A 55,227-nucleotide genomic window follows, 5' to 3' on the forward strand; every position below is an offset into this window, starting at 1 on the left:
CAGTCGCCCGCCGGATCCCTCGCGCACCGCCCGCACGTCGACCGGACGCCGCACCCGCAGGCCGAACGTCCGCTCGTAACGGTCGAAGTACTCGCCGATCACCTCGGAGGAAGCCCGCGCCGGATCGGCGTCACGCAGCTCCATGCCGGGCAGTGCGTGCATCCCGTGCACCTTGCCGTACGTCAGCGAGGGCCACCGGAACTGCCAGGCGCCGCCGGGGGCGGGGGAGTGGTCCAGCACCACGAAGTCACGGTCCGGCTCGAACCCGGCGCGCCGCAGGTGATAGGCGCTCGACAGTCCGGCCTGACCGGCGCCTACGACGACCACCTCGACCTCGCGTATGTCGTTCACGTTTCTACCAACCAGGCGGAGGCCGTGGATCTTCCCGACCGCGTTCCCCCGGGAAGCCGGACGCGTGGGCCAGGATGGGGGACATGTCCGATGCCTTCACCACCCGAGTCCTGAACCTCGCCACCGGCTCCGCGGAGCGGGTCGTCGACATCACCGGCGACTGCGCGTCCTTCCTGCGGGAGGCGGCGGCCGGCCGCGACGGCCTGCTGAACGTCTTCGTGCCGCACGCCACGGCCGGCATCGCCGTCATCGAGACCGGCGCCGGCAGCGACGACGACCTCCTGTCCGCGCTGCACACCCTGCTGCCCGCCGACGACCGCTGGCAGCACCGCCACGGCAGCCCCGGCCACGGCCGCGACCACGTCCTGCCCGCCTTCGTCCCGCCCCACGCCACCCTCCCGGTACTGGCAGGGCGCCTGGAACTGGGCACCTGGCAGTCGGTGTGCCTGGTCGACACGAACCGCGACAACCCCGAGCGGAAGGTACGCCTCTCCTTCCTCGGGGGCTCCTGACCGTCTACGCGCGGACCACGGTGACCGGGCAGTCCGCGTGGTACAGCAGGGCCTGACTGACCGAACCGAGCAGCATCCCCGCGAAGCCGCCGTGGCCGCGGGCCCCGGCCACCACCAGTTGGGCCTCCCGGCTCGCGTCGAGCAGCGTGTGCCGTACCCGCGCCCGCTCCAGGCGCAGCTCCACGGCGACCTCGGGGCGGGCCTCCCGCCACGGGGCGACCGCCTCCTCCAGCCGCCGCTGATGCCGCCGGCGGAGCTGGTCGATGTCCACCACCACGTTCAACGGGTCGGCCGGACCCTCGTACGGCGTCGGCTCGTTCCATGTGTTCCACACATGCAGTGCGACCAGCGGGGCCCCGCGCAGCGCCGCCTCGTCGAACGCGAACCGCGCCGCCGCGGCCCCGGCCGGTGAGCCGTCCACCGCCAGCAGCACGGGTCCTTCGGGATCGGCACGGCCGCGTACCACCATCAGGGGACCGTCTCCGTGCGCCGCCAGCTGGACGACCGTCGAGCCCAGCAGCAGATCCGCGAACCCGCCACGGCCCCGCCCGCCGACCACCGTCAGCACCGCGTGCCGCGACTCGCTCCGCAGCACCGTGAGTGTGTCGCCGGACGCCACGGTCCGCGCGATCTCCAGCTCCGGCGCCCGGTCGTGGGCGCGCCGCTCGGCCCCGGCCAGCACCCCGTGGATCATCGGGTCCAGGTCGGCCGGGCGGCTGAACGCGTGCACGATCCGCAGCCGCGCGCCCCGCAGCCGCGCCTCGTCGGCCGCGACATCGACCGCGGCCAGACTGGACGGCGACCCGTCCACTCCGGCGATCACCGTGTCATTCACCACTCGCTCCCGTCCCCGGCCGTGGCGGCACTTCCGGGTACCCGCCCGGCGCGAGACGTACACAGCGCTGTGACCTGCGGCGATACAGATCCCCGCACATCCTCGGCGGCTGCCGGGGACCGTGTCCATCCGTGACAACACCCATGTTCCGGCCACATGTCGGGATGGCACCATGGGCGCCATGGGGGTGGATCACCCGTGCCGTCCGACGGCCGGGGAGCGCTCCCGTCACCAAGACAACGGAAGAAAACCGGGAAGGGGACGGGCTGTGCCTGCTCCACGGATGAGCGCCACGCCGCTGCCGGGCATCGGCGTGAAATACGACCTCACCACGCGTGAGCACGAGCACCTGTCCGTGATCGCGCACCGCGACGGTGCCCGCACGGTCAACGTCTACCGCTCCGACGACCCGGACGCCTGCGCCCGCTCCATGCGCCTGACCGTCGCCGAGTCGGCCGCGCTGATCGACGCGCTCATGCCCGCACACCACAGCCCCAACCTGCTGCACACCACCGACCTGGGGCTGGTCGCCGAGCGCATCGAACTCTCCTCCGTCTCCCACTGGAACGGACGGCTGCTGGGCGACACCCGGATGCGCACCGACACCGGCGCCTCGATCGTCGCCGTGCTGCGGCGCGCCGAGGCCATCCCGTCCCCCGCGCCGGACTTCCGGCTGGCCGGTGGCGACACCCTGATCCTGATCGGCACCCGCGAGGGCATCGACGCCGCCGCCGAGATCCTCGGTCGGGAGTGATCGCGTGCATTCTTCCGCAGTCTTCCTGATCGAATTCGGCGCCATCATCCTCGGACTCGGCCTCCTCGGACGCCTCGCCGGACGCCTCCAGTTCTCCCCGATCCCCCTCTACCTGCTGGCCGGCCTCGCCTTCGGCGAAGGCGGGCTGCTGCCGCTCGGCGCGAGCGAGGAGTTCGTCGCGATCGGCGCCGAGATCGGCGTCATCCTGCTGCTGCTCATGCTCGGCCTGGAGTACACGGCCAGCGACCTCGTCTCCAACCTCAAGACCCAGTACCCGGCCGGCCTCGTCGACATGGCGCTCAACGCCCTGCCCGGCGCCGCCCTGGCCCTGCTGCTCGGCTGGGGCCCGGTCGCCGCCGTCGTCCTGGCCGGCGTCACCTGGATCTCCTCGTCCGGCGTCATCGCGAAGGTCCTCGGCGACCTCGGACGGCTCGGCAACCGCGAGACCCCGGTCATCCTCAGCATCCTGGTGCTCGAGGACCTCGCCATGGCGGTCTATCTGCCGATCATCACCGCCCTGCTGGCCGGCGTCAGCCTCGCCGCGGGCAGTGTCACGCTGGCCATCGCGCTCGGCGTCGCCGGACTCGTGCTCTTCGTCGCCGTCCGCTACGGGCGGGTCATCTCCCGCTTCGTCTCCAGCGACGACCCGGAGAAGCTGCTCCTCGTGGTGCTGGGCCTGACCCTGCTCGTGGCGGGAATCGCCCAGCAGCTGCAGGTCTCGGCGGCCGTGGGCGCGTTCCTCGTCGGCATCGCCCTGTCCGGCGAGGTCGCGGAGGGCGCGCACAACCTGCTCGCCCCGCTGCGGGACCTGTTCGCCGCCGTGTTCTTCGTCTTCTTCGGACTGCACACCGACCCGCAGTCCATCCCCCCGGTGATCCTGCCGGCCCTCGCGCTCGCCGTCCTCACCGCGCTGACGAAGATCGCCACGGGCTACTGGGCCGCCCGCCGGGCCGGAATCTCGCCCAAGGGCCGCTGGCGCGCGGGCGGCACCCTGGTCGCCCGCGGCGAGTTCTCCATCGTCATCGCCGGCCTCGCGGTCACCGCCGGCATCGAACCCGACCTCGGCCCGCTGGCCACGGCGTACGTCCTGGTCCTGGTCGTCCTGGGTCCGCTCACCGCCCGCTACACCGAGCCGATCGCACTGCGCCTGACCGCCCGGCGCGCCGCGGCGGCCGACACCGTACCCGTACAGAGCACGCCGCCGGCCGCGGAGACGCTGGAACCGGTGGACGACACCCGCCCGGAACGCTGACGGGCGCTCAGGGCGCCTGCGGCGGATCGTGGCGGAGAGGGCCCACGGGGTGGCGTCCGGATCAGGCCGTCTCCGGGCAGCGGCGCCCTGTTGCCGGCCGGCCCTCGCGACCCGGCGAGGTCCGAACGGCACCCCCTAGTTCTCGAGCCGCACCGGCATCAGGATCGAGAACGTGTGCTCGTCGTCCGGGCGGCGGATCGCCAGGGGCGCCGTGGGGTCGCCGAGCTCGAGGACCAGCCGGTCGTCGGCCCCGGCGGCGAGGGCGTCCAGAAGGAACGCGCGGTTGACGGCGACGAGATCCGGGCCGTCGGCACCCTCTCCGGCCACAGCGACGGAGCCGTCCTCCGGTACCCGCAGCACGGTGAGTTCGTGGGACCCGGTGTCCGGGTCCTCGTGCGTGCGGACCGGACCGGTGCGCACCGCCTCCCGGAAGGCCGGCACGTCCACCGCGGCGCGCCGCCCGGCCGGGAGGCGGACCAGCCTCCGGTAGTCGGGGAAGTCGTGGCCGAGGCACTGGCCGGCCGTCTGCCGGTCCCCGGTCTCCAGGCTCATCCGGTCCCCGTCCACGGCGAGCCGGACCTGTCCCTCCCCGTCCAGCAGCGCCCGCATCGCGTCGGCGAGCGGCAGCGGCACCGTGACCTGGACGCGGGTCCCCTCGTGCCCGTCGGCGGCGGTGCGCGCCACGGCCATCCGGTACCGGTCGGTGGCCACCAGGCGCATCGCGCCGTCCTCGACGTCGAAGTGGATGCCGGCCAGCATGGGCAGCTCCGGGTCGGCCCGGGCCGCGAACCGGACCGCGTCAAGCGCGGCGGCCAGCCCGTCGGCCGAGAGGGACAGCCGTACGGCCGTGTCGGTACGGAGCGAGGTCATGGGGTTCTCCCTGTGATCGAGTAGGGCTCGGAGCGCGGAGAACGCGGCGCGGGCATCGGTCAGCCCCTGCTCCAGCCGGCGCAGATGCGCCTCGAGGAGCTGCCGTACGAGATCGGTGTCGGACCAGCCGGCCAGCACCAGCCGGATGTCCGCCAGCGGCATCCCGGCCCGCCGCAGCCGGGCGAGGAGCCGGGCCTCGTCCAGCTGCCCGGGGGCGTACCAGCGGTAGCCGCTGACCGGGTCCACCCGGTCGGGCACCAGGACGCCGGCCCGGTCGTAGAACCGCAGGGCGCTCACGCCCAGCCCGCTCTCCCGGGCCATCTCACCAATGCTGCGCATCTCGCTCTCCACACCCGGAACCCTGATCCCTCGACAAGGTCGAGGGTCAACCCCGGCGGATCGTCACGCCTGGTCCCGTGCAGGGCCGTACGGGTGATGGCTTCACCCGACCCGGCGGACCCGCGGCCACCGGCGTACCACGGGCGCACGGGGGCGCGTTGGAACGGCATGGACAGCACTGAGACGGCGCGGCGCCTTCTCGGGCACGACGCCGCGGGCCGGTTGTACGCCGAACTCACCAGCGGGTACGGCGGTCATACGCCGATCTACACGGCCCTCGTCGAGGAGTGGCGGGCCAGGGGACACACCGTCCCGGAACACCGTGACGGCCTGTGGGCCTCCTTCGCCGCCGCCACGGCCGGCGAGCGCGCGACGGTGCTGCCCGTGCCGTTCCCCGTCCCGCTGCTGGGGCCGGCCACCGGGGACGACTCCGAGGAGGTCACCAGCCCTCCGACCCCGCGGGCTCCGCACTGACCGGCGCCAGCACGGCCAGCGTGCCGGTCGCCCGGCGCAGGGCGAGTTCGAGCGGGCCGGGAGCGTGCAGGGCGCCGGTGCCGTCCGGCGGGACGAGCCACTCCAGCCGCCCGGCGGGCCGGTACGGCGGCGGCACGGCGACCCAGGACCCCCGGCCCACGTGCCGCACCCCGAACCCGACCCATTCGCTGACCGGGTCGGGCGGCAGGAAGAACCCCACTCTGCGTGCGGTGACGTCCACGAGAGTGGGCCCCGGCACCTTGAGGGGATCGCGCCACAGGATGTCGAGGGCGAGCAGCCCGAGCCGGTCGGGCACGCTCAGCACGTCCCAGTACCGGCCCGCCGCGAGCAGCGCCGTGCCCTTGCCGTGGTCCCACTCGCGCTTGCACTCCTGCGGGTCGGTGGCCGCCGCGGCCAGCCATTCGACGGCTTGCTTCCACATGGAGCTGTGCATGACCCCCCACCCCGGGCACGTTCGGCCGCGCCACCGGGGGCGCGTGCGGTACCGACATGCTGGTAGATATTTCTATCCACCGGAAGGGTGGCGCGGGCTGGCGTTTGAGGTCAGTCCTCCTGCGCGGCGCGCTCGGCGTCGCGCTTCTTCAGGCGGGCGGTCTCCTTGCGGACCTCGGCCTGGGTGGCCCGCTCCCGTTCCAGCCACTCGGGGCGCTGCTCCTTCAGCGCCTCGATCTGCTCGGTGGTGAGTGCCTCGGTGACCCCGCCGCGCGCGAGCCCGGCGATGGACACGCCCAGCTTCGCCGCGACCACGGGGCGGGGGTGGGGGCCGTCGCGCCGCAGGTCCCGCAGCCACTGCGGCGGGTCCGACTGGAGCGCGTTCAGCTCGGCGCGTGAGACGACACCCTCCCGGAAGTCGGCGGGGGTGGCGTCGAGGTACACACCCAGCTTCTTCGCCGCGGTCGCGGGCTTCATCGTCTGGGTGCTCTGGTGCTGCGTCATGGCGTCCAGGGTATCGAGCGTGTGCACGGCCGCCGACCACGGCCGGTAACCTGGCCAGGTGACAGGCTCGGAAGTGTCCCCCTCGTTCCGGCTCGTGTACGTACCCGGCGTGATGCCCGGAAAATGGGTGCGCATCTGGAACGAGCGGCTGCCCGACGTCCCGCTGACCCTCACGCAGGTGCCCGCCGGCACGGCGCAGGGGCTGCTGCTGGACGGCGACGCCGACGCGGGTCTCGTACGGCTGCCCGTCGACCGTGCGGTCCTCAGCGCGATCCCCCTCTACACCGAGCAGACGGTCGTCGTGGTGCCCAAGGACCACCTGGTCACGGCGGCCGAAACGGTGACTCCGGAGGATCTGGCCGACGACATCGTGCTGCACCCCCTGGACGACGTCCTGGCCTGGGAGAGCCTGCCCGGCAGGCCGGCGCTCGAACGCCCCGCGACCACCGCCGACGCGATCGAGCTCGTCGCCGCCGGCATCGGCGTGCTCGTCGTCCCCCTGTCGCTCGCCCGGCTGCACCACCGCAAGGACCTCACCCACCGGCCGCTCGACGGGGCTCCCGAGTCGGCTGTGGCGCTGTCCTGGCCCGAGGGGGCGACGACGGACCGGGTGGAGGACTTCATCGGGATCGTCCGCGGCCGCACCGTCAACAGCACCCGCGGCCGCAGGCAGGAGCCCGAGAAGAAGGCCGAACGCGCTCCCCGGCGGCAGCCGCCGGCCGGCCGGGGCGGCCGGGGCGCGGCCGCCGGGAAGACGAAGAACCCGCGGCGCGGCCGGCCTCGCCGCGGGTCCTGACCAGGCTCTAGCGGACGGTCTCCGAGGGGGAGGGCGCCGGGGACACCGTGTTGAGGTCCTCCAGCTCCTTGGGGATCTCCAGTGCGAGGACCGGCGCGCCCGCCTGCGGTGCCGGCGGCGTCACCTGCTCCTGCGGCATCTTCGGCGGGCTGGTCTGCTGGAAGTTGACCTGCTCGTGATTGACCAGCCCGGTCTTCTCCAGCACCGTGATGTGGTCCAGCACGGTGTCGTTGGCCTGGTCGGCGAGCTGCCGCACCAGCGTGTTCCGGGTGTTGGCCCGGATGTTGGCGATGGCGGGGAAGATCTGCCCGTGCGTCACGCGCATGATGTTCACCGCCGTGGAGTCGAACTCCTTGCCGGTGGTGGACTTCACCGTCTCCACGAACCCCTGCTGCTGCGGCGACGCCTGGTTCGGCAGTGTGATGCCGAGCTCCAGGGCGATCCTGCGGCAGCTGGCGTCGAGCCGGCCGTGGCCGACGATCAGATGCTCGCCCACCACCTTCATCTCCGGGGTCGTCCCCTGCTCCAGTGCCAGCAGTCCCAGCGGGTGCTCCCACAGTCCGGCCGCGCGCACCTTGACCACGAAGTCGCGGTCCGCCTCGGTCATCGGGCCGTAGTTCGTGTTGGCCACCACCCGGTCCGGCTTGCTCGATGTGTTCTGTACGCCCAGCATGGTGGGGTAGGCGAGCGCGGTGAGGGTGAGGATCATGGCTCCGCCCACGAACGCGGTTCCTGCCGTGCTGCGCGAGATGCGCATCGTGCCTCCTGGGATGTGAACGGCCCAACAGCAGGGAGTACGGACGGGAGACGCGAGTCAATCAATCGTTCCGGGAAAGATTTTCCGGGACGGTCTCAGTCGGCGTAGGTGGCGCGCCGCGCCGTGCTCACCACCGTGTCGCCGTCGGCCCGGCTCAGCAGACCGGCGGACACCCAGGCGTCCACCGCCGACCGCACCCGTGCCACCAGCGCACCCTTGTCACGGAAGGGCGCCGCGGCCCAGATCTCGTCCAGCAGCGTCGTGCCGTCGCTGCGGGCGGGGTTGGCGACTCCGGAGTCGGACGTGCCGAAGATCACACGCGGTTCGGAGCGCCGGATGTAGGCGTGGGTGGGGTCCTCGGTTCCCTCGGCGAAGGGCGCCAGCTCGATCCCGTCCAGCGTGAAGTGCAGGGGTCTGCCCGGGACCGGGGTGAGGGAGGGCAGCAGATCGCCGGAGAGGCCCGCGTTGCCGTACAGCCCCAACCGCAGGGCGTCCGGCCCCGGATGACGGGCGACCAGGTTGGCCGGACCGTACGACAGGGCCTGCAGCGAGGGGTCGTCGGGCGTCCGCTCCACCCGCAGCCGGAACGGCACGGAGATCCGTACGGTGTCACCGGCACGCCAGGTCCGAGTGACGCCGAAGTAGCGGCCGGGGACCGGAGTGCCCGGCACGGCACGCCCGTTGACGGTCACCCGGAAGCCCGCGTCCGCCCAGGACGGCACCCGCAGCAGCAGCGTGAAGGTCGCCCGCCCGCCGCCGAGGGTGAGTGTGCTGCCCTGCTCCTCGGGGTAGCGGGTGGTCTGTGTGACCGTGACGCCCTTCTCGGCCCAGGTCAGCCGGGAGGCGCTGTAGAGGTTGACGTACAGGGCGCTTGCGTCGGCCGCCGCGAAGTACACCGAGTCCTGGTACTTCGTGGCGCTCTCCATGCCGGTGCCCTCGCAGCAGGTCGTGCCCTGCTTGGGCGTGTAGTCCCGCACATGCCCGGGTGTCAGGCCGATGAAGTAGGTGACGAGCGGCTTCTCCGCGTCCGCCCGGTCCTGCTTGGAGCCGAGCACCTGGTTGAACAGGGCCCGCTCGTAGTAGTCCATGTACGCCGGGTCCTGCTCGTGGAAGAAGAGGGCCCGGCTCAGCTTGAGCATGTTGTACGCGCAGCAGGACTCGGCGGTGGTGTCGGTGACCGTGCCCGCGATCACGTCCCGGGCCTTCCAGAACTCGCCGCTGCTGGTGCCGCCGATCGCGTACACACGGTGCGGTACGACCATGCCCCAGAAGTTCTTCGCGGCCGTGAGGTAGCGCTCCTCGCCCGTCTCGTCGTGCAGCCGCACCAGACCCGTGAAGACCGGGATGTGCTGGTTGGCGTGCAGCCCGTCGAGGACGTCGGTGTTCGCGGCGCAGGCGTCGATGAGCCGGTCCAGGTCGAACAGCCGGGCCAGAGCCAGGTGTTCGGCCCGCCCGGTGATCGCGTGCAGATCGCAGACCGCCTCGACGACGCCGCCGAACTCCCCGCTGGAGAACAGCCCCCACATCCGCTGCAGGGTGGCCGCCGGCAGCACGGACAGCCGCGCGTGCATCCAGTCGCACAGGCCGGACGCGAGGTCGAGCGCCCGGCCGTCGTCGGTGGCGAGATACGCGTCCAGCAGCCCTCTGAGGATCTTGTGCGCGGTGTAGTAGGGCGCCCACACACGGGTGTAGTCACTGCCGGTCATCGACTCCAGCTCGATGAACTGCGTCTCCGGGTACGCGGCGAGGAAGCCGGGATGGCTGGGCGCGCCCCAGGTGCGGCGCAGTGTGGCGTCCAGCCCCCGGCCGGAGGCGTCGGCGAACGTCGACCCGGTGGTCTCGTGGAAGGCGTACGACGCCAGATCGCCCCGGCCGGTGGAGGCGTCGGCGGCAGGGCGGTCCCGCAACTCGGTGATCTCGCCGGCGGTCAGCGCCCGTGAGAACACCTCGACGTCCCCGAAGGCGCCCGCGAACACCGGGTCGGCGGGGAAGTTCGAGCGCCCCAGCCAGTGGTGGGCGAGCGTGCCGAGCGCGGCCGGGGTCAGGGTCATGGCCGTGTTACGGGCGACGGCGGCGCCGTCGACGTAGAGGGTGCCCGTGCCGTCGGCCAGGGTGACGGCCAGATGGCTCCACTCGCCGAGCGGCAGCGGCGCGCTGCCGTCGAGGCCCTGCTCGCCGCCCGGCCCCGAGGTGGTGACGGCGAAGCGGGGCACCCCGTTCCCGTTGCGCGCCGCCAGATACAGATAGCGGGTGGTGTCGTCGCCGAAGTCGAAGACCCTGGCCCAGGCGGCGTCGTGCGCGGGGCGCACCCACGCGGACAGGGTGAGCGCGGGGGAGCCGGCGAGTACGGCCGGTGGCAGGTCCACGTACTGGTGGGAGCCGCGTACGTTCTCCGCCGCGCGGCCGAACCGTCCCTCCACGCTCAGCACGGCCGGTGCGCGGCGCAGCGCCTCCCGCACCTCGGTCAGGGCGTCGACCATGGTGGTGATCCGGTCCGCGAAGACCTGCTCGCCCGTGCCCCGGTGGGCCTGCGCCAGCATGGTGAGGAAATGGCCGGTGTAGTGCCCGCGCAGATTGCCGTTGGCCTCCCCGTCCAGCCCCTCCCAGCCGCCGGGGGCGACCGCGCCCCGGGTGGACAGGCCGGCGTTGGCGCGGAAGACCTGGAGCAGCCGGTGCACGTCGTAGCCGCGGGCGTGGTCGAGCATCAGCTGCCGTTTGCCGGCGAAGACGCCCGGTCCGAGTGTCACGTCCTCCAGCGCGAACGGCCGTACGGTCCACGCCGCGGGCAGCCGGGGGGCGGCGGCCGGTGCGTTCGATGCCGCGACCGCGCGTCCTGCGGCCGCGGCGGAGACCGCGGTCGCCGTCAGGGCGGCGGCCTGGAAGAGGGTTCGTCGGGAGAGGGGCCGTGCCATGGGATGCTCCTCTGTTCGGTGGGGCGAACGCTGTACGAACGGTCGGCCAGACGATAGGGAGGGCACGGAAAGGCGTCAACGGTGCGGGAGCGATCGGTTCCGGACGCGTCGACGGCGTTCAGGGACGCCGGGCGGACTCCGTCAGCCAGTCGTACGCCGCCCGCGCCGTGAACTCCGGCTGACCGCCCCGCAACAGCAGTCCGGCGGTGGCGAACTCGGGGGCGTCGGCCTGCGCGGCGACATAGGGGACCGCGATGCAGCGCATGCCCGCGGCGTGCGCGGCGGCGGCGCCCGGGGCCGCGTCCTCGACCACCACGCAGTCGGCCGGCTCCGCGCCGAGCCGGCCGGCCGCCTCCAGGAAGACGTCGGGGGCCGGTTTGCCCCGTGCGACCTCGTCGGCCGAGACGACGGTGCGCAGATGGGCGTCCAGGCCCGTCCCGGCCAGGATCGCCCCGATGGCGACGGGCGAGGAACCGGAGGCCACGGCCATCGGCACGCCCTTGGCGGCCAGCAGTTCGACGAACGCCCGCATCTCGGGGTACACCCGCGTCGAGGCGGACGCCAGCCCCAGATAGTGGCGGTCCTTGACCGCGAGCAGTTCCTCGACCGGCGCGGACAGCCCGTAGCGCTCCCGCCAGTCGGCCAGCGTCTCGCGGGTGCTGATCCCGATGTAGCGCTCGTGCTCGGTCCAGGAGAAGTCCGGCACCCCGTACTCGGCGAGGGTCCGCTTTCCGGCCTCGTAGTAGTTCGGCTCGCTGTCCACGAGTGTTCCGTCGAGATCGAAGATGACCGAGAGGGGGCCGAGGTCGCTCATGGGGTCCAGGATGACAGGGATCACCGCCGGGCGGCCCGGCCGACCGCCTCCACCAGCGGCAGCAGCCGGTGCGGGACACGCTCGCGCAGCGCCACCTCGGTCCGGGTACGGACCACACCGGGCAGGCTGATCAACTCCTGGACCACGTCCTCCAGATGCGCGTTGTCCCGCGCCACCACCCGGGCCAGCAGATCGCCGCCGCCCGTGGTGGAGAACGCCTCGACGATCTCCGGTACGGCGGCCAGCGCGTCGCCCACCTCGTCCAGGTTCCCCTGGGTGACCTCGATGTGCACGAACGCGAGCACGGGGTGGCCCAGCGCGGCGGGGGAGAGGGCGGGCCCGGTGCCGGTGATCACGCCCTCGCGCTCCATCCGGTCGAGCCGCGCCTGCAGCGTGCCGCGGGCGACCCCGAGGATCCGGGCGTACTCCCGCACGCTGGTGCGCGGCTGCTCCAGCAGCAGCCGCAGGATGCGCGTGTCGAGCTCGTCCACCGCCATGAGGGTCCCCGTCCCGCCGTCGGCCATTGGCATCCCGATGGTCCCGAGTGTGCCGAGAAAACTGTACCAATGGTCCAGTCTCAGAAGGCTCGCTTGAGCCATTGGTGGAAGGGATGCTGATATGGGGGAGTCGATGGCGCTGCGGACCTCCGCGGCGCCTTTTTCGTGCCACCGCGCACACACCAACGAGTTCCCAGGGGGCGGTACGTGCTGAAGAGGGTGTTCACGGCTCCGGACCCGGGCCGGATCCGGCTGCGCTTCGCGGCGCGGGCCGTGCTCGGCATCGGGCTGGCCGTCGTCGTCTGCGGCCTGGCCGGACATTCGCTCACCGGTGCCGTCACCGGCGGGCTCGCCGCACTGCTCGCCCTGTTCACCGTCACCGACACCACCGTCCGCGGACAGGCCGTGACCACCGCGCTGCTGCCCGCCGCCGGACTGCCGGTGCTCGCCGCCGCGGCCGTGCTGCACGACCACCCGGTCGCCCGCGACCTCACCTTCCTCGCCGTGGTCGGCCTCGGCGTGTACGCCCGGCGCTGGGGCCCGCGCGGGCACAGCCTCGGGGTCTTCGCCTTCATGACCTACTTCGTGGCCCAGTTCCTGCACGCCGGGACCGGCCAGCTCCCCGAGCTGTACGCCTCCGTCCTGCTGTCCGTGCTCGCCGCGGCCACCGTGCGTTTCGGGCTGTGGTGCTACGAGCGCCGGCTGCCCCCGCCCGTCGTGCCGGCGCCGCCCGCGGGCACCGGGCTGGCCCGCGTCACCACCCGCCAGGCGGTCCAGGCGACCGCCGGCGCGGGCTTCGCCCTCGTCGTCGGCCAGCTGGTGTCCGGGCAGCGCTGGTACTGGGCCGTCGGCGCCACCTGGTGGGTCTTCGTCAACACCACCTCGCGCGGCGAGACGCTGGTCCGCGGCTTCCGGCGGGTGCTCGGCACCGTCCTCGGCATCGGCCTCGCGCTCTTCGTCGCCGTCCCCGCGCACGGCGACGGGCTCGTCACCGCCCTGGTGGTCGCCGTCGCCGTCTTCGGCATCTTCTACACGGCCGCCGTGTCCTACACCTGGATGATGCTCTGGGTGACGGTGCTCGCCGCCATGCTCTACGGCCTGCTGGGCGTGCTCACCCCCGGCCTGCTGGCGCTCAGGGTGGCGGAGACCGCCGTCGGCGCGCTGGGCGCCGTACTGGCGGTGGCGTTCGTGCTGCCCGTGACCACGCACAGCGTCACCGACGGCTGGATCCAGCGGGCCCTGCGCTGCGTCCACGCGTGCACCGCGCAGGCGGCCGCCCGGCTGGCCGGGACCGCGGACGCCGACCCGACCTCGGCCGTGGCGGAACTGGAACAGCTGCTCGCCCGGGTACGGCTCTCCGTCGCCCCGCTGACACATCCGCTGAACCCCATGCTCGGCCGCAAGCGGCGCGCCCGCCGGGTGCTCGCCCTGCTGGACGACTGCGCCCGGGAGATCCGCGGCCTGGTCGCCGTCGCCGCCGACCCGGAGGCGTCGCACGACGCCCGGCTGGCCGCCGCCTGCTGGCGGGTCGAGACCGCCGTTGAGGCACTCACCGGCGGCCGGGACATCGCCGTACGGACCTCGCCGGCCGGGTCGGAGCCCGCGCTGGCCCATCTGCACGGCCTGGAGCGAGCCCTCGCCGAGCTGGCCGCGCCGCTGCGGGCGCCCTCCGGCTCCCCGCTGGTCGGCGCCTGAGACGCGTGGCCGGGGGCTGACGCGCGCGGACGCACCGGCCCGCTTTGGTCTAGACCTTGAGTGATCGACTGCTACCGTCGCCCCGACCGGCATCGGACGAGAGGGGACAGTCGTGGCGGACGGCAGGCGGCGGGCGTTCATCGGATCGTTCACGGCGGCGGGCGGCCCCGGCATCGTCACCGCGGCCGTCGAACCGGGCAGCGGCGCGCTGACCGTCCTGAGCACCGTGGACGCCGTACCCGACCCGTCCTACCTGGCCCTGTCGCCCGACGGCCGCACGCTGTACGCGGCCAGCGAGACCGCCGAGGGCACCGTGGCCGCGTTCCGCGTGACCGGCGAGGGGACGGAACCGGCCGGGCGCCCGGTGCGGGTGGACGGCAGCGGGCCGACCCATCTCAGCGTCCACGCCGGACACGTCCTCACCGCGAACTACGGCTCCGGCAGCGTCAGCGTCGTCCCCGTCCGCCCGGACGGCCGCCTCGGCACGGTGTCCGGAGTGTTCCGGCACAGCGGCTCCGGGCCCCATCCGCAGCGCCAGCAGGGCCCCCACGCCCACCAGGTGCGGCCCGACCCCAGCGGCCGCTGGACGGTCGCCGTCGACCTCGGCACCGACTCGGTACGGATCTGCGCCCTGCTGGGCGGCACGCTCGCACCGCACCGGGAGATCGCCCTGCGGCCCGGCTCGGGCCCCCGGCATCTGGCCTTCCACCCGGGCGGCTCCTACGCGTACGTCCTCAACGAGCTCAGTCCCACCCTCGTCGTCTGTCGCTGGGACGCTGCCGACGGCGCGCTCAGGCCGCTCGCCGAGATCCCGGTCCTGACCGGCACCCCGTCCGGGGACGCCTATCCCTCGGGGGTGGCCGTCGCGCCCGACGGCCGCTTCGTGTGGACCGCGACCCGCGGCGAGGACGTCCTGTCCGTGTTCGCGGTGGAGGGGGAGGGCAAGGAACTGACACGGCTCGCCACCGTCCCCTGCGGCGGCCACTGGCCCCGCGCGATCACCGAGGCCGACGGCGTCCTGTACGTCGCCAACGAACGCTCCGGCGACGTGACCTGGTTCGCCCCGGACCCCGGCACGGGAGTGCCGCGCCGCGCCGGCTCCGTCCCGGTGACCGCGGCGTCCTGCGTGGTCGTCGGCTGACCGGAACGCCGAGGACACGCCGAAGGGCCCGCCCCGGAAACCGGAGCGGGCCCTTTCGGCGTCGTATGCGAGCCGGCCGCGTCAGTGGGCCGGGGTGTTCTGTGCCTGCTGCGGGGCGATGCCCAGCGCGGTCGTGTACTTGGCGAGCGCCAGCTTGCCGATCGCCGGGTAGGGGCCGAGCGCCTCGGCGGCGGAGCAGCCCACTTCCTTCGCGGCCTCCTCCAGCAGGCTCGCGTCGATCTCCGGGCCGATCAGATACGGCGCGAGCGCCAGCTGCTGCGAACCGGAGTTGCGCAGCTGCTCCGCCACGGAGGCGATGGAACCGTCCTCGTCCAGGGCCGCCGCCATCACCGGCACGGCGAGACGCGCGGCGAGCAGCATGCCGGTGATCCCGGCCGCCTGCACCGCCTCGTCACCGCCGACGGAGGCGAGGATGATGCCGTCGGCCGCGGTCGCCACGGTGAACAGACGGGCACGGTCGGCGCGGGCCAGACCGGCCTCGGACAGCCGCACGTGCAGCGCCTCGGCGAGCAGCGGGTGCGGGCCCAGCACATCGGTCAGCTCGGCGGCGATACGGCTGTCCATCACGGCCTGGCGGACCTGGCGCAGCAGCGCGCCGTCCGGGCCGGCGAGCAGCGGCACCACGACGGCGACGGGACCGTCGGGCTCCTTGACGTCCATACCGGCGGCGCGGGCCTGCTCGAAGCGGGCGGTGCGCTCCTCGGCCGCGTGCGTGAGAACGGCCTGCAGCGTCGGGAATTCCTCGTCGTCACCGTCGAGGTAGCCGATCCGGGCGTCCAGACCGGGCAGCTCGGAACGGGCGATGCTCACGACCTCTTCGGCGAGCGAGCGGGTGGCACTACTGGGCGTACCCGGCACGGCGAGGACGAGCGCGGGCGCGCCCTCGGGAGCCACCAGGGGTTCGGGACGGCGGTGCCGTCCGGGCTGGCGGGGGCGCGGCATTCGTACGGGCAGGCCGGACGCGGGCCCAGTGGGGGTGCTCATATTGCCGCATGTTAGTGGCTTCCCGGGCTCCCCTGTTCGGGGAGGGGGCAGGTGAGCGGTATCCGTCCGGTTTTGTCTGATGCGTTACGCGCGGATGTCCCCCGCGCGCGTGACGCCCGCACCTGCCGGGCTCGTCACCCACAGCAGCGTGTCATCGCCCGGGAGGGTGAAGGCGCCGGTGGCGAGGTCCTCCGCGATGCGCACCGCCCCGTCCAGGGGATCACCTTCGGCCATGATCCGCCGTGCCCCCGGCAGCCGTTCGGCCAGCTCCTCCTCCAGCGGACCGAGCAGCACGGCACCCATCCCCAACAGGCCCCCGGTGAGCCCGACCACGGGCGCGCCCGCCGCCGGGGACACCGCCGCCGCGGAGTCGGCCATGTGCCCGGCCGCCGCCCGCAGGATTCCCGCGGCGACCGGATCGCCGCCGGCCGCGCACTCGCCCACCCGGGGTGCGAAGGAGGCGAGGACGGCGGGCCGGTCGGTCCGCGGATACAGCCGGCCGGGGAGCCCAGCCGCGGGGCCGAACAGTTCCTCGGCGCTCGCCAGCAGCCGCGCGGATCCACCGCGACGGCCGTCGTGGGCGCGCATCGCCGCCTCCAGCCCCGCCCGGCCGATCCAGGCACCGCCGCCGCAGTCGCCGAGGAGATGTCCCCAGCCGTCCGCCCGGCGCCAGCAGGTCAGATCGGTGCCGATCGCGATCAGCCCCGTACCGGCGGCGATCACGGCACCGGGCCGCGGCCCGACGGCGCCCACGTACGCGGTGACGGCGTCGGCGGCCAGCACCACCCGTCGTACGCCCAGTTCACGGCCGAGCGCGTCCGGCAGTTCCGCGCGCAGCGCGTCTCCCAGGCTGGCCATCCCGGCCGCGCCGACCACGGCGGCGTCCAGCCGCACGGATCCGGCCTCGGCGCACAATGCCCGTGCCATCGGCACCAGTTGCTCCAGGAAGTGCCCGGCGTCGAGGCCCCGTGCCCCCGTCCGCACCGGCTCCCCGGACTCCGCGCGGGCCAGCGGCCCGCGTCCCCGGGCGCCGACGACGACCCGGAGACCGGAGCCCCCGGAGTCGACGGCGAGGAAGCCGGGGCCGGTCACGGCAGGCGCCAGTCCACCGGTTGGCCGCCCTGGCGGATCAGCAGGTCGTTGGCCCGGCTGAACGGACGGGAGCCGAAGAAGCCGCGGTCGGCGGACATCGGCGACGGGTGCGCCGACTCCACCGCGGGCAGATCGCCCAGCAGCGGACGGCAGTTACGGGCGTCCCGCCCCCACAGGACCGAGACCAGGGGCTTGCCCCGGCCGGCCAGGGCCCGTATCGCCTGCTCGGTGATCTCCTCCCAGCCCTTGCCGCGGTGGGCGCCCGGCTTGCGCGGGGCCGTCGTCAGCGCGCGGTTCAGCAGCAGTACGCCCTGCCGGGTCCAGGGTGTGAGGTCGCCGCCCGACGGCTGGGGCAGGCCCAGGTCGGTGTTCAGCTCCCGGAACATGTTGACGAGACTGCCCGGCAGCGGCCGCACTTCGGGTGCGACCGAGAACGACAGCCCCACCGCGTGACCCGGGGTGGGGTACGGGTCCTGCCCGACGATCAGAACGCGTACCTCGTCGAAGGGCTGCTGGAAGGCCCGCAGGACGTTCGCCCCGGCCGGGAGGTAGGTGCGTCCCGCGGCGATCTCCGCGCGCAGGAAGTCCCCCATTCCCGCGACGCGTTCAGCCACCGGTTCCAGGGCCTTCGCCCAGCCCGCTTCGACGATTTCACTCAAGGGTCGTGGTGCCACGGGCGTCACCCTACTGCCGTCGGGGGAGCGGAGATCAACCAGTGGCCGTGACGGGGCGGAAACCTCAAGTGGCCGGTGCCGTTCATGTGGTTCATGCGACGACCGCCGCGCGCACGCACAGCACGTCCGGCAGATGTGACGCCAACTGCCGCCAGCTGTCGCCGTCGTCGGCCGACGCGTACACCTCGCCGTTGCGATTGCCGAAGTAGACGCCCGCCGGGTCCTCGCCGTCGTGCCACATCGCGTCGCGCAGCACCGTGCCGTAGTGGTCCCCCTGCGGCAGCCCCGCCGTGAGCGGCTCCCAGGTCCTGCCCGCGTCCTGAGTCCGGTAGACCCGGCAGCGCCGGCCGGCCGGCACCCGGTCCGAGTCGGCGTTGATCGGGAACACGTACGCCGTGTCACCACGATGGGGGTGGGCCACGACCGCGAAGCCGAACGTCGACGGCAAACCCTCGCCGATGTCCGTCCAGCTGCCGCCCGCGTCGTCACTGCGGTACACACCCCAGTGGTTCTGCAGATACAGCCGGTCGGGGTTCACCGCGTCCCGGGCGACCTTGTGCACGCACTGGCCGAACTCCGGGTCCGGGTCCGGCAGGAACACCGCCGACACCCCGGAGTTGGACGGGACCCAGCTCGCGCCGCCGTCCAGGGTGCGGAACACGCCCGCCGTCGAGACCGCCACCGTCACGGCCCGCGGATCACGCGCGTCGGTGAGCACGGTGTGCAGCCCCTCACCGCCGCCGCCCGGCACCCACTTCCCGCGGGTGGGGTGCTCCCACAGCGGCCGGACCAGCTCGAAGGTCTCCCCGCGGTCCTCCGAGCGGTACAGCGCGGCCGGTTCCGTGCCCGCGTACACCACGTCCGGTTCGGCCGCGGCCGGGTGCAGCTGCCAGACCCGCTCCAGCGAAGCCCCGGTGTCCTTGGGGAACTTGACGGCGGGCCGGGCCGGTTCGGTCCAGCTGTGGCCCAGGTCGTCGGAGTGGAACACCGACGGGCCCCAGTGCGCGCTGTCCCCGCCGGCCAGCAGCCGGGGCCGCCCGCCCCGGGTGTCGATGGCGACCGAGTACACGGCCTGCGCGTTGAAGTAAGGGCTCTCGTCGAACTCCCAGTCGCCGCCCCGCCGGCGTCCGATGAACAGACCCTTACGGGTGCCCACCGCGAGCAGTACCTCGGTCATGCCGATCACCTCCGCGACGTCTTCGCCGACGCCATCGTTTCGGACACCGGTCAGTCTGCACCCCACCACTGACAGTCACCTCCGGACCGGCCGCGCCGCAGGTCAGGCGGTGCGGCGGCCCGTTCCCGCGGCCGAGCGCGGCCGCCCGCCGGAAGGTCAGCCGGCGTCCGGCAGCGCACGTCCGACGATCGCGTCCAGCCCGGCCGCCGCGGGCAGCGTGCCGAAGGAGTGCCCCCAGTCGCCGCCCAGCCGGGTCGCGCAGAAGGCGTCGGCGACCGCGGACGGGGCGTGCCGCACGAGGAGGGAGCCCTGCAGCGTCAGGGCCATCCGCTCCACCAGCCGCCGCGCGCCCGCCTGCGAGCCCTCCGCCAGCTGGTCCTCGAGCCCGGCCACGGCGGCGTCCAGCCGGGCGTCCGCGCCGCGCGTCAGCGCGAGTTCCTCGAACAACGCCTGCGCGGTGGCCGGATCCCGGCCGAGTGCCCGCAGCACGTCGAGCGCGTTGACGTTGCCCGAGCCCTCCCAGATCGACAGCAGCGGGGCCTCGCGGTAGTGCCGGGGCATACCGGAGTCCTCGACGTAGCCGTTGCCGCCCAGGCACTCCAGGGCCTCGGCGGTGAACGCCGGTCCCCGCTTGGTGACCCAGTACTTGCCGACCGCCGTCGCGATCCGGCGGAACGCGGCCTCCCCGGCGTCCCCGCGCACCGCGCGGTCGGCCGCCCCGGCCAGGCGCAGGGTGAGCGTCGTGGCGGCCTCGGACTCCAGCGCCAGATCGGCCAGCACATTGCGCATCAGCGGCTGGTCCACCAGCCGCGCCCCGAACGCGCTGCGGTGCCGCGCGTGGTGGCCGGCCTCGACGAGCGTCTTGCGCATCAGCGCCGCCGACATCATCACGCAGTCCAGCCGGGTGCAGTTGACCATCTCGATGATGGTCTTCACACCCTGCCCCTCCGGGCCGACCAGCCAGGCGACGGTCCCGTCGAACTCGGGCTCGGAGGAGGCGTTGGAACGGTTGCCCAGCTTGTCCTTCAGCCGCTGCACGCGGAAGGTGTTGCGGGTGCCGTCGGGCAGCACGCGCGGCACCAGGAAGCACGAGAGGCCGCCGGGGGCCTGCGCCAGCACCAGGAACACGTCGCACATCGGCGCCGACGTGAACCACTTGTGCCCGCGCAGGGTGTAGACGCCCGGCTCGGCCGTCGGAGCGGCCGACGTCGTGTTGGTGCGGACGTCGGAGCCGCCCTGCTTCTCGGTCATCCCCATCCCGGCCAGCAGCCCGCGCTTGCCGGCCGGGACGCGCAGCCCCGGCTCGTACTCCCGGCTGGTCAGCCCCGGCTCGTACACCTCGGCCAGCTCCGGCTGCCGGCGCAGGGCCGGCACCGCCGCGTACGTCATGGACGTCGGACAGCCGTGCCCCGCCTCGGTGTGCCCCCACACCAGTCCCTTCGCGGTGCGGACGACATGGGCGCCGGGACGGTCGTCCGCCCAGGGCGCGGCGGCCAGCCCCTCGGCGACGGCCGCGCCCATCAGGTGATGCCAGCTGGGGTGGAACTCGACCTCGTCCACGCGGTTGCCGTACCGGTCGTGGGTGCGCAGCTCGGGCTCGTGGCGGTTGGCCTGGTCGCTCCACTCCTGCACCTGCGCGCTGCCGGCCAGCCTGCCGACCCGGCGCAGCTCCCCCTCGGCCCAGCCGCCGCCCTCCCGTCGCAGGCCCTCCAGCAGGGCGGTGTCCTCGGAGGCGTCGTACGGGGTCAGGGGAGGGGGCTGGTTGGTGACGTCGTGGGTGGCGCCGCCGTGTGCGCCGAAGTCCTGCCGCGGCTCGTCCGCGAGTGTGGTGGCCATACCACGAGTGTTGCACTATTCGTACGGCCGCAGCAATCATGCAACATCATGATCGGCGCCGTAGAGTACCCGTCCATGCGGAGGAACGACCCGGACGACCCCCGGCCGCGCCCGCTGTCCGCGCGGTCGGTCGTGCTGAGCCTGCTGCTGGGCACCCACCCGCCGGAGCTCCCGGCGAGGGAACTGGGGCGGCTGGTGGAGGGCTTCGGTATCGGAGGGTCCACGCTCCGCGCGGCGCTCAGCCGGATGGTCGCCGCCGGTGACCTGCGGCGAACGGACGCCGGCTACCGCCTCAGCGACCGGCTGCTCGAACGCCAGCGCCGCCAGGACGAGTCCCTGGAACCGCGCACACGCGCGTGGGACGGTGACTGGGAACTGGTGGTGGTCACCGCCTCGGGCAGAAGCCCCGCCGAACGCGCGGATCTGCGCACCCGGCTGGCCGCCCTCCGCCTCGCCGAACTCCGTGAGGGGGTGTGGCTGCGCCCCGCCAACCTGGAGCGCCCGCTGCCCGCCGCCCTCGACGAGGTGGCCGAACGCGGCACCGCCCGCCCGGGCCGGCCCGCCGCCGAACTCGCCGCGCGCCTGTGGCCGCTGGACACCTGGTCGGACGCGGCCCGCGCGCTCCTCGGGCACGTCGGCCGCGCCACGGGCCCCGCCGAGCGGCTCGCCGCGTTCGCCGCCGTCGTACGGCATCTGCTCGCCGATCCCGTCCTGCCCCCGGACCTGCGGCCGGACGGCTGGCCGGGCGACGCGCTGCGGTCCGCCTACGCCGGGTACCGGGGGGAGCTGACGGGCGGGGCGCGCTCCCGCGCGGGCGGCGCGTGACGGCGGACAGGGCCCGGTCAGCCGTACGAGGCGCCGCGCGGGACGCCTCGTACGACCGCCACCCGTGGGGGGCTACCGGTAGGTGATGTCCGACGACGCGTACTTGCAGTACGAGCTGTCGGGGCCCGAGCCGTTGCTGCTCGGCTCGTCACCGTCGTCGTTGCCGATGTACTTCTGGCACGGGATGATCTTCTTGCTGCCGTCCCCGATGATCGTGATGTTCCGCAGGGTCGCGCTGTCGCCGTAGTTGGTGTTGATGCCGGCGATCCTGCCGCCCTTCCAGTTCACCTCGATGGTGTTGAGGTTGATCGTCCGCTTGTACTGCGTGGAGCAGTTGCCGCAGGAGCGGACGAAGGTGCCGAAGTTCTTGACCGCGAAGTTCGACACGTTCAGCGTGCCGGCGCCGTTGAACTGGAACACCTTGTCGCTGGCTTCCTTGGCGCCGCCGCCGCTGACGGTGTACACCGACCCGGACGACTTGCCCTTGAAGGTGGCGGCGTCCTCGCCGACGTCCTCCCACCAGACGTTCTGCAGCGTGCAGGAGCCCTTGCAGTGCACGCCGTCGGCCGCGGGGGCGCCCAGGATGACGTTCTTCAGGACCGCGCCGTCCGCCAGTTCCAGGATCGGGCCCTGGTCCTCGTCCTGGCTGCCGGAGCCCAGGTCGCCGGTGCCGTAGAGGCGCTTCATCGCGTAGTCCTTGGTGCCGGACACGGAGATGGTGGAGGAGACGCCCTGGCTGCCGTTGGCGGTGGGCCAGGTGGCGGCGCTCGCCGGGGACGCGCCGGTAGTCATGACCATGCCAACCGAGAGTCCCAGGGTGGCGAGTGCGCCCGTCAGTGCGCGAGCGCGTGGTCGTTTCGCGGAAGTCATGTCGTTCCTTCTGTCGTGGTGTGGGGGTACGAGCATGTACGTGAACGACGTTCGTGGAACTGTGCGGCGCGTGGTTCGAATCCGCGAACCGGTCACGCTGCTGAACGGGAAACGTATGGGGTAAGCGCTTTCTAGTCAACGGCTCGCGTGGGTCACATTCGGCCAGGAAACGCGGACGCCGGCGGCCCGGGGTGCGAGGGGCACCCCGGGCCACCGGCGTGGGCGACGGACGGTGACGGGCTCAGACGGAGCGGTGGTACGGGTCCGGTACATGGACCTCGCCGCCCAGCTCGCGGGCCGCGTGCCGGGCCCACGAGGGGTTGCGGAGCAGCTCGCGGCCGAGGAACACCGCATCCGCCTCGCCGTTGGCCACGATCTTCTCCGCCTGCTCGGCGTCGGTGATCATCCCCACGGCCGCGACCGGCAGCGCCGTCTCGTCGCGCACGCGCGTGGCGAAGCGGACCTGGTAGCCGGGGCCGGTCGGGATGCGGACGCCGGCGGCGTTGCCGCCGGTGGAGACGTCGAGCAGGTCGACGCCGTGGGCGTGCAGGTCGGAGGCGAAGCGGACGGTGTCGTCCGGGGTCCAGCCCGCATCCTCCAGCCAGTCCGTGGCCGAGATCCGGAAGAACAGCGGCTTGTCGTCCGGCCACTCCTCGCGCACGGCGTCGACCACCTCGAGCGCGAACCGCGTCCGGTTCTCGTACGAACCGCCGTAGGCGTCGGTGCGGCGGTTGGAGTGCGGGGAGAGGAACTCGTTGATCAGATAACCGTGGGCGCCGTGCACCTCGGCGATCTCGAACCCGGCGGCGAGCGCCCGCCGTGCGGCCGCGCGGAACTGTCCGACGATGTTCCGGATCTCCTCGGCGGACAGCTCGTCCGGCACCGGGTGACGCTCGTCGAAGGCGACCGGGCTCGGGGCCATCGGCTGCCAGCCGTGACCGTCGGGGCCGACCGGCGCGCCGCCCTTCCAGGTGCGCTCGGTCGACGCCTTGCGTCCCGCGTGGGCGAGCTGGATGGCGGGGACGGTGCCCTGTGCGGTCAGGAAGCGGGTGATCCGGCGGAAGGCCTCGACCTGGGTGTCGTTCCAGATCCCGAGGTCGTACGGCGAGATCCGGCCCTCCGGCGACACGCCGGTGGCCTCGACGACGATCAGGCCGGTGCCGCCGGCCGCGCGGGCGGCGTAGTGCGCGAAGTGCCAGTCGTTGGGCGCGCCGGTGTCAGGGCCCTCGGGTGCCGCCGAGTACTGGCACATCGGAGCCATCCAGACCCGGTTGGGCACGGTCACATCGCGCAGGGTGTACGGCTCGAACAGCGTGCTCACGGTGGGCTCCATTCGGCGGGACCGGGATTGGTAGGCTCGTACGATAAGCATCGTAATACGGGGGATGTCAAACTACGACGACTCTCGTACGATGAAGGTTCCCGGACCGAATGCGAGCCACCGTGACGACCGCCTCCTCCGCCCCCAGCAGCCGCGCTCTGCCGCACCCGGTGTGCGAGGAGATCCGGCTGGAAGGCGTGCTGCACGCGCTCTCCGACCCCGTTCGGCTGCGGATCGTGCGCCGGCTCGCGGCCGAGGGCGTCGAACTGTCCTGCTCCCACTTCGACCTGCCGGTCACCAAGTCCACCACCACGCACCACTTCCGGGTGCTGCGGGAGAGCGGCGTGATCCGGCAGACCTACGAGGGCACCGCCAAGATGAACGGCCTCCGCCGCACGGACCTGGACGGCCTCTTCCCCGGCCTCCTCGACGCCCTCCTCGCGGCGGCCGCCCGCCAGGAGGCCCGCCACGGCGTGCGGTGACGTCATCCGGTCGCCGGGCGTCCGGTGAGCCGCCGGGGCTGTGCACGCTCCGCTGACAGGGTGCCGTCCGCCGTCCCGGGTGCGTGTTCTGCGGGAGGAAACTGATCACACGGTTACGTTGCGTGTGTGCTTGAGGCATCTTTCCTTCATCTTTGCGATCGCTCTCCGGCGGAGGGAGCGGTGTCCGTGTGGCCCGCGTGGGAGGTGCGGGAGGGGGAGCGTGCGACGCGGTGGCTCCATGTGCGGCTGGCCTTCGCCGACGGAGCCCGGATCGACGCGCTGGTGACGGTGTGCGAGGGCTGGGTGTGCGTCGAGGACGTACGGGCGCGGCCCGCGCTGGCACTGGAGGACCTGGCCCTGTTCGCCGACTGGATCGAGGGACCGCTGGCACAGGCCTGCGGTGCCGAGACCGAGCCGGACGCCGGGGACGACGCCGGCACGGGGGCGCACCGGCAGCGGCCCGCGCCGGCGACGGGCCCTCTCGAGCGGGGGCTCGTGGCACGGGCGTACCGCACGGCGCAGGAGAAGGGAGCCGATCCCGTTCTCGCGGTGATGGACGAGACGGGATACAGCCGGCGCGGCGCGCTCAGGCTCATCGGCCGGACGCGCGACGCGGGCCTGCTGCCCGCGCGGCACGCCCGGCGCTGAGCCGGCCGGCCGGGGCCGGCGGCCTGGCTGCGGATCGCCGGGTGCGGGCGTGCCGTCACATCAGGTTGCGCATCCGGCTGATCTCGCTGGTCTGCTGGGCGACGACGTCGTCCGCCATCTCCTCCATCACGAGGTTGTTGCCCTCCCCCTTCACCTCGGTGGACATGGTGATCGCCCCCTGGTGATGAGTGATCATCAGGGTGAGGAAGAGCTGGTCGAACGCCGCGCCGTCGGCCGCGCTCAACTGCTTCAGCTGGGCCTGCGTGGCCATCCCCGGCATCGTCGCGTGGTCGTGTGCGTGCCCGTCGTCCCGCTCCGTCCTGCCGTGGCTCTTCAGCCACGCCTTCATCGCCTTGATCTCGGGCCCCTGCGCGGCCGCGATGCGCTCCGCCAGCTTGACGATCTTCTTCGACTCGGCGCGGTCCGGAGCCAGTTCGGTCATCTCGAGGGCCTGCGCGTGGTGCTCGATCATCATCCGCGCGTACGTCACGTCCGCGGAGTTGGGGGAGTCGTCCTCCGCGCGCTGCCGCTGGGCCTCCTCGGCCGACAGGGTCCGGTTGGCCTCCCCGGGCCCGCCCGGCGCGATGACCGAAGGCCCGCTCCCGGCAGCCCGATCGGCGCCGTCGGTGTCCGAGTCGCAGCCCACGAGCCCGAGTACGGCCAGGGCGGTCAGCCCGGCCGCGACGACGGACACGCGTGACGCACGGCGGTAGTGCACAAGGACCTCCTGTGACTGGCGGCAACCCCCGTCGGGGCTGGGGCACATGACACCTCGTGAGTGTCGACGACCGTCCTAGCACGCTTCCGCACGTCAGTGATCGAAAAACTTCATTGCAAGTGTGTTGCCCTCTGTTGGTATGTGCATGCCGAAGACGATACTGCCGGAGCGAAAACCGTTCCGACGCGAACGGAACCAGGGAGGAAAAACAGTGATCCTGTTGAGCGTTTCCCGAAATCGGCGCAGACGCCTGGGAGTCGCGGCGGCGGCCGGCGGCCTGCTGGCCGCGCTGCTCACCGCCGCGCCGGCCGCGGCGATCCCCGACCCCGGGGACTCGCCCGCCGCCGAGAAGGAGGTTTCCCGCAGCGACCAGGCCGAGGCGCGCCGCGCCATCGAGAGCGGCGAGATACCCGCACAGGACGAGGTCGTCCACTCCGACAACATCCGGCATGTGGCGCACATCCCCAAGGACGTGCTGTCCGGCACCAACTCGGACCTGGCCTTCCAGGGACGCTACGCCTTCGCCGGCAACTACGACGGGTTCCGCATCTTCGACATCAGCAACCCGAAGGCGCCGAAGACGGTGGCCCAGGTGCTGTGCCCCGGCTCGCAGAACGACATCTCCGTCTCCGGCGATCTGCTGTTCCTGTCCACCGACTCCTCGCGCAGTGACGACAGTTGCAACAGCACCACACAGCCGGCGACCGAGAAGTCCTCGTGGGAGGGCATGAAGGTCTTCGACATCAGCGACAAGCGCAACCCGCGCTACGTCGCCGCCGTCGAGACCGCCTGCGGTTCGCACACCCACACGCTGGTGCCCGAGCGCAAGAACGTCTACATCTACGTCTCCTCGTACTCGCCGAACGCGGCCTACCCGGACTGCCAGCCGCCGCACGACGGCATCTCCGTCATCAAGGTGCCGCGCAAGGCCCCGCACAAGGCGGCGCTCGTCGGCTTCCCGGTGCTGTTCCCGGGTGAGGGTCCCGACGGCGGCGGCAACCCCGGCGGACCCACCAACCCGGGTGTCTCCAAGACCACCGGCTGCCACGACATCACCGTGCTGCCCTCGAAGGACCTGGCCGCCGGTGCCTGCATGGGCGACGGCATCCTGTTCTCCATCAAGGACCCGGAGCGTCCGCGGGTGATCGACCGGGTGCAGGACAACGTCAACTTCGCGTTCTGGCACTCGGCGACCTTCAACCAGAAGGCGAACAAGGTCGTCTTCACCGACGAGCTCGGCGGCGGCGGCGCCGCCACCTGCAACGCGGAGGTCGGCCCGGACCGCGGCGCGGACGGCATCTACGACATCGTCGGCAAGGGCGACAAGCGCGAGCTGGTCTTCCGCAGCTACTTCAAGATCCCCCGTCACCAGGCGGACACCGAGAACTGCGTCGCCCACAACGGCTCGCTGATCCCGGTCAAGGGCAAGGACCTGATGGTCCAGGCCTGGTACCAGGGCGGCGTCTCCGTGTGGGACTTCACCAACTCCTCGAAGCCGAAGGAGATCGCCTACTTCGAGCGCGGTCCGCTCTCCACCGAGGACCTCGTCACCGGGGGCTCCTGGTCGGCGTACTACTACAACGGCTACATCTACTCGAACGACATCGCCAAGGGCTTCGACGTCCTGAAGATCGACGACCGGCGTACGGACCCGGCCCGCTGGGTCCACCTGCGGGAGCTCAACACACAGACCCAGCCGGACTACTTCGACTGAGCGTCCGGCTGCGGCCCGGTCGAGAAGAACCGGGCCAGGTCCGCTCCGCACGTCCCGCCGGGCACCTCGGTGTCCGGCGGGACACCCGCCTCCCAGTCGAGCCGGTAGCGCTTGAACAGCTCCGCCCGCAGTACGGGGACCGGCATGGGCGCGCCCGGCATCAGGGCCGCGTACACGGCGCCCATCAGCAGGGCGCGCAGCATCGGGTAGTCCGCGTCGACGTCGTCCGAGCCGTGCCGGGCGACGGTGTCGCGCAGCAGTTCCGCCAGGCGCCGCTGTTCGGGGCAGGGCAGGAAGCCCTCGGCCTGCAGCAGTCCGGCCATGTGCTGGCGCATCAGCACCGGCCGGTCCCGCGCCAGACCCAGGATCGCGTCGATCGCCCGTGCCATCCGCTCCCGGCCGTCCTCGGTGTGCGGTTCCCGCTCCAGGGCCTCCTCCAGGGTGCGGTGCATCAGCCGGTGCACGGCGGACTGAAGGAGCTGGCGCTTCCCCGGGAAGTAGTACGAGACCAGGCCCCGCGCGGAACCGGCCCGGTCGGCTATGTCGCCCAGCGTCGTCGCCTCGTACCCGTGCTCGCCGACCAGCTCGACCGCGGCGTGCAGGAGCCGCTCCTTCGAACGCCTCCGCAACTCTTCATTGACCAGGGCGCTGCGCGGGGACATGCTGGACTCCTGCGTTGACTGGCTGGCAGCCAACTATACTCAACGCGTCCGGCGAGGCCCCCTGGCGGGCCTCTTCGGGGTGCCGTTCATCTCGGGCGACGCGGGGGATCGTCCGAGATGAGCGGTGGCCGGGCAGCGGCGCCTGTGGAACTCCACCGCCGCCAGCACCAGCAGGGCGCCCAGCAGCCAGCCGCCCAGGACGTCCGTGGGCCAGTGGACGCCCAGCCAGACCCGGGTGAGGCCCACGCCGGCCACGGAGACGACCGCCACCGCCAGCGCCGTACGCCACAGGACGCGGGGCGCTCCGTGACGGTGCAGCAGCCACAGCAGCAGGCCGCAGACGACCGTCGCGGTCATGGCGTGCCCGGACGGGAACGCGGCGTAGTGCGCGGAGTCCACCGGGTCGGGCCAGGTCGGGCGGGCGCGGTCCAGGGCGGCCTTGAGGCCCTGTTGAACGGCTGTGCCGACGGCGACGGTCAGAAGCAGCCAGAGTGCCGTCCAGCCGTCCGCGTAGCGGCGGAGCAGCAGGACGGCCGTCGCCCCGCAGAGGATCCGCATCGTCCAGGGGTCCCAGATCCAGTCCGTCAGGATGCGGGACGTCTGGGTGAGCGCCGGCTCCTCGACCGCCCAGCGGTGGGTGGTGCGGGCGATGCCCGCGTCCAGGTCGAGCAGGGGGCGCCATTCGATGCCGACGAGCGTGAGCAGGAGGGCCGAGCACAGGGCGAGGAGGCTGGTGGGGAGATGGGGTGTGCGGCGCTGCCTCGGGGGTTCGGGCGGGGAGTCGGTGTGGGGGGTGTGCATGGGTCGATCCTCGCGGAACGGGTGTGTGCGGGGCCAGTGTCCGCGGCGCTCGGCGTCGGTGTGGACCGGAGGCGGGCCGCGCTGCCCGGCGCCTGCGGGGTGCCGTCGCGCGCCGTCCCCCGCAGCGGCACGACTGCCCGCGGCCGGCGGGGCGTGCGGCCGCGGTTGCCCGCGGAGGGCGGAGGGTGTGGTCGGGGGCAGGCCGTCGTGGTTGTTCAGCCGAGGGCTCTCAAGCCCGGGGTGACGGCGATCAGGACGGGGATCGTCGGGATCAGGGACGCCACCGCCGTGAGGCGTAGCCGGTGGGCCGGGGTGAGGCGGTTCTCGGGGGTGAGGAGGCGGTGGACGCGGGCCGGGACGTGGGTTCCGGGGGTGGTGAAGACCCCGCGGTCCTCGTTGAGTTCCACCAGCGCCAGTGCCGTGGTCAGCCGGCCGAAGCGGCGGGACGCCATGTCGTCGGCGGCGAGTTCGACCAGCCGGTGCATCTCGTCGCGGAACGCCGCGAACACCGGCACCTGCGGGAAACCGCCCGCCAGCGCCGAGGAACAGTGCCGCAGCCAGTCGTGCCGGGCCTGCGCGTGCCCCCGCTCATGGGCGAGGACGGCGTCCAGCTGTCTGCCCTTCAGCCGGCGCAGCGCGGCCGTGGTGACGACCAGCCGGGGCGGGGTGCCGGGCAGCCACCAGGCGTCGGGCCGCTCACCCTCCAGGACCACGAGCCGCTCGGAGTTCGCCTGCTCCCCGGGCAACAGCGGCGCCCGCACCCGCAGTTCGGCCCGGCGTGCCCGGCGCCGGGCGCGGGCCCGTACGACCTCGCGGACCAGCATCGCCGCGCTCCACAGCCCGCCGGACGCCAGCGTCACCGCGGTGGTCTGCGCCAGGAGCCCGGCCGTGCCGAGCGTGTACGCCTCCACGACCGCACGGGGCGCGGTGGCGAACACCCGGCCACCCACCGCCCGCCAGGCGGCCGCCGCGCTGAACGTCATCGAGAGCGCGCAGCACAGCAGCACCGCCGCGATCACGCACTGCCACGCCCACAGCGCCACCACCGGTTCACGGTCCGGCCAGTCGGCCCGGGCCAGCAGCCGGGGACCCAGGACGGCGGTCAGGACACCGAGCATCAGCAGGGCCGCGGGGAGGATCATGTCCGCAGCCTATGAGCGCGGGCCGTCCGGAACACGGTCACCGGCGCCGAAGTGACGCAGGCAACGGTCCGCCCTCACAGCGTCAGCAGCATCGCCACCATCGCGATCCCCATGGACAGCCGGCAGGCCCGCGCCAGCTCCGGCCGGTCGCCCCAGCCGGCAGCGGCACCCGCGCCCCCCGTCGCGGAGGCCCCGGGCACCAGCCGTACGCCGGTGGCGAGCACGTACGCCGTGAAGTAGAGCAACAGCGCCCCGGTGAGCAGGGGTACGCCGGCCCCGCCGTGCCCGTGGGCGCCACCCCGCCCCGTGGCGGCCATGGTCACCGCCATGTACACCATCGCCCCGGCACCCATCAGATGGTGCAGATGCCGCGCCCCGCCGCGGGCCGTCCACAGCGCGTGCAGCCCCGCCGCGCCGAACACCACCGCGAGGGCCGGCCAGGCCCAGCCGGGTGGTGTGAGCACCGCCGCCGGCACGGCCATCACGGCCATGCCGAAGCCCATGAGCGCCTCGCCGCCCGCGGCGCGGCGCTGCTCCACCACATGGCTGCGCATGCGCAGCAGACAGTAGGCGCCGGTCGCCGCGCAGAGCGCGACCAGCAGCCAGCCGGACGACGCCGGTCCGTGCACCCCGAACCTCCCCCTCGCCCCGCCGGACGGTCGTCCATGGCATGCCCGGTCCCGGCCGCGGACACCCGGGCGCACGGGAGTGAGAAGGGAGCGTGCGGGGAGCGCGGCCGGGCGGGCCATATATTTCACAGGTAAAACACCTGTTAACCTTGTTCTTCATGAGCAGTGCGACCCCCACCCCTACCGCCCCACGGCCCGCCCGGCGCCTCCCGCTCGCCGCCCCGCTGCGCCTCGGGCGGCCCTCCGACATCTGGTTCAAGCCCGCCCTCAGCGTGGTCGCCGCGGTCGCACCGCCCAGCCTGCTCCTGGTGGCGCTCGGCCGCCTGGACCTCGCGATGTACACCATGGCGGGCTCCCTGTGCGCCCTCTACGCCCACAACCTTCCGTACGCCGCCCGGGCCAGGGCGCTCGCGTGGGTGGTGCTCGGCATGCTCGGCGGCCTCGCCGCGGCCCTGGTCACCGCCTCCCTCACCACGAACGCCGTGGTCCTGGTCACCGTCGGCGCCGTACTGGCCGCCGTGCAGAAGGCGCTGTGCGACGCCACCCGCATCGGCCCGCCCGGCCACGTGATCCTCACCTTCGTCAGCTCCGCCGCGCTGTTCGTGCCCCAGACCCCCGGCCAGGTCCCCGGCCACCTCGCCCTCGCCACCGCGGCCGGCGCCTGGGCCTACCTCGTGGGCATGGCGCCCGCACCGCTGCGGCCGCACGGCCCCGAACGCCGCGCCACCGCCCGCGCCCTCAACGCCGCCGCCGCGTACGCCCGCGCGGGCGGCACCGGTGAGCGCACGGCCGCGTACGCCGCCGTACACACCGCGTGGCAGTCCCTCCTCTCCGCCGGCGACCGGCCCTCCGCGACCCGCCGCGCCCTCGAACGGCTCGTGGTCCGTGCCGAGGTCGCCCTCGCCGCGCCCGCCGACGCCGACCCCGTACGGCTGCGCGCCTGGGCGCGCGCCCTGCGCGGCACCGGAGCCGTCCCGCCCACCGACGACCCCCGCGCGGACGCCGCCGAACTTCTCGGCGTCGCCACCGAGCGAGCCACCCCGACCCGGCCCCTGTGGACCAGGCTCGGCCCGCTCACGCCCATCGCCGTACGCACCGCGCTCGGCTGTGCCCTCGCCGGCTACGTCTCCCTCGCCCTCGGTGTCGGCCGCCCCTACTGGGCCCTGGTCACCGCCGCCTCGCTCTACCAGGTCAACATCACCCTCACCTGGAGCCGGGCCGTCCAGCGGGTCGTCGGCAACCTCGCCGGCGTGCTGCTCTTCGCCGCAGTCGTCCCCGTCGCCCACCTCGGCCCGCTCGCCCTCGTGCTCTGCTGCCTGCTGTTCAACTTCGGCGCCGAGGCGCTCATCGGCCGCAACTACTGGCTCGGCAGCGTCTGCGTGACCCCGCTGGCGCTGCTCGTCACCGAGTTCGCCGGATACCAGCGGCCCGGTGAACTGATCACCGACCGCGCGGTGGACACCCTCGTCGGCGCCGTGGTCGGCTTCGCCGCCGCCGTGGCCGTCACCAACCGGCGGGCGGGCGACCGCGTGGAACGGGCCCTCGTCACGGCCGACCGCGCGCGCGAACACGCCGCCCGCCTCCTCGCCGGGCCCCGGCCCGCCCCCGCCGTCCTGGACGCCGCCCGCCGTGACCTCGCGGCCGCCCTGGTCGACCTGAGGGCCACCGCAGACGCCGCGTCCGGCGAGTGGTGGCACCGTGCGCCGGCCCAGGAGCGGGTCGTGCTCGCCGAGCAGACCGGACACCGTACGCTCGCGGCGACGGTACGACGCCAGGGGCTGCTCCCGGACCCCGGCGCGAGCACGAACACGGAGGACGTACGGCCATGACGGCGACCGAAGGACCAGCGGCGGCCGACGGCGGCGGACCGGCGGCGGACGGGGAGTCGCCCGACGGCCCACGGGGCGACACCGTCGCCGCCGTCGTCCGGCAGTGGCGAGCCGTCCACCCCGGCCTCGACACCGGACCCATGGAGGTCATCGGCCGCATCAACCGCTGCGCCGCCCTCCTGCAGCAGGCGGAGGACGCCCCGCTGCGCCGTGCCGGCCTGACCCGTCCGGAGTTCGACCTGCTGGGCGCGCTGCGCCGCACCGGTCATGAGCTCACCCCGAGCGAGCTGGCCCGCGAGACCTTCTCCTCGGGGGCCGCCGTCACCAAACGCCTCAAGCAGCTCAGCGAGCGCGGACTGGTCGAACGGCGCGGCGACACCCGCGACCGCAGGGTCGCCCATGTCCGCCTCACCGACTCCGGACGCGACCTGGTCGACGGCATCCTGCCCGCGCAGCTCGCCTACGAGACCGCCGTACTGTCCGGTCTGGACAGCACGGAACTCGGCGAGCTCGCCGCTCTGCTCGGCGAACTCCTCGGCCAGCTGGAAGGACGCCTGGGCGCCCTGCGGGCCTGAGCCGGGCGTGCCCCCGGGCCCTAGATGCCCGGCCGGTACCGGAGCGGGTGCTGCTCCGGGATCTCCACCAGCACGATCGGCGTGCCGTCCGGGTCGGCGATCCACATCTCGAGCAGCCCCCACGGCTCCAGCAGCGGCGGACGGACGATGTCGACGCCCTTGCCCGCCAGCTCCTCGTGCGTGACCGCGATGTCCTCGACCTGGAGCCACAGCCGTACGTCCGGGGACGAGGGCGCCGCCGACGAGGAGCCCGCGCGGCCCGAGAGCTCCAGGAATCCGCCGCCGAGGAAGTAGACGGTGCCGCGCTCCGGGCCGGTGCCGAACTCGCGGTGGACGGCCAGGCCCAGCCGCTCCCCGTAGAAGGCGCGGGAACGGTCGGGGTCGGTGGGGCGGAGCAGGATGCGGCTGCTCAGTACATGCACCATGCGGCCGAGCGTAGTGGCCGGGTTACCCTCGATCCCGCCCGAGCCACGCCGGAAGGCGCCCAGGAGAACCGGAGACGTGCCCATGGATTCCGCCACCGACACCGCGCTGACCTTCCGCGACGCGACCGACGCCGATGTGGACGTCCTCGTCGCGCTGATCCAGTCGGCGTACCGGGGCGATGCCAGCAGGGCCGGGTGGACCACCGAGGCGGACATCCTCGAGGGGCAGCGGACCGACCCGGAGGGTGTGCTGGAGGTCATCGAGTCCCCGGACAGCCGGCTGCTCACGGTCGAGCGGGACGGTCGCGTCGTCGCCTGCTGCCAGCTCGAACACCGCGGCGCACACGCCTACTTCGGGATGTTCTCGGTCAGCCCCGCCCTCCAGGGCGCGGGACTGGGCAGGACGATCATCGCAGAGGCGGAACGTCGGGCCCGCGCGGACTGGGGTGTGAGCGAGATGCACATGACGGTGATCTCCGTGCGCGACGATCTGATCGCCTGGTACGAACGGCGCGGCTACCGCCGTACGGGCCGGACGACACCCTTCCCGTACGGCGACGAGCGCTTCGGCATCCCGCAGCGGGACGACCTGGAGTTCGAGCTGCTGGTGAAGGAACTGGTCTGACGCCTCACGCCGTGAAGCGGCCGGTGCGCTTGATCTCCGGATAGTCGGTGGTGGCGCCGTCGAGTCCCAGGGCGCGCACCAGCCGGAGGTGGTCCTGGGTGTTCACCACCCAGCCGAAGATCCTCAGCTCGGCCTTCCGCGCCTGCTCGACGATCTCCAGGGTGAGCCGGCGGATGTTGAGACAGACGGCCCCCGCCCCGGCCGTGACCGCCCGCTCCACGACGTCCGTGCCGTAGCGGCTCGCCACGAGTGCCGTACGGACGCCGGGCACCAGACGGGCGATCTCCGTGATCGCCTCGTCGTGGAACGAGGACACTTCGACCCGGTCGGTCAGATCCCGCGCGTTCATCACCCCGGCCAGCGCACGGGCCGCCTGGACGTCCTTGATCTCGGCCTGCAGAGGCGCCCGTACGGCGTCGAGCACCTCCTCGAAGACGGGAATCCGCTCGCCCCGTCCGGCGTCCAGGGCACGCAGCTCGGCGAGCGTCCTGTCGGCGATCGCGCCCGTGCCGTCGGTGGTGCGGTCCACCTCGGCGTCGTGCATGACGACGAGTGCGCCGTCCTTGCTCAGATGGAGGTCGAGTTCGATGACGTCGAGGCCCGACTCCTGGGCGGCGACGAAGGAACGGAGGGTGTTCTCGGGTTCGACACCCATGATTCCGCGGTGACCGATGGTGAGGAAGTTCAAGGTGCGACTCGCTTCCGTCGACGGCGGCGGGGGGCCGTCCCTACGGCCCTCCTGGACCGTATCGCCTGTGCCCGCCGCGTCCAGAGGCTGAACCTCGATCGCGGGCACTGTCGCCCACCCGGGTGTCCGGCAGGAAAAAATGCGGCGAGAACCGGGGTGCGGCAGGATAATTTCCCGAGGTCCCCCTTGCTGGGAGAAACGGCGTATGTATACGGTCTCCTTACGCGAGGTTCTCCCGTGGAGGATGGGTTATGACGGAAATTCTTGTGCAGGTGGGTGTCGAGGGACAGGTTCCTTCGGCGACGAGGGTGGTGGAGCACCCGGCGTGGCCCGTGCTCAAGGATGCCGTGGAGCGGATCCGGCCCTGGCAGTCCAAGGACGGTTCGATCGACTTCGACGCCGAGGGCGCACCCTCCCGCGACGAGGCCGACGGCGCCGTGCGCGCCGTGATCGGCGCCGTCGGCGAGCTCGCCCCGCTGCTCCCGCACGACCGCGCCTATCACGAGGCGCTCGCCGGGGACCTGCGCCGCTGGGCCGACGGCGGCTTCGAGGTGCCCGACTTCCTCGACTCGCTGCTGGCCTTCCAGCCGGCCGCGCACCGCGAGGACGGCCTGCAGCACCTGGTCGTCTTCCCGATGTACACCCAGAACGGCAACCCGGACCGCAACCTCGAGGCGGTCGTGCTGCGCATGGTCTGGCCCGACTGGCTGGCCGAGCTGGAGCGCACCCGCTACGACAACCCGCTGTTCTGCGGCATCACCTTCGAGGACTTCACGGCGGGCTACGACACCAACTCCGCGGTCCTCTTCCCCGAGACCATCGCGGTGCGCGAGGCCCCCGAGCGGTTCACCTGGGGCGGCATCTTCTGCGACCGCGAGGCCGCCCGTTTCCGCCGCGTCACCGAGGCCGCCGTGAACATCCTGGGCCTGGAGCTGCCCGAGGACGTCGCCGCGCTGGTGCACGACCAGAAGCGCTGCGAAGAGGCTTTCGTGCTCTGGGACATGGTCCACGACCGCACCCACAGCCACGGCGACCTGCCGTTCGACCCCTTCATGATCAAGCAGCGCCAGCCGTTCTGGATGTACGGCCTGGAGGAGCTGCGCTGCGACCTCACCGCCTTCAAGGAGGCCGTGAAGCTGGCCGGCGACGGCGTTCCGCAGGCCCGTGACGTGCAGGTCGCGGTGCTCTTCGACCGCATGTTCCGCTTCCCCGTCACCGGCGCGCGCGTCCGCAACTACGACGGACTCGGCGGCCAGCTGCTCTTCGCCTACCTGCACAAGCACGACGTCGTCCGCTGGACCGACAACAGGCTCTCCATCGACTGGGAGCGCGCCCCGCAGGTCACCAACCAGCTGTGCGCCGAGATCGAGACGCTGTACCGCGACGGCATCGACCGCCCCAAGCTCGTCCACTGGTTCGCCGGGTACGAGCTGGTCTCCACCTATCTCTCCCCGCACCCGGGCTCCAGGTGGGCCAAGGGTCCCGACGCCCTCGACCTGACGCAGCCGCCGCGGAAACTCGTGGATGACGTGCTTCCGGACGAGTTTCCGCTGAGCATGTTCTATGAGGCACTGTCCAAGAAGCTGAAGAACGTGATCGCCGAGACCAAGGGCATCACGGCGGACGGTGCGGAGCGGGTCGCCGCGTGAGCGATCGCGATTCCACAACTGCTCAGGAGGCGAGGACCATGGGGAACGGGGCGCTCGAGGGCGCGGTGATCGCGGTGGCCGGAGCGGGCGGACCGGCGGGCCGGGCGGCGCTGCTCAGGCTGGCCGAGGCGGGGGCGACCGTCGTCGGCTCGGACAACGACCCGGAGCGGCTGGCGGAGGCCGTCGACGCGGCGCGCTACGCGCACGGCGGCGCCACCGTCACCGGTGACACCGTCGACCTGCTGGACCTGGGCTCCACCCGTGAGTGGGCCACCCGCGTCGAGAAGGAGTTCGGGCGGGTCGACGGCCTGGTGCATCTCGTCGGCGGCTGGCGCGGCAGCGAGACCTTCACCAAGACCAGCCTGGACGACTGGGACTTCCTGGAGCTGCTGCTGGTGCGCACCGTGCAGCACACCAGCCTCGCCTTCCACGAGGCGCTGCAGCGCAGCGAGCGGGGCCGGTACGTCCTGATCAGCGCGTCCGGCGCCACCAAACCCACCGCGGGCAACGCCGCGTACGCGGCCGGCAAGGCCGCCGCCGAGGCGTGGACGCTGGCCATGGGCGACTACTTCCGCAAGGCCGGGGGCGAGCAGGGGCCGACGTCGGCGGCTGCGATCCTGGTGGTGAAGGCGCTGGTGCACGACGCGATGCGCGCCGACCGCCCCAACGCGAAGTTCGCGGGCTTCACGGACGTCAAGGACCTCGCCGAGGCCATCGTCGGCGTCTGGGACAAGCCCGCCGCGGAAGTGAACGGAAACCGTCTGTGGCTGACCGAGAAGCCGTGAACCCGCCGAGGACCGACGCGCGTCGTCATCACGACCCGGACGTCCGCGGTTTCGCCAGCGACAACTACGCCGGGGTCCACCCGGAGGTCCTCGCCGCCCTGGCCGTCGCCAACGGCGGCCATCAGGTCGCGTACGGCGAGGACGCGTACACCGAGAACCTCCAGCAGGTGATCCGCAGCCACTTCGGACCCACCGCCGAGGCGTTCCCCGTCTTCAACGGCACCGGGGCCAACGTCGTCGCGCTCCAGGCGGTCACCGACCGCTGGGGCGCGGTGATCTGCGCCGAGAGCGCCCACATCAACGTGGACGAGGGCGGCGCCCCGGAACGGGTCGGCGGCATCAAGCTGCTCACCGTGCCGACGCCGGACGGCAAGCTCACCCCCGAGCTGATCGACCGGCAGGCGTACGGCTGGGAGGACGAGCACCGGGCGATGCCCCAGGTGGTCTCCATAGCCCAGGCCACCGAGCTGGGCACGGTGTACACCCCGGACGAGATCCGCGCCATCTGCGAGCACGCCCACGCGCACGGCATGAAGGTGCACGTCGACGGCTCCCGGCTGGCCAACGCGGCCGCCACGCTGGACGTGCCGATGCGCACCTTCACCAACGGCGTCGGCGTCGACCTGCTGTCCCTGGGCGGCACCAAGAACGGCGCGATGTTCGGCGAGGCGGTCGTGGTGATCGACCAGGACGCCGTCCGTCATATGAAGCACCTGCGCAAGCTCTCGATGCAGCTGGCGTCCAAGATGCGCTTCGTCTCGGTGCAGCTGGAGGCCCTGCTCGCCCGTGACCTGTGGCTGCGCAACGCCCGGCACGCGAACGAGATGGCGCAGCGGCTGGCCGAGGGCGTACGCGCCGTGCACGGCGTGGAGATCCTTCACGAGGTGCAGGCCAACGCGGTCTTCGCGCGGCTGCCGCACGACGTGAGCGAGCGGCTGCAGAAGCGGTTCCGCTTCTACTTCTGGGACGAGGCGGCCGGGGACGTGCGCTGGATGTGCGCGTACGACACGACCGAGGACGACGTGGACGCGTTCGTGGCGGCACTCAAGGAGGAGATGGCGCGCTGACATCTTGCATAAGTATGCGACTGATCGGAAATGCATTGACTGCCGGTCGGTCGCGTACCTATGCTCTGGCGGCATGCAGCTGATCCAGGAAACCCCGGACCTCTCCGCCTACTTGGCCGCCGACGAGGCGATCGACCATCACCATCCGCTGGTCCGTGAGACGGCGGCACGCCTCGCCGCCGGGGCGAACGACTCGTATGACTATGCGCGGGCGGCGTTCGAGTTCGTGCGTGACACCATTCCGCACTCACAGGACTCCGGCGATCTCCGGGTCACCTGGCGCGCCTCCGACGTCCTGGAACAGCGCACCGGCATCTGCTACGCCAAGGCCCACGCGCTGGCCGCACTGCTGCGCGCCGAGGACATCCCCACCGCGCTCTGCTACCAGAACCTCGGCGTCGTGCACGGCCTGATCGCCGTACGCTTCAACGCCGCCTGGCACCGCCAGGACCCCCGCGGCAACAAACCGGGAGTGGACGCGCGATTCTCCCTGACGGGCGAACACCTGGCCTTCGCACCGGACCCCGCGTCGGGCGAAGGCGACTGCCCGGTCCTGTACGCCGCACCGCACCCGGCGGTCCTGACCGCCCTGCGCACCGCCCCCGACCGCCCCCACCTCTGGCGAACCCTCCCCACCACACTCGCCGGCTGACCGCGAGCAGCCGCCCCGCCGCATCCGCAGTTCCGCCCACTCGTGCCGCTGGGGCGGCACGGGTGGGCGCGCCGGCACCCGGCACACGCCGGCGAGCAAACCCACCCCCGCCCCGCACCAGTTGACGGAGCCGGCGTTCCGCCCCCGCCACAGCGACACCCCCGCACGCCCGCTAGTCTGCCCGCCATGCATGACGGGGGAGACACAGAACAGACCGAGACGGAGACACGCCCGAGCCGCCTCGCCCGCCTGAGGCGACACCGGGTCCTCATCTCGGCCACGGCCCTGGCACTCGCCGCCACGGCGACAGCCGTCCCGCTGGTGATGGCGGACTCCACCGACACACCCCCCTGTCACCACATCGCCGCCTCGACCCGCGCACTCGCCGAGCACCCCACCGCCGCCACCCGAGCCCTGGACCCGGGCGACGACATGTCCCGCCTCCCGGCCGTACGCGCACTCATCGCCCACGAGCACCCGTGCGGCGACGGCGCGCAGGCACTCGGCGCCGTGGTGGAGGCCGCGACCCGCGCCCCGGGCCCCGGCACACCGCACACCGTGGCCCAGGCCCGCGCCGCCTATGCCGTCGTCGAGGTGCTGGACTGGGCCGAGGTCCCCGACGGGATGTCCCCCGGAGTCGCGAGGATGCTGGCCGACTACGTCGTGGACGAGGCCCGCTATCTGTCGTCCTCCGACGACGCCACCGGCCCGGCGGTGACCGGGGAGCAGGCCGCTCCGGACACGCGGGGCTGGACCGCGTACGGCCGTTTCCTCGCCCCCGGTGAGGCGCACGCCGACTTCGAGTACCGCGATCAGGTCTCGGGCGCGGAGACCCACACGGACCGTCTGATCGAGGAAGTAGCCCGCGATCCCGAGGCGTTCGCGATCCTCTACGACGCCGAGCGCGCGTACTTCGCCCACTACCTGGAACGGCTCACCGACCGGGGCGGCGACCCCGACTTCCGTTCCGAGGGCGGCACATCCCGTGACGCGTACACCTCGACGGCCACCACCTGGCCCGACAACGACCTCCAGGACATCGCCGAGCGGATCGGCGCCCTGATGAAACACCGCGCGGCGCACACCAGGGACGGCGCGATCCCCGACGTCGTCGCCTTCGACAAGGCCGTGGCCCGGCATACCCGCGGTTCCTACCGCGCCGCCTCCCGGCAGGTGACCAGCCGCCCGCCCATGGCCGACATCGCCGGCCGGCCGGTGTCCGGGCCGCTGCGCGGAGAGCCGACGGACGGCCGTCACCAGCTGCTCACGGTGCTCGACGCCTGGGCCGGGGCAAGGGACGTGCCCGAGACGCGGGCCTCGGCGATGCGCCGGATCGTCGACAACGCGTACGTGCGGGGAGTGTGGCTGAACTACTGACCGGGCCGGGCCGCCGGTCAGCCGTTCACCCGCAGCCCCGAACAGTCCCGGCGCCCCGCCTGGTCCCGGGCGAAGGCCTCCAGCAGGGCGCGGTGGTCGGCACGGCTCAGGCCCGGAACCTCGCCGCGCCCACCGAGGGCGAAGTTCGCCGCCTCGCCGTCACAGCGGGCGGTCGCCGTCAACGGGCGCGGTATGCCGTCCTCGTCGGCGACGAGACGGTCGCTCCAGTCGCCGTACCAGGCGGCGAGGACCAGCCGCCCGTCGTCGTCCGACCCGGTTCCGTCCTCGTACAGCAGTTGGCAACGGCCGGTCGGCGCCGCGTCGTTGATCCCGTCGGTCACCCGCCAGCGGTCCGGCAGCGGCAGGTCCGCCCGGGTCGCCCAGCCGCAGCCGCCCTGGCCCGCCTCGCCGAGCGGAACCGGCTTCGGGCCCTTCCCCGGTTCGGTGAGCCCGGCGTCGCCCCCGGGCGCGGTGATCGGTTCGGCCCCGCAGCCGAGGCGGTCGGAGACGCCGTTGACGAGCGCCACAGCGGTCTCGTAGGCGGCCGGGTGGCCCCACAGGGCATCCTTGCCGAACTGCGTGCGCACCAGCAGCTTGCGCTGTCGGCCGGCGTCGTCCTTCCCCAGATCCGGACAGGGCATGAGGAACTGGACGGCACCGAACTGATCGATGAAGCCGGGCAGTCCACGCGGCACCGGAGCCTGTGAAGTGAACCCCTCCTCCGGGAAGGTGGACATGAACTCCCGGTCCTGCTGGTCCCGTTCGGTGTAGGCCTCCATCCGCAGCACCAGTTCGCCGCGCAACTCGTCGCCCTCGAACGACAGCGTGCACCCGTACTCGCCGAGCTCGCGGTACGTCACCGACCGGGCGTCCGTGAAGTGGGAACCGTTCTTCGCGAGTTGCCGCACCGCGTCCTTTGGGAGCGTCCCGTCGCAGGCCGTGCGTACCAGCCACCAGTCCTGGACGTACGGTGCGGCGATCCAGCCGCTCAGCCCCAGTACCGCCGCGGTCGTCACCGCCACCTTGATCCAGCGTCGCATCCTCGCCCCCGTAGCGCTGCCGACAGAACGGAACCGGCGTGCGCGACGCCGGTTCCGTTGATACTGGCGGGACCCTATCGCCGAGGCGGGGCGCCCGGGGCGGTGGGTGTCAGTGGGCCTCGGCCTGACGGACCTGTTCCGGGGTGGGGGCCGTGCCGCCGAGGTGGGCCGGCATCCACCAGGTGTCGTCCGGGCCCTTCGGCCGCACGGGGTACGCCCGCTGCGCCGCCTCCAGCAGCTCCTGCACGCGCTCCCGCAACTGCCGGGTGATCGCGCCCGCGTACTTGTCCTTCGACGCCTCCAGCGCCTCGCCCACCCGAATGGTGATCGGGGTGTGGCTGCGCCTGAAGTTGCGCGGGTGCCCCTTGGTCCACAGCCGCTGCGTGCCCCACACCGCCATCGGGATCAGCGGCACGCCCGCCTCCTGTGCCAGCCGGGCGGCACCCGACTTGAAGCTCTTCAGCGTGAACGACTGCGAGATCGTCGCCTCCGGGAAGACACCCACGATCTCCCCGGACCGCAGCGACCGCAGCGCGTGCTCGTACGCCGCCTCGCCCTGCTCGCGGTCCACCGGGATGTGCTTCATACCGCGCATCAGCGGACCGGAGACCCGGTGCCGGAAGACCGACTCCTTCGCCATGAAGCGCACGAGCCGCTTCTGGGGGAGCGCCGCCAGGCCGTTGAAGACGAAATCCAGGTAGCTGATGTGATTGCTCACCAGCACGGCGCCGCCCGAACGCGGTATGTTCTCCGAACCCTGGCAGTCGATCTTGAGGTCCCACGCCTTGAACAGGGTGCGGGCGAAACCGACGACGGGCCGGTAGACGAGTTCTGCCATGGGCGGGTGAGAACCCTTCCTTCTGTGTCTGGGAAGGAGGCTCCCAGTCGAAGTTACGCAGCCGTAGGTTTTACGGCTTGTCGCAGATGGTGCCCGAAGAACGGCCGGTGAACCAGTCCTGGTGCCCGTCCGAGGCGAGATTCTCGTCACTTCCACCCTTTGATCCACCTCGGGCTTTGTGCACGCGGCCGGGAATGCGCGCCGCCTCGGGAGCGCTGGACTTCGTCGCAGGGGTGAGCCGGAACGAGAGAGGGTGGCGCGAAGTGACCGGACCGTGGGCCGACATGGGGACGGAACTGGGGGAGCGTGCCACCCTGGTGCAGTTCTCCAGCGCCTTCTGCGCACCCTGCCGGGCGACCCGGCGGGTGCTCGCCGAGGTGGCGGGACTGGTTCCGGGCGTGGCCCACGTGGAGATCGACGCCGAGGCCCACCTGGACCTCGTGCGCCGTCTGGAGATCGTACGGACGCCGACGGTGCTGGTCCTCGACGCCGCCGGGCGGGTCGTACGGCGCGCGGCCGGCCGGCCCCGCAAGGCCGACGTGATCGCCGCACTGGGGGAGGCCCTGGGGGGTGTCTGACACCTGCCCGCGCTCATGTGCCGGACACCCCCTAGCAGGCCCCGCCGCCCCGCGGTGAGGCATCTCGCACATCGGAGGACCGACTTGACTGTGCATGCCATCCGTCGTCAGCCTGACCTCATGCCCTCGGAACCCCTTCACCCCGCGCGGGTGCCCGGCCGTCCGGCATGACCGTCGCGTCCGGCCCCGGTACCGCCCGGCCCGCCTCGCCCGAACTGCTGCGCTCGGTCTTCCGCAGGCACGCGGCCGGCGTCGCCGTGATCACCGCGCGGGGCCGCTCCGGCCCGGTCGGCTTCACCGCGACCTCCCTCGCTTCCGTCTCCGCCGATCCCCCGATGCTCTCGTTCTCCATCGGCACCGGCAGCTCCACATGGCCGGTGATCGCGACGGGCGAACACGTCGGCGTGCATCTCCTCGGGGAGCACCAGCGGGAGCTCGCGCAGACCTTCGCGCGCAGCGGCGCCGACCGCTTCGGGCCGTCCACCGCCTGGCGGGAGGGGCCGCAGGGCGTCCCCGTACTGGACGGCGTGCCGGCCTGGATGGTGTGCGAAGTGGTGACCCGCGTGCCCGCCGGCGACCACCGGATCGTCCTCGCCCAGGTCCTGCTCGGCGACTCCACGGGACAGGGCCGTCCGCTCCTCTACCACCAGGGACGTTTCGGCGGTCTGCGCGACTGACGAAGGGTCCTCTCCTGGTCGCGGGCCCGTCGAGTTCCGGTTACGCTGCGTTGCGAAGGTCACAGTTCAAAGCGCTTGCTCAGCGGGAAGGATCTGGGTGTACTGACGAGTAATATTTCGTTCGGAGCGCGGGCCGCCCCGACCGGGAACGTCCGCTTCAGGCGCCTATGCTGCCTGAAGGCAGGCAGCCAGAAATGACGATGCAGTAGGAGAGCCGGCGTGAGCTTGAGGATCGTTGTCACCGTGAAGTACGTGCCCGACGCCACCGGCGACCGGCACTTCGCCGATGACCTGACCGTCGACCGTGACGACGTGGACGGTCTGCTCTCCGAACTGGACGAGTACGCGGTCGAGCAGGCGCTGCAGATCTCTGACAACTCCGACGACGACGTGGAGATCACCGTTCTCACGGTGGGCCCCGAGGACGCCAAGGACGCCCTGCGCAAGGCGCTGTCCATGGGCGCGGACAAGGCGATCCACGTCGAGGACGACGACCTGCACGGCACGGACGCCATCGGCACCTCCCTGGTCCTGGCGAAGGCCATCGAGAAGGCGGGCTACGACCTGGTCGTCTCCGGCATGGCGTCCACCGACGGCACCATGGGCGTCGTACCGGCGCTGCTCGCCGAGCGTCTGGGCGTGCCGCAGGTGACCCTGCTGTCCGAGGTGTCCGTCGAGGACGGCACCGTGAAGGGCCGCCGGGACGGCGACGCCGCCTCCGAGCAGCTCGAGGCCTCCCTGCCGGCCGTGGTGTCGGTCACCGACCAGTCCGGTGAGGCCCGTTACCCGTCCTTCAAGGGCATCATGGCGGCGAAGAAGAAGCCGGTTCAGTCCTGGGACCTGTCCGACCTCGACATCGACGAGGACGAGGTCGGCCTGGAGAACGCGTACACGGTCGTCGACTCCGCGGCCGAGCGCCCGGCCCGTACCGCCGGCACGATCGTCAAGGACGAGGGCGAGGGCGGCAAGCAGCTCGCCGAGTTCCTCGCGAGCCAGAAGTTCGTCTGAGCCACGGGCTCAACTCGCTTCCCGCCCCTCACCCTTCGCAAGCAGGAGAGAAGAAGTCCCATGGCTGAAGTTCTCGTCTACGTCGACCACGTGGACGGTGCCGTCCGCAAGCCCACCCTGGAGCTGCTGACCCTGGCCCGCCGCATCGGCGAGCCCGTCGCCGTCGCGCTGGGAGGCGGCGCCGGTGACACCGCCGCCGCGCTCGCCGAGCACGGCGCGGTGAAGGTGCTCACCGACGAGGCCGCCGAGTACGCCGACTACCTGGTCGTGCCGAAGGTGGACGCCCTGCAGGCCGCCCACGCGGCCGTCTCCCCGGCCGCCGTCCTGGTCCCCTCGTCCGTCGAGGGCAAGGAGATCGCCGCCCGTCTGGCGCTGCGTCTCGGGTCGGGCGTCATCACCGACGCCGTCGACCTGGAGGCCGGCGACGAGGGCCCGGTGGCCACGCAGTCGGTGTTCGCCGCCTCCTACACCACCAAGTCCCGTGTCTCCAAGGGCACCCCGGTGATCACGGTCAAGCCGAACTCGGTCGCCGTGGAGGCCGCCCCGGCCGCCGGTGCGGTCGAGGCCCTGAGCGTGACCTTCTCCGCCCAGGCGACCGGTACCAAGGTCACCGGCCGTACGCCGCGTGAGTCGACGGGCCGCCCCGAGCTGACCGAGGCCGCGATCGTGGTCTCCGGCGGCCGTGGTGTCAACGGTGCGGAGAACTTCGCGGTCATCGAGGCGCTCGCCGACTCGCTCGGCGCGGCCGTCGGTGCCTCGCGTGCCGCCGTCGACGCCGGCTGGTACCCGCACACCAACCAGGTCGGCCAGACCGGCAAGTCGGTCTCGCCGCAGCTGTACATCGCCTCCGGTATCTCGGGCGCGATCCAGCACCGGGCCGGTATGCAGACCTCGAAGACCATCGTGGCCATCAACAAGGACGCCGAGGCCCCGATCTTCGACCTGGTCGACTACGGCATCGTCGGCGACCTGTTCGACGTCGTGCCGCAGCTGACCGAGGAGATCAAGACCCGTAAGGGCTGATCACCCCGAGCCGTACGAGGCCCCCGTGACCGCACCGGTCGCGGGGGCCTCGGCGCGTCACAGGGTGAGCGCGGCCTGGACCGGCAGATGGTCGCTGGGGAAACGGCCGTCCACCGTGAAGGTGTTGACCGAGGCCCGGTGCACCGTGACGCCGGGCGTGGCCAGGATCCAGTCGATGCGGGCACCGCCCGGCACCAGCGGCAGATACCCGTGGTACGTGCCGTACGCCTTCCCGCGTACGGCCGAGGTGTCCCATGTGTCGACGAGCCCGGCGCCCAGCATCGTGTCGTAGACGGGGTCGCCGTGCGCCGCGACATTGAAGTCGCCCGTCACGACCACCGGCAGCGAACGGGCCAGGTGCCCGACGCGTTCGGCGATGAGCGCGGCGGACCGCTCGCGCGCGGACTGGTTCGCGTTGTCCAGATGTGTGTCGAGCACGCAGAACTCCCGCCCGCCGGCGCGCAGATCGCGGAACCGGACCCAAGTGGCCATGCGGAGGTGGGCGTTGCCCCAGGTGTTCGACGCGATCACGTCGGGAGTGCCGGACAGCCAGAAGTGGTCGTACTCCAGCGGGACGAGCCGCCGGGTGTCGTAGAGGACGGCCATGAACTCGTCCCGGCTGCCGCCCGCCCGTCCGGTGCCGATCCAGTCGTACGACGGCCCCAGGTCGGCCTCGATGTCGCGCAGTTGACCGTAGAGGCCCTCCTGGGTGCCGAGGACGTGCGGGCGTTCGCGGCGCAGCATCTGCCGCATGACCGGCCTGCGGGAGGCCCAGCTGTGCGGCTCGGCCGTGTTCGCGAACCGCAGGTTGAACGACATGACCTCCAGCGCTCGGTCGGGCGGTTCGTCCGCCGAGGCGGGTTCGGAGGACAGCGCCGTACTGGAGAGCGGCAGGGTCACGGACGCCGCGAGCGCGCCCTTCAGCACCGGACGGCGTGTGACACGGCGGTGAGTCGGCACACACAAACGGTGCCAGACGAATGTGAGCATGACGAGACGGCGGAGCGGACCGGGCGGCGGGAGCGGTGTTGACCGGCGGGAAAGCCGCCCGATAACTTCATTCAACGAATTGTTGATTCCGAATGGCGGAGGTCCGGGAGGCGTGGCATGGACCAGGAGCGGGTGACGACCAGTCTCACGAGCGCCGTCACCGACGAGATCGCCGCCTCCCTCGCACCGGTCGACGCCGAACTGGAGCGCCGCTACCCCGGGGACCCCGGCACTCGCCAGCCCGTCCACACCGTCTACGTCCCCGCCGACGCCTTCGCCGCCGGAACCCTCCGCACCTGGGGGGACCGGGCGCTCACCGCACTCGACGCACACGCCCCGGACGCCGCCTCCTTCGCCGCCGTCCTCGGTCTCGACGAGACGCTCGCCGACGACGTGTACGGCCGTGTCCGCGCCAAACTGGAGCGCGAGCCGGTGGAAGACCTGCGGGTGGACTTCGAGGACGGGTACGGCACCCGCGGCGACGCCGAGGAGGACGCGGACGCGGCCCGCGCGGCCCGGCTGATCACCGAGGCGTACGACGCCGGTACCGCCGCCCCGTACATGGGCATCCGCATGAAGTGCCTGGAGGCCGCCGTCCGCGACCGGGGCATCCGCACCCTCGACGTCTTCCTCACCTCCCTGGCGGAAGCCGGCCGACTGCCGGACGGACTCGTGCTGACCCTGCCCAAGGTCACCTACTCCGAGCAGGTCACCGCCATGGCCCGGCTGCTCGCCGCCTTCGAGGAGGCGCACGGCCTCGAGGACGGCCGGATCGGCTTCGAGATCCAGATCGAGACCAGCCAGGCCGTTCTCGCCGCCGACGGCACCGCCACCGTCGCCCGCATGATCCGGGCCGCCGGGGGCCGGGCCACCGGACTGCACTACGGCACCTTCGACTACACCGCCTGCCTCGGTGTCTCCGCCGCCCATCAGGCGAGCGACCACCCGGCCGCCGACCATGCCAAGGCCGTCATGCAGGTCGCCGCGGCGGGCACCGGCGTACGCCTCTCGGACGGCTCCACCAACGTCCTGCCCGTCGGCCCGACGCACCGGGTCCACGACGCCTGGCGGCTGCACTACCGCCTCACCCGCCGCGCCCTCGCGCGTGCCTACTACCAGGGCTGGGACATGCACCCCGGCCACCTCCCCACCCGCTACGCCGCCGTCTTCGCCTTCTACCGCGAGGGTTTCGAGCAGGCCGCCACCCGGCTGGCCCGCTACGCCGACCGGGCCGGCGGCGACGTCATGGACGAGCCCGCCACCGCCAGGGCGCTCGCCGGGTATCTGCTGCGAGGACTGGACTGCGGTGCCCTGGACAGCGCCGAGGTGGCGCGCCGCAGCGGCCTCTCCCGCGCCGGACTGGAGGGCTTCGCCTCACCCGGGCGGAGGGGCCCGCGGTAGCCCTCGTTTGCCTCACCTATCGAATCTCGATAGATTCCCATCGTGATTCGGTTCAAGGAGGGGCGATGGGACGGCTGACCGTACTCGCGCTGCGCATGGTGATCGTGGCATTGCTGGCGGGTTCGCTGGCCGTCCAGACGGTGCTGGTGCCGCTGATGGCGAGCGACCTGGAGGGGCTGGACGCGGAGTACTCCCACCTGCGCGCCCCCTTCCTCCTCATCGTGGTCCTCGGGGTGGTGGCCGCGCAGACCGTCCTGGTCTGCGTCTGGCGGCTGGTGACGATGGCCCGGCGCGGCACGGTCTTCTCCCACGCCGCCTTCCGCTACGTCCACGCCGTCATCGGCGCGTTCGTCGCCGCCGCGCTCCTGGTGTTCGCGCTCGGCGCGCTCCTCGCACCCGGCGAGGCCGTCGCCCCGGGCGTCGTGGCCCTGCTCGGCGGGGCCGGGCTGGCGATCCTCGGCATCGCCCTCATCGTCCTCGTCCTGCGGATGCTGCTGGCGCAGGCCGTCGCACGCGACGTCGAGGCGTCGCGGATGCGTGCCGAGCTGGCCGAGGTGATCTGATGCCCATCGTCGTCGACATCGACGTGATGCTGGCCAGACGGAAGATGTCCGTGGGCGAACTCGCCGAGCGCGTCGGGATCACCCCGGCCAACCTGGCCGTGCTGAAGAACGGCCGTGCCAAGGCGGTCCGCTTCACCACCCTCGCCGCGCTCTGCGACGTACTCGACTGCCAGCCGGGCGACCTGCTGCGCTGGGAGGCCGAGGACACCGTGCCCCGACCTGTCACACAAGCCCCTTAGGCTGGACGCCACGCACGGTCGGTGGTGTCGAGGAACGGGGCAGTGGTGTCGACGGGGGAGTACGGGCAGGCGGACGGAACCGGGCGGCTGCTGGCCGGCCGCTACAGGGTCACCGGCCGGCTCGGGCGCGGTGGCATGGGCGTGGTCTGGAAGGCGGTGGACGAGGTCCTCGGCCGCGAGGTGGCGGTCAAGGAACTGCGCACCTACACCGACGCCGGCGGATCCGAACTGGCCGACCTGGGCCTGCGGATGCAGCGCGAGGCCCGCGCCGCGGCCCGGGTGCGCCACCCCGGCGTGATCTCCGTCCACGACATCGCGGAGACGGACGGCCGTCCCCTGATCGTCATGGAACTCGTCGACGGCCCGTCCCTGGACGACGTGCTCCGCGACCGGGGCACCCTCGACCCGCGCGAGGCGGCGGGGATCGGCGCCAGCGTGATGGACGCGCTGGACGCCGCGCACCGCGCCGGGGTGCTGCACCGCGACGTGAAGCCCGGCAACATCCTGCTCGACCGCTCGGGCCGGATCGTCCTCACCGACTTCGGCATCGCCGCCATGGACGACCCTGGCGACGGCTCGGCCACCCACCTCACCCGCAGCGGCGAGATCGTCGGCTCCCTCGACTATCTGGCCCCCGAGCGCGCCCAGGGCGCCGTCCCGGGACCGGCCTCCGACGTCTGGGCGCTGGGCGCCACGCTCTACGCGGCCGTGGAAGGCGCCTCACCCTTCCGCCGTACGTCGACGTTCTCCACGCTCACCGCGATCGTCTCGGAGCCCCTTCCCGAGTCGGGCCGGGCCGGGCCGCTCGGCCCCGTTCTCGCCCGGCTCCTGGACAAGCGGCCCGAGTCCCGTCCGGGGGCGGCCGAGGCGCGCGAACTCCTGGAAGCCGTCGCCGCCGGCGCGGACACCCCGACGGCCTCGCTGCGTCCCCCGGCGCCCGTACCCGCACCCGGCCGCACCGAGACCGAGGTCGGCGTCGCGGCGGTGCCTGCGGGCTTCGGGCCACCGGAGCGGCCGACCCGGCCACGGTCCCCGGGCGCGGCCGTTCCCGCCGCGCCGGCCGCCGGCTCGGCACCCACCGGCCCCATGGACCCGGCCCCGCCCTCTCGCCGCAAGGGACGCGCGCTGCTCGCCGGTGTGGCCGTCGCCGTCGTCCTCGCGGCGGCGGGCATCACCGTCGCCGTACTCGACTCGCCGGACGGCGGCCGGACGGACGCGCACTCCGGCACCGACGCCCCGGCCTCGCCCACGGCGTCCGGTGACACGGACGCCGGACGACCTCTGGAGACCGGCGCGGACAAGGAGAGGAGCGCGGCACCGTCGGAGAAGTCCGGCGCCGGTGAGACGGCCGAGAAGACCCCCGCCGACCGTCCCGCCCCGTCAGCTCCGGAGAAGACCCCGGACAGCGGCACCACGGGCGACGGCGGCGCCACCACGCCCGCGCCCGTCTGCGACCCGATCGGCGGCGGCAAGTTCAACTGCCGGGTCTGGCGCACCGCCAAGTCCTACACCGACTCCGGCACCGAGGCCGGCGTCCTCAACGCGGGCACCAACTACTTCTACTGCCAGCAGAACCTGGGCCGCCGCGAGACGAACGGCCGGTGGACCAACGTCTGGTGGGCCCGGACCGACGACGACAGCGGCAACACCGGCGTCTGGGTCAGCGACGTCTACATCAGGGGCGGCGCCAACGACGCACCGGTGCCGGGACTGCCGTACTGCTGAGACCCCGCGCACCGCTCCAGACCGCCGGACGTCACCAGTCCCCGTTCCCCGAAGAGCCGGGTGCCGCGCGCGCACAGTTCCGGGTCGGCGCGGGCCCGCTCGCAGAACTCCTCGGGGGAGCCGCCGAACAGCTCCCGCATCCCGGGTACGTCCGCGAGCAGCTCGGTGAGCAGTTCGCGCTGGCCCGGATGGGCGCGCGGGACGCCGGTGCCGTCGTGCAGCACCCCGTGGCGGTTCACGTACGCGTACGCGCCGGGGAGTGCGGAACCGTCGGCCGGCGCGATCCGTACGTCGGGGGCGGGCAGCCAGACGCGGCGGAAGTTGCCGTCCGGCCGTGTCGCGCCCTCGCTCGCGTCGATCACCGCGAGCTGCCGGGCGTCCAGCCAGATGACGAACAGTTCCCGTACCTCCTCCGGTGCGCGGACCGGCGAGTGGGACACATAGCCCATACGGCTGACATGCGCCGAGACACCGACGCCGACGCCGGTCACCCGCGTCCGCGTCATCGGGACCGGTGTGATGACGCCGGACTCGGCCATCTTGTGCCGCAGCTGGCCGGGACAGGCGTTGGACCCGACCGCGAGCACGGGCACCCGGTCCTCGTACGTCGGCCGCTCCGGCGGCAGCAGCCGGTCCCCGTCCAGCAGCCCGGAATCCCGTGGCCAGGCGCCCGGATACAGCAGCGGATGCTCACGCGGCGCCTTCTCGAGCCCCAGCGCCCGCAGCGTGCGGTCCTCCTCCACCGACACCGTCCGCTCAGTCCGCCGGGGGCAGCTCACCGGAGCCGCGGGTGATCAGCCTGGTGGGGAGCTCGATGCGCTCCGGGGCGAGCAGGGTGCCGTCCAGCTGGCGGAACAGCCGCTCGGCCGCGGTCCGGCCGAGAGCCGCCGCGTCCTGGGCGACGACCGTGACACCGGGCTGGAGCAGATCCGCGAGCTCGATGTCGTCGAAACCGACGAGGGCGACCTGGCGCGTGTGCCCGGCCAGCACCCGGATCACGGTGACCGTCACCCGGTTGTTGCCCGTGAAGATCGCGGTCACCGGCTCCGGCCCCGAGAGCATCTCCTCGGCCGCGCGGCGCACCCGCTCCGGGTCGGTGACGCCCAGGGACATCCAGGCGTCCTCCACCGCTATCCCCGCGTCCTCCATGGCGGTCCGGTAGCCGCGCAGCCGCTCGGCGGCCGTGTGGATACGGGGCATGTCGCCGATGAAGCCGATCCGCCGGTGTCCGTGTGCGAGCAGATGGCTCACACCGTCGCGGGCACCCCCGAAGTTGTCCGACACGACGACGTCCACGTCGATGTGCCCGGCCGGACGGTCCACGAAGACGGTGGCGACACCCGCCTTCAGCTCCGGCTCCAGATAGCGGTGGTCGCCGCCCGCCGGGATCACCACCAGCCCGTCCACGCGACGGGCGCACAGCGCCAGCACCAGCTCCTGCTCACGGTCGGCGTCCTCCGCGCTGGAGCCGTTGATCAGCAGGGCGCCGTGCGCACGGGCCACCTCCTCGACCGCCCGGCTCAGCGGCCCGTAGAACGGGTCCGCGAGATCCTCCAGGACCAGACCGATGCTGGCCGTGCGGCCCTTGCGCAGCACCCGCGCGCTGTCGTTGCGGCGGAAGCCGAGCGCCTCGATCGCCTCCTGGACGCGGCGCTCCGTCTCCGGTGTGACCCCCGGCTCGCCGTTGACCACCCGGGAGACCGTCTTGAGTCCGACGCCGGCGCGGGCGGCCACGTCCTTCATCGTCGGACGGTTGCCGTAACGGGTCCCTGGGATGCGGTCGCTGCGGCGGGTCGTCTCCGGCACGGTGCGGTGTCCTGTCCTGTCGGCCACGGGGATGCGTAGGTCCATGGGGTTGTATGAGGATGTGGCGTCGAGCATAGAGCCTGGACAACGTTGTCAGGCTCGGGGGACACTGTCCAACGCACACTCCGGCCCCGCACACGACCGCACGACGGGCCGTTGCCCGTGTTCATGTGTTGCCTCGTGGTCGCGCATGGTCGTTCGCTGAGCCGTTCTCGATGGTTTCCGATGTTTGACGGGGAGATCCGACACTGATGCACACCGACCTCGTGGCCGCGCTCGACATCGGCGGCACCAAGATCGCCGGCGCGCTGGTGGACTGCCAGGGCCGGATCCTGGTCCGCGCCCAGCGGCCCACGCCCGCGCGGGAGAACGGTGAGACCGTGATGCGGGCCGTCGAGGCGGTGCTCGGTGAACTCACCGCGTCCCCGCTGTGGCAGCGCGCCGGCGCACTGGGCATCGGCAGCGCGGGCCCGGTGGACGCCTCCGCAGGCACGGTGAGCCCGGTCAACGTGCCCGGCTGGCGCGACTACCCGCTCGTCGCCCGTGTCCGGGACGCGACCGGCGGGCTGCCCGTGGAGCTGATCGGCGACGGGGTGGCGATCACGGCCGCCGAGCACTGGCAGGGCGCCGCCCGCGGCCACGACAACGCGCTCTGCATGGTCGTCTCCACCGGCGTCGGCGGCGGTCTGGTCCTCGGCGGCCGGCTGCACCCCGGACCCACCGGCAACTCCGGCCACATCGGTCACATCAGCGTGGACCTCGACGGCGATCTCTGCCCCTGCGGTTCGCGCGGCTGCGTGGAGCGCATCGCGAGCGGCCCCAACATCGCCCGCCGCGCCCTGGACAACGGCTGGAGTCCCGGCCCCGACGGCGACACCTCCGCCGCCGCTGTGGCCGCCGCCGCGCGGGCCGGGCACCCGGTGGCCGTGGCGTCCTTCGAGCGGGCGGCCAGGGCGCTGGCCGCCGGGATCGCGGCCACCGCGACCCTCGTCGAGATCGACATCGCCGTGATCGGCGGAGGTGTGGGCAAAGCGGGCGAGGTCCTCTTCGCGCCGCTGCGCAAGGCCCTCACCGAGTACGCCACCCTGTCCTTCGTCCAGCGCCTCGCGGTGACCCCGGCCCAGATGGGCACGGACGCGGGCCTGGTGGGGGCCGCCGCGGCGGCGCTGTCGGGCAGGACGGACACGGCGGTCGCGGCGGTCTGAAGGACCCGCGCGTGCGCGTCACCTCGCCGGCCCGGCCCGCCGGGCCCCGGGTGCCGTTCCGGGATCCGCGCGGGTGCGTGACCTCGGGGGCGGTTCGCCAGTTGAGCCGGGTATGAAGAAGCGCAGCATGCTGGCCATCGCCTCCCTCGCCACCGGCTTCGTCGTCGCGGCCGTCACCCCGTCGCACGCGGCCGCCGCCGGGAGTGCCGCCCCGCTCGACGTCGACGACACCATCAGCACCCTCGACCGGACCGTCGGGGAGAACAACACGCTGGACCTCGACATCGACCGGGACAGCAGGGCCTGAGCAGCCCCCTCCGGCGCGGCCGTGCGGCGCCGGTGTCCCCTGGGCTCCTGGGGGCGCCGGCGCCGTTCTCGCGCGTTCTCGGCCGGATCTGGTTTCCGTGGCAGGGTGGAGCGGGCAAGCCACAGGGGGCCAACAGAAGAGGGGGAAACGTGATCGTCTGGGTCAACGGCGCGTTCGGTGCGGGAAAGACCACCACCGCGCACGAACTGATCGAGCTGATCCCGAACAGCACGCTCTTCGACCCCGAGGTCATCGGCGGAGCACTGGAACGGCTGCTTCCGCCCAAGCGCCTCGCCGAGGTCGGCGACTTCCAGGACCTCCCGGTCTGGCGACGACTCGTGATCGACACGGCGGCCGCGATGCTCGCCGAGCTCGGCGGGACGCTGGTGGTCCCCATGACCCTGCTGCGCCAGGAGTACCGCGACGAGATCTTCGGCGGCCTCGCCGCCCGGCGCATACCGGTCAGGCATGTCCTGCTGACTCCGGCGGAAACGATCCTGCGCGAGCGAATAGCCGGCCGGGAGGTCCCGGCGGATCTCCCCGACGCCGAGATACGGGTCCGGCAATGGTCGTACGACCACATCGAGCCGTACAAGACCGCCCTCGCGGGCTGGCTCACCGCCGACGCCTATCCCGTCGACAGCGGACCCCTCACCCCGTACGAGACCGCCCTGCGCATCGCCGAGGCGGTCGGCAGCGGGGAGGTGCCGGCCTGCGACATCGTGCAGACGCCCGAACCCACCGCCGAGACGGTCGCCGCCGGGGTGCTGCTCTTCGACGAACAGGACCGGGTGCTGCTGGTCGACCCGACCTACAAACCGGGCTGGGAGTTCCCCGGCGGGGTCGTGGAACGCGGCGAGGCCCCCGCGCGCGCGGGCATGCGCGAGGTCGCCGAGGAGACCGGGATACGCCTCGACGACGTACCGGCGCTCCTCGTCGTCGACTGGGAACCGCCCGCGCCCCCCGCCTTCGGCGGCCTGCGGCTGCTCTTCGACGGCGGCCGCCTCGACCCCGCGGACGCCGGCCGCGTCCTGCTCCCCGGCCCGGAACTGCGCGCCTGGCGCTTCGCCTCGGAGGCCGAGGCCGCCGAACTCCTCCCCCCGGTCCGCTACGAACGCCTGTGCTGCGCCCTACGGGCCCGCGAACGCGGCAGGGCGATGTACCTCGAGGCGGGGGTGCCGGTCGGCTGAGACGCCGGGTGCCGGCCGCCCGTACGGGCGGCCGGCACCCGGGTCGTCAGCGGGCGGCTGACGCGTAGTTGCGCAGGAACAGGGCCTCGGCGAGGGAGAGGCGCTCCAGTTCGTCGGGGGAGACGCTCTCGTTCACCGCGTGGATCTGAGCCTCCGGCTCGCTCAGGCCGATCAGCAGGATCTCCGCCTTCGGGTACAGGGCGGCGAGGGTGTTGCACAGCGGGATCGAGCCGCCCTGACCGGCGTACTGCATCTCCTGTCCCGGGTACGCCACCGACATCGCGTCGGACATGGCCTGGTAGGCCGGGCTGGTGGTGTCCGCGCGGAACGCCTGCCCCTGACCGATCTGCTCGGTGCTCACCCGCGCGCCCCACGGCGTGTGCGCCTCCAGGTGTGCCCGCAGCAGCCCGGTC

Annotated in this window: 59 protein-coding genes (2 of these 59 only partly in view); 30 read left to right on the plus strand and 29 right to left on the minus strand. The window is 72.8% G+C overall.

The genetic code is table 11. The features are described 5' to 3' along the window. Positions 1-351, minus strand: the 5' portion of a protein-coding gene (locus IF28_RS0105160) for an NAD(P)-binding domain-containing protein (protein ID WP_030214548.1). Its footprint begins 726 nt before the window's first position; the window shows 351 of its 1,077 coding nt (coding positions 1-351); the start codon lies at positions 349-351; its stop codon lies beyond the left edge, outside the window. 83 nt (positions 352-434) lie between these two features. On the opposite strand from IF28_RS0105160, the gene IF28_RS0105165 reads away from it, so the two are divergent. Continuing rightward, the gene (locus IF28_RS0105165; RefSeq protein WP_030214551.1) at positions 435-863 is read left to right on the plus strand and encodes a YjbQ family protein; all 429 of its coding nucleotides are present in this window, start codon (positions 435-437) and stop codon (positions 861-863) included. Between the two features lie 4 nt (positions 864-867). On the opposite strand, the gene IF28_RS0105170 is transcribed toward IF28_RS0105165, so the two are convergent. Then, positions 868-1,698, minus strand: coding sequence for a universal stress protein (locus IF28_RS0105170; RefSeq protein WP_030214558.1), 831 nt, complete (start codon positions 1,696-1,698; stop codon positions 868-870). 283 nt (positions 1,699-1,981) lie between these two features. Between IF28_RS0105170 and IF28_RS0105175 the strand changes: the two genes are divergently transcribed. Continuing rightward, on the plus strand, positions 1,982-2,452 hold the full coding sequence (locus IF28_RS0105175; protein WP_030214560.1) for a cation:proton antiporter regulatory subunit: 471 nt from the start codon (positions 1,982-1,984) through the stop codon (positions 2,450-2,452). Between the two features lie 4 nt (positions 2,453-2,456). After that, a complete protein-coding gene (locus IF28_RS0105180) occupies positions 2,457-3,704 on the plus strand; it encodes a cation:proton antiporter (protein ID WP_030214564.1) in 1,248 nt (415 codons plus the stop codon). Between the two features lie 135 nt (positions 3,705-3,839). Here IF28_RS0105180 and IF28_RS0105185 read toward each other — a convergent pair whose 3' ends face one another. Then, positions 3,840-4,913, minus strand: coding sequence for a MerR family transcriptional regulator (locus IF28_RS0105185; RefSeq protein WP_030214565.1), 1,074 nt, complete (start codon positions 4,911-4,913; stop codon positions 3,840-3,842). A gap of 168 nt (positions 4,914-5,081) precedes the next feature. Between IF28_RS0105185 and IF28_RS0105190 the strand changes: the two genes are divergently transcribed. Next, a complete protein-coding gene (locus IF28_RS0105190; protein WP_030214568.1) occupies positions 5,082-5,387 on the plus strand; it encodes a hypothetical protein in 306 nt (101 codons plus the stop codon). On the opposite strand, the gene IF28_RS0105195 is transcribed toward IF28_RS0105190, so the two are convergent. Both IF28_RS0105195 and IF28_RS0105200 read right to left on the minus strand, forming a co-directional pair. Beyond that, positions 5,353-5,841, minus strand: coding sequence for a hypothetical protein (locus tag IF28_RS0105195; protein ID WP_030214571.1), 489 nt, complete (start codon positions 5,839-5,841; stop codon positions 5,353-5,355). The two genes, IF28_RS0105190 and IF28_RS0105195, sit on opposite strands and share 35 nt — an antisense overlap. Before the next feature lie 110 nt (positions 5,842-5,951). Further along, a complete protein-coding gene (locus IF28_RS0105200) occupies positions 5,952-6,344 on the minus strand; it encodes a DUF5997 family protein (RefSeq protein WP_030214574.1) in 393 nt (130 codons plus the stop codon). Positions 6,345-6,402: 58 nt separating this feature from the next. On the opposite strand from IF28_RS0105200, the gene IF28_RS0105205 reads away from it, so the two are divergent. Further along, positions 6,403-7,140, plus strand: a complete 738-nt coding sequence (locus IF28_RS0105205) for a LysR family transcriptional regulator substrate-binding protein (RefSeq protein WP_030214575.1) — start codon at positions 6,403-6,405, stop codon at positions 7,138-7,140. Between the two features lie 7 nt (positions 7,141-7,147). Here IF28_RS0105205 and IF28_RS0105210 read toward each other — a convergent pair whose 3' ends face one another. The 4 genes from IF28_RS0105210 to IF28_RS0105225 all read right to left on the minus strand — a co-directional run bounded on the left by IF28_RS0105210 (position 7,148) and on the right by IF28_RS0105225 (position 12,120). Further along, positions 7,148-7,897, minus strand: a complete 750-nt coding sequence (locus tag IF28_RS0105210; RefSeq protein WP_030214576.1) for a DUF4142 domain-containing protein — start codon at positions 7,895-7,897, stop codon at positions 7,148-7,150. 95 nt (positions 7,898-7,992) lie between these two features. After that, positions 7,993-10,809: a beta-L-arabinofuranosidase domain-containing protein gene (locus IF28_RS0105215; protein ID WP_030214577.1), complete on the minus strand. Its 2,817-nt coding sequence runs from the start codon at positions 10,807-10,809 to the stop codon at positions 7,993-7,995. Between the two features lie 118 nt (positions 10,810-10,927). Further along, complete coding sequence (locus IF28_RS0105220) at positions 10,928-11,623, minus strand: HAD family hydrolase (protein WP_030214578.1); 696 nt, start codon at positions 11,621-11,623, stop codon at positions 10,928-10,930. A gap of 20 nt (positions 11,624-11,643) precedes the next feature. After that, positions 11,644-12,120, minus strand: a complete 477-nt coding sequence (locus IF28_RS0105225) for an Lrp/AsnC family transcriptional regulator (RefSeq protein WP_030214580.1) — start codon at positions 12,118-12,120, stop codon at positions 11,644-11,646. A gap of 207 nt (positions 12,121-12,327) precedes the next feature. Between IF28_RS0105225 and IF28_RS0105230 the strand changes: the two genes are divergently transcribed. Beyond that, positions 12,328-13,815, plus strand: a complete 1,488-nt coding sequence (locus IF28_RS0105230) for an FUSC family protein (RefSeq protein WP_030214581.1) — start codon at positions 12,328-12,330, stop codon at positions 13,813-13,815. A 112-nt stretch (positions 13,816-13,927) separates the two neighbouring features. Beyond that, entirely contained in the window at positions 13,928-14,956 is a 1,029-nt protein-coding gene (locus tag IF28_RS0105235) for a lactonase family protein (RefSeq protein ID WP_030214583.1), read from the plus strand. 81 nt (positions 14,957-15,037) lie between these two features. Here IF28_RS0105235 and IF28_RS0105240 read toward each other — a convergent pair whose 3' ends face one another. From IF28_RS0105240 to IF28_RS0105260, 5 genes are all read right to left on the minus strand, one after another. Continuing rightward, the gene (locus IF28_RS0105240; protein ID WP_030214586.1) at positions 15,038-15,961 is read right to left on the minus strand and encodes a sirohydrochlorin chelatase; all 924 of its coding nucleotides are present in this window, start codon (positions 15,959-15,961) and stop codon (positions 15,038-15,040) included. Between the two features lie 84 nt (positions 15,962-16,045). After that, positions 16,046-17,053 (minus strand): N-acetylglucosamine kinase, encoded by a 1,008-nt coding sequence (locus IF28_RS0105245; protein ID WP_030214589.1) that lies wholly within the window; start codon positions 17,051-17,053, stop codon positions 16,046-16,048. Further along, positions 17,050-17,727, minus strand: coding sequence for a uracil-DNA glycosylase (locus IF28_RS0105250; RefSeq protein ID WP_030214591.1), 678 nt, complete (start codon positions 17,725-17,727; stop codon positions 17,050-17,052). The genes IF28_RS0105245 and IF28_RS0105250 overlap by 4 nt, the downstream gene beginning before the upstream one ends. Before the next feature lie 91 nt (positions 17,728-17,818). Further along, positions 17,819-18,973 carry a WD40/YVTN/BNR-like repeat-containing protein gene (locus IF28_RS0105255; RefSeq protein WP_030214594.1) on the minus strand — a complete coding sequence of 385 codons (1,155 nt, stop codon included), beginning with the start codon at positions 18,971-18,973 and terminating at the stop codon, positions 17,819-17,821. 87 nt (positions 18,974-19,060) lie between these two features. Then, positions 19,061-20,740 (minus strand): acyl-CoA dehydrogenase family protein, encoded by a 1,680-nt coding sequence (locus IF28_RS0105260; protein ID WP_030214596.1) that lies wholly within the window; start codon positions 20,738-20,740, stop codon positions 19,061-19,063. A gap of 75 nt (positions 20,741-20,815) precedes the next feature. Here IF28_RS0105260 and IF28_RS0105265 point away from each other — a divergent pair, with 75 nt between their 5' ends. After that, complete coding sequence (locus IF28_RS0105265; protein WP_030214600.1) at positions 20,816-21,565, plus strand: PaaX family transcriptional regulator C-terminal domain-containing protein; 750 nt, start codon at positions 20,816-20,818, stop codon at positions 21,563-21,565. Positions 21,566-21,637: 72 nt separating this feature from the next. On the opposite strand, the gene IF28_RS0105270 is transcribed toward IF28_RS0105265, so the two are convergent. Both IF28_RS0105270 and IF28_RS0105275 read right to left on the minus strand, forming a co-directional pair. Continuing rightward, complete coding sequence (locus IF28_RS0105270) at positions 21,638-22,435, minus strand: pectate lyase (RefSeq protein ID WP_030214603.1); 798 nt, start codon at positions 22,433-22,435, stop codon at positions 21,638-21,640. 241 nt (positions 22,436-22,676) lie between these two features. Further along, on the minus strand, positions 22,677-23,756 hold the full coding sequence (locus IF28_RS0105275) for an NADH:flavin oxidoreductase/NADH oxidase (protein WP_037892610.1): 1,080 nt from the start codon (positions 23,754-23,756) through the stop codon (positions 22,677-22,679). A gap of 110 nt (positions 23,757-23,866) precedes the next feature. Here IF28_RS0105275 and IF28_RS0105280 point away from each other — a divergent pair, with 110 nt between their 5' ends. Together IF28_RS0105280 and IF28_RS0105285 are read left to right on the plus strand one after the other, a co-directional pair. Continuing rightward, the gene (locus IF28_RS0105280; protein ID WP_030214608.1) at positions 23,867-24,238 is read left to right on the plus strand and encodes an ArsR/SmtB family transcription factor; all 372 of its coding nucleotides are present in this window, start codon (positions 23,867-23,869) and stop codon (positions 24,236-24,238) included. Between the two features lie 180 nt (positions 24,239-24,418). Next, positions 24,419-24,886, plus strand: a complete 468-nt coding sequence (locus tag IF28_RS0105285) for a DUF6214 family protein (protein ID WP_030214610.1) — start codon at positions 24,419-24,421, stop codon at positions 24,884-24,886. Between the two features lie 55 nt (positions 24,887-24,941). On the opposite strand, the gene IF28_RS0105290 is transcribed toward IF28_RS0105285, so the two are convergent. Further along, positions 24,942-25,604: a DUF305 domain-containing protein gene (locus tag IF28_RS0105290; protein ID WP_030214612.1), complete on the minus strand. Its 663-nt coding sequence runs from the start codon at positions 25,602-25,604 to the stop codon at positions 24,942-24,944. Between the two features lie 211 nt (positions 25,605-25,815). Here IF28_RS0105290 and IF28_RS0105295 point away from each other — a divergent pair, with 211 nt between their 5' ends. Continuing rightward, positions 25,816-27,318, plus strand: a complete 1,503-nt coding sequence (locus IF28_RS0105295; RefSeq protein WP_030214614.1) for an LVIVD repeat-containing protein — start codon at positions 25,816-25,818, stop codon at positions 27,316-27,318. Here the strand turns inward: IF28_RS0105295 and IF28_RS0105300 are convergent. From IF28_RS0105300 to IF28_RS0105315, 4 genes are all read right to left on the minus strand, one after another. Then, the gene (locus IF28_RS0105300) at positions 27,306-27,980 is read right to left on the minus strand and encodes a TetR/AcrR family transcriptional regulator (protein ID WP_030214616.1); all 675 of its coding nucleotides are present in this window, start codon (positions 27,978-27,980) and stop codon (positions 27,306-27,308) included. The genes IF28_RS0105295 and IF28_RS0105300 overlap by 13 nt on opposite strands. 39 nt (positions 27,981-28,019) lie before the next feature. Next, complete coding sequence (locus tag IF28_RS0105305; RefSeq protein WP_078620852.1) at positions 28,020-28,781, minus strand: phosphatase PAP2 family protein; 762 nt, start codon at positions 28,779-28,781, stop codon at positions 28,020-28,022. 215 nt (positions 28,782-28,996) lie between these two features. Continuing rightward, positions 28,997-29,923, minus strand: coding sequence for a M56 family metallopeptidase (locus IF28_RS0105310; RefSeq protein WP_030214621.1), 927 nt, complete (start codon positions 29,921-29,923; stop codon positions 28,997-28,999). Between the two features lie 74 nt (positions 29,924-29,997). Beyond that, on the minus strand, positions 29,998-30,552 hold the full coding sequence (locus tag IF28_RS0105315; protein WP_030214625.1) for a DUF5134 domain-containing protein: 555 nt from the start codon (positions 30,550-30,552) through the stop codon (positions 29,998-30,000). Between the two features lie 158 nt (positions 30,553-30,710). On the opposite strand from IF28_RS0105315, the gene IF28_RS0105320 reads away from it, so the two are divergent. Both IF28_RS0105320 and IF28_RS0105325 read left to right on the plus strand, forming a co-directional pair. Further along, a complete protein-coding gene (locus tag IF28_RS0105320; protein ID WP_030214628.1) occupies positions 30,711-32,381 on the plus strand; it encodes an FUSC family protein in 1,671 nt (556 codons plus the stop codon). After that, the gene (locus IF28_RS0105325; RefSeq protein WP_030214631.1) at positions 32,378-32,956 is read left to right on the plus strand and encodes a MarR family winged helix-turn-helix transcriptional regulator; all 579 of its coding nucleotides are present in this window, start codon (positions 32,378-32,380) and stop codon (positions 32,954-32,956) included. Before IF28_RS0105320 ends, IF28_RS0105325 begins: the two co-directional genes overlap by 4 nt. A 20-nt stretch (positions 32,957-32,976) precedes the next feature. Here the strand turns inward: IF28_RS0105325 and IF28_RS0105330 are convergent, their stop codons facing one another. After that, positions 32,977-33,381 (minus strand): VOC family protein, encoded by a 405-nt coding sequence (locus IF28_RS0105330; protein ID WP_030214634.1) that lies wholly within the window; start codon positions 33,379-33,381, stop codon positions 32,977-32,979. Positions 33,382-33,463: 82 nt separating this feature from the next. Between IF28_RS0105330 and IF28_RS0105335 the strand changes: the two genes are divergently transcribed. Next, positions 33,464-34,006, plus strand: coding sequence for a GNAT family N-acetyltransferase (locus IF28_RS0105335; RefSeq protein WP_030214638.1), 543 nt, complete (start codon positions 33,464-33,466; stop codon positions 34,004-34,006). Positions 34,007-34,010: 4 nt separating this feature from the next. Here IF28_RS0105335 and IF28_RS0105340 read toward each other — a convergent pair whose 3' ends face one another. Further along, positions 34,011-34,694 carry a glycerophosphodiester phosphodiesterase gene (locus tag IF28_RS0105340; protein ID WP_030214642.1) on the minus strand — a complete coding sequence of 228 codons (684 nt, stop codon included), beginning with the start codon at positions 34,692-34,694 and terminating at the stop codon, positions 34,011-34,013. 251 nt (positions 34,695-34,945) lie between these two features. Here IF28_RS0105340 and IF28_RS0105345 point away from each other — a divergent pair, with 251 nt between their 5' ends. The 5 genes from IF28_RS0105345 (at position 34,946) to IF28_RS0105365 (ending at position 40,224) form a co-directional block, all read left to right on the plus strand. Next, the gene (locus IF28_RS0105345; RefSeq protein WP_030214643.1) at positions 34,946-36,343 is read left to right on the plus strand and encodes a DUF6421 family protein; all 1,398 of its coding nucleotides are present in this window, start codon (positions 34,946-34,948) and stop codon (positions 36,341-36,343) included. 38 nt (positions 36,344-36,381) lie between these two features. Beyond that, the gene (locus IF28_RS0105350) at positions 36,382-37,128 is read left to right on the plus strand and encodes an SDR family NAD(P)-dependent oxidoreductase (RefSeq protein ID WP_030214644.1); all 747 of its coding nucleotides are present in this window, start codon (positions 36,382-36,384) and stop codon (positions 37,126-37,128) included. Further along, complete coding sequence (locus tag IF28_RS0105355; RefSeq protein WP_030214645.1) at positions 37,125-38,195, plus strand: threonine aldolase family protein; 1,071 nt, start codon at positions 37,125-37,127, stop codon at positions 38,193-38,195. Before IF28_RS0105350 ends, IF28_RS0105355 begins: the two co-directional genes overlap by 4 nt. Before the next feature lie 73 nt (positions 38,196-38,268). Further along, a complete protein-coding gene (locus tag IF28_RS0105360; RefSeq protein ID WP_030214646.1) occupies positions 38,269-38,847 on the plus strand; it encodes a transglutaminase domain-containing protein in 579 nt (192 codons plus the stop codon). Between the two features lie 186 nt (positions 38,848-39,033). Further along, a complete protein-coding gene (locus IF28_RS0105365; protein ID WP_030214647.1) occupies positions 39,034-40,224 on the plus strand; it encodes a hypothetical protein in 1,191 nt (396 codons plus the stop codon). A gap of 17 nt (positions 40,225-40,241) precedes the next feature. Here the strand turns inward: IF28_RS0105365 and IF28_RS0105370 are convergent, their stop codons facing one another. Beyond that, positions 40,242-41,264, minus strand: a complete 1,023-nt coding sequence (locus tag IF28_RS0105370; RefSeq protein ID WP_030214648.1) for a hypothetical protein — start codon at positions 41,262-41,264, stop codon at positions 40,242-40,244. 109 nt (positions 41,265-41,373) lie between these two features. Continuing rightward, positions 41,374-42,102: a lysophospholipid acyltransferase family protein gene (locus tag IF28_RS0105375; protein WP_030214649.1), complete on the minus strand. Its 729-nt coding sequence runs from the start codon at positions 42,100-42,102 to the stop codon at positions 41,374-41,376. 284 nt (positions 42,103-42,386) lie between these two features. On the opposite strand from IF28_RS0105375, the gene IF28_RS0105380 reads away from it, so the two are divergent. From IF28_RS0105380 to IF28_RS0105395, 4 genes are all read left to right on the plus strand, one after another. Next, the gene (locus tag IF28_RS0105380) at positions 42,387-42,680 is read left to right on the plus strand and encodes a TlpA family protein disulfide reductase (RefSeq protein WP_051713651.1); all 294 of its coding nucleotides are present in this window, start codon (positions 42,387-42,389) and stop codon (positions 42,678-42,680) included. Positions 42,681-42,847: 167 nt separating this feature from the next. Then, positions 42,848-43,357, plus strand: coding sequence for a flavin reductase family protein (locus tag IF28_RS0105385; RefSeq protein ID WP_030214654.1), 510 nt, complete (start codon positions 42,848-42,850; stop codon positions 43,355-43,357). A 219-nt stretch (positions 43,358-43,576) separates the two neighbouring features. Next, positions 43,577-44,365, plus strand: a complete 789-nt coding sequence (locus tag IF28_RS0105390) for an electron transfer flavoprotein subunit beta/FixA family protein (protein ID WP_030214657.1) — start codon at positions 43,577-43,579, stop codon at positions 44,363-44,365. A 60-nt stretch (positions 44,366-44,425) separates the two neighbouring features. Next, complete coding sequence (locus tag IF28_RS0105395) at positions 44,426-45,388, plus strand: electron transfer flavoprotein subunit alpha/FixB family protein (protein WP_030214660.1); 963 nt, start codon at positions 44,426-44,428, stop codon at positions 45,386-45,388. Between the two features lie 57 nt (positions 45,389-45,445). Here IF28_RS0105395 and IF28_RS0105400 read toward each other — a convergent pair whose 3' ends face one another. After that, positions 45,446-46,348: an endonuclease/exonuclease/phosphatase family protein gene (locus IF28_RS0105400; RefSeq protein ID WP_030214663.1), complete on the minus strand. Its 903-nt coding sequence runs from the start codon at positions 46,346-46,348 to the stop codon at positions 45,446-45,448. 147 nt (positions 46,349-46,495) lie between these two features. Here IF28_RS0105400 and IF28_RS0105405 point away from each other — a divergent pair, with 147 nt between their 5' ends. The 4 genes from IF28_RS0105405 (at position 46,496) to IF28_RS0105420 (ending at position 50,306) form a co-directional block, all read left to right on the plus strand. Then, positions 46,496-47,779, plus strand: a complete 1,284-nt coding sequence (locus tag IF28_RS0105405) for a DUF6986 family protein (protein WP_030214665.1) — start codon at positions 46,496-46,498, stop codon at positions 47,777-47,779. A gap of 65 nt (positions 47,780-47,844) precedes the next feature. Next, positions 47,845-48,342, plus strand: coding sequence for a DUF2975 domain-containing protein (locus IF28_RS0105410; RefSeq protein WP_030214667.1), 498 nt, complete (start codon positions 47,845-47,847; stop codon positions 48,340-48,342). Then, positions 48,342-48,581, plus strand: a complete 240-nt coding sequence (locus tag IF28_RS0105415) for a helix-turn-helix domain-containing protein (protein WP_030214669.1) — start codon at positions 48,342-48,344, stop codon at positions 48,579-48,581. Before IF28_RS0105410 ends, IF28_RS0105415 begins: the two co-directional genes overlap by 1 nt. 45 nt (positions 48,582-48,626) lie before the next feature. Next, positions 48,627-50,306, plus strand: a complete 1,680-nt coding sequence (locus IF28_RS0105420) for a serine/threonine-protein kinase (RefSeq protein WP_030214671.1) — start codon at positions 48,627-48,629, stop codon at positions 50,304-50,306. Here the strand turns inward: IF28_RS0105420 and IF28_RS0105425 are convergent. Continuing rightward, positions 50,252-51,055 (minus strand): hypothetical protein, encoded by an 804-nt coding sequence (locus tag IF28_RS0105425; protein WP_030214672.1) that lies wholly within the window; start codon positions 51,053-51,055, stop codon positions 50,252-50,254. The genes IF28_RS0105420 and IF28_RS0105425 overlap by 55 nt on opposite strands. Before the next feature lie 7 nt (positions 51,056-51,062). Next, a complete protein-coding gene (locus IF28_RS0105430; RefSeq protein ID WP_199808953.1) occupies positions 51,063-52,157 on the minus strand; it encodes a LacI family DNA-binding transcriptional regulator in 1,095 nt (364 codons plus the stop codon). 206 nt (positions 52,158-52,363) lie between these two features. On the opposite strand from IF28_RS0105430, the gene IF28_RS0105435 reads away from it, so the two are divergent. The 3 genes from IF28_RS0105435 (at position 52,364) to IF28_RS0105445 (ending at position 54,814) form a co-directional block, all read left to right on the plus strand. Further along, positions 52,364-53,317 carry an ROK family protein gene (locus IF28_RS0105435; protein ID WP_030214677.1) on the plus strand — a complete coding sequence of 318 codons (954 nt, stop codon included), beginning with the start codon at positions 52,364-52,366 and terminating at the stop codon, positions 53,315-53,317. 112 nt (positions 53,318-53,429) lie between these two features. Continuing rightward, a complete protein-coding gene (locus IF28_RS0105440; RefSeq protein ID WP_030214681.1) occupies positions 53,430-53,624 on the plus strand; it encodes a hypothetical protein in 195 nt (64 codons plus the stop codon). Between the two features lie 149 nt (positions 53,625-53,773). Continuing rightward, positions 53,774-54,814: an NUDIX hydrolase gene (locus IF28_RS0105445; RefSeq protein WP_030214684.1), complete on the plus strand. Its 1,041-nt coding sequence runs from the start codon at positions 53,774-53,776 to the stop codon at positions 54,812-54,814. Between the two features lie 46 nt (positions 54,815-54,860). Here IF28_RS0105445 and IF28_RS0105450 read toward each other — a convergent pair whose 3' ends face one another. Further along, a protein-coding gene (locus tag IF28_RS0105450; RefSeq protein WP_030214686.1) for a dipeptidase crosses the window boundary here: on the minus strand, positions 54,861-55,227 show its final stretch. The gene runs 995 nt beyond the window's last position; 367 of the gene's 1,362 nt are visible here — the last part of the coding sequence; the start codon falls outside the window, past its right edge — the gene reads right to left on this strand; the stop codon is at positions 54,861-54,863.

Source organism: Streptomyces sp. NRRL WC-3626, assembly GCF_000718785.1.
In the GTDB taxonomy this organism is placed as follows: Bacteria; Actinomycetota; Actinomycetes; order Streptomycetales; family Streptomycetaceae; genus Streptomyces; species Streptomyces edwardsiae.

Bases quoted from the DNA above. Each gene is read 5' to 3' on its own strand.
- IF28_RS0105165 (WP_030214551.1), top strand. From the start codon at position 435: ATGTCCGATGCCTTCACCACCCGAGTCCTGAACCTCGCCACCGGCTCC.
- IF28_RS0105175 (WP_030214560.1), top strand. From the start codon at position 1,982: ATGAGCGCCACGCCGCTGCCGGGCATCGGCGTGAAATACGACCTCACC.
- IF28_RS0105185 (WP_030214565.1), bottom strand. From the start codon at position 4,913: ATGCGCAGCATTGGTGAGATGGCCCGGGAGAGCGGGCTGGGCGTGAGC.
- IF28_RS0105190 (WP_030214568.1), top strand. From the start codon at position 5,082: ATGGACAGCACTGAGACGGCGCGGCGCCTTCTCGGGCACGACGCCGCG.
- IF28_RS0105195 (WP_030214571.1), bottom strand. From the start codon at position 5,841: ATGCACAGCTCCATGTGGAAGCAAGCCGTCGAATGGCTGGCCGCGGCG.
- IF28_RS0105200 (WP_030214574.1), bottom strand. From the start codon at position 6,344: ATGACGCAGCACCAGAGCACCCAGACGATGAAGCCCGCGACCGCGGCG.
- IF28_RS0105210 (WP_030214576.1), bottom strand. From the start codon at position 7,897: ATGCGCATCTCGCGCAGCACGGCAGGAACCGCGTTCGTGGGCGGAGCC.
- IF28_RS0105215 (WP_030214577.1), bottom strand. From the start codon at position 10,809: ATGGCACGGCCCCTCTCCCGACGAACCCTCTTCCAGGCCGCCGCCCTG.
- IF28_RS0105220 (WP_030214578.1), bottom strand. From the start codon at position 11,623: ATGAGCGACCTCGGCCCCCTCTCGGTCATCTTCGATCTCGACGGAACA.
- IF28_RS0105225 (WP_030214580.1), bottom strand. From the start codon at position 12,120: ATGGCGGTGGACGAGCTCGACACGCGCATCCTGCGGCTGCTGCTGGAG.
- IF28_RS0105240 (WP_030214586.1), bottom strand. From the start codon at position 15,961: ATGAGCACCCCCACTGGGCCCGCGTCCGGCCTGCCCGTACGAATGCCG.
- IF28_RS0105260 (WP_030214596.1), bottom strand. From the start codon at position 20,740: ATGGCCACCACACTCGCGGACGAGCCGCGGCAGGACTTCGGCGCACAC.
- IF28_RS0105265 (WP_030214600.1), top strand. From the start codon at position 20,816: ATGCGGAGGAACGACCCGGACGACCCCCGGCCGCGCCCGCTGTCCGCG.
- IF28_RS0105270 (WP_030214603.1), bottom strand. From the start codon at position 22,435: ATGACTTCCGCGAAACGACCACGCGCTCGCGCACTGACGGGCGCACTC.
- IF28_RS0105280 (WP_030214608.1), top strand. From the start codon at position 23,867: ATGCGAGCCACCGTGACGACCGCCTCCTCCGCCCCCAGCAGCCGCGCT.
- IF28_RS0105300 (WP_030214616.1), bottom strand. From the start codon at position 27,980: ATGTCCCCGCGCAGCGCCCTGGTCAATGAAGAGTTGCGGAGGCGTTCG.
- IF28_RS0105305 (WP_078620852.1), bottom strand. From the start codon at position 28,781: ATGCACACCCCCCACACCGACTCCCCGCCCGAACCCCCGAGGCAGCGC.
- IF28_RS0105310 (WP_030214621.1), bottom strand. From the start codon at position 29,923: ATGATCCTCCCCGCGGCCCTGCTGATGCTCGGTGTCCTGACCGCCGTC.
- IF28_RS0105320 (WP_030214628.1), top strand. From the start codon at position 30,711: ATGAGCAGTGCGACCCCCACCCCTACCGCCCCACGGCCCGCCCGGCGC.
- IF28_RS0105325 (WP_030214631.1), top strand. From the start codon at position 32,378: ATGACGGCGACCGAAGGACCAGCGGCGGCCGACGGCGGCGGACCGGCG.
- IF28_RS0105330 (WP_030214634.1), bottom strand. From the start codon at position 33,381: ATGGTGCATGTACTGAGCAGCCGCATCCTGCTCCGCCCCACCGACCCC.
- IF28_RS0105335 (WP_030214638.1), top strand. From the start codon at position 33,464: ATGGATTCCGCCACCGACACCGCGCTGACCTTCCGCGACGCGACCGAC.
- IF28_RS0105345 (WP_030214643.1), top strand. From the start codon at position 34,946: ATGACGGAAATTCTTGTGCAGGTGGGTGTCGAGGGACAGGTTCCTTCG.
- IF28_RS0105350 (WP_030214644.1), top strand. From the start codon at position 36,382: ATGGGGAACGGGGCGCTCGAGGGCGCGGTGATCGCGGTGGCCGGAGCG.
- IF28_RS0105360 (WP_030214646.1), top strand. From the start codon at position 38,269: ATGCAGCTGATCCAGGAAACCCCGGACCTCTCCGCCTACTTGGCCGCC.
- IF28_RS0105365 (WP_030214647.1), top strand. From the start codon at position 39,034: ATGCATGACGGGGGAGACACAGAACAGACCGAGACGGAGACACGCCCG.
- IF28_RS0105370 (WP_030214648.1), bottom strand. From the start codon at position 41,264: ATGCGACGCTGGATCAAGGTGGCGGTGACGACCGCGGCGGTACTGGGG.
- IF28_RS0105375 (WP_030214649.1), bottom strand. From the start codon at position 42,102: ATGGCAGAACTCGTCTACCGGCCCGTCGTCGGTTTCGCCCGCACCCTG.
- IF28_RS0105380 (WP_051713651.1), top strand. From the start codon at position 42,387: ATGGGGACGGAACTGGGGGAGCGTGCCACCCTGGTGCAGTTCTCCAGC.
- IF28_RS0105385 (WP_030214654.1), top strand. From the start codon at position 42,848: ATGACCGTCGCGTCCGGCCCCGGTACCGCCCGGCCCGCCTCGCCCGAA.
- IF28_RS0105395 (WP_030214660.1), top strand. From the start codon at position 44,426: ATGGCTGAAGTTCTCGTCTACGTCGACCACGTGGACGGTGCCGTCCGC.
- IF28_RS0105405 (WP_030214665.1), top strand. From the start codon at position 46,496: ATGGACCAGGAGCGGGTGACGACCAGTCTCACGAGCGCCGTCACCGAC.
- IF28_RS0105410 (WP_030214667.1), top strand. From the start codon at position 47,845: ATGGGACGGCTGACCGTACTCGCGCTGCGCATGGTGATCGTGGCATTG.
- IF28_RS0105415 (WP_030214669.1), top strand. From the start codon at position 48,342: ATGCCCATCGTCGTCGACATCGACGTGATGCTGGCCAGACGGAAGATG.
- IF28_RS0105430 (WP_199808953.1), bottom strand. From the start codon at position 52,157: ATGGACCTACGCATCCCCGTGGCCGACAGGACAGGACACCGCACCGTG.
- IF28_RS0105435 (WP_030214677.1), top strand. From the start codon at position 52,364: ATGCACACCGACCTCGTGGCCGCGCTCGACATCGGCGGCACCAAGATC.
- IF28_RS0105440 (WP_030214681.1), top strand. From the start codon at position 53,430: ATGAAGAAGCGCAGCATGCTGGCCATCGCCTCCCTCGCCACCGGCTTC.